The 57,671-nt window shown below is 41.2% G+C and carries 47 protein-coding genes (2 of these 47 only partly in view); 15 read left to right on the forward strand and 32 right to left on the reverse strand.

The window, feature by feature from the left end; translation table 11 throughout:
* The 3 genes from AN213_RS02515 to AN213_RS02525 form a co-directional block, all read left to right on the forward strand.
* On the forward strand, positions 1 to 168 hold the end of the coding sequence (locus tag AN213_RS02515) for a biotin-dependent carboxyltransferase family protein (RefSeq protein ID WP_054561537.1). It extends 768 nt beyond the left edge of the window; 168 of the gene's 936 nt are visible here — the last part of the coding sequence; the start codon falls outside the window, past its left edge; its stop codon occupies positions 166 to 168.
* Between the two features lie 370 nt (positions 169 to 538).
* A complete protein-coding gene (asnB, locus tag AN213_RS02520) occupies positions 539 to 2,206 on the forward strand; it encodes an asparagine synthase B (RefSeq protein ID WP_055197221.1) in 1,668 nt (555 codons plus the stop codon).
* 331 nt (positions 2,207 to 2,537) lie between these two features.
* Entirely contained in the window at positions 2,538 to 4,112 is a 1,575-nt protein-coding gene (locus AN213_RS02525) for a BCCT family transporter (protein WP_054561539.1), read from the forward strand.
* A gap of 103 nt (positions 4,113 to 4,215) precedes the next feature.
* Here the strand turns inward: AN213_RS02525 and AN213_RS02530 are convergent, their stop codons facing one another.
* The 5 genes from AN213_RS02530 to AN213_RS02550 all read right to left on the reverse strand — a co-directional run bounded on the left by AN213_RS02530 (position 4,216) and on the right by AN213_RS02550 (position 12,300).
* On the reverse strand, positions 4,216 to 4,923 hold the full coding sequence (locus AN213_RS02530) for a 3'-5' exonuclease (protein ID WP_055197223.1): 708 nt from the start codon (positions 4,921 to 4,923) through the stop codon (positions 4,216 to 4,218).
* Positions 4,923 to 6,821 (reverse strand): DUF294 nucleotidyltransferase-like domain-containing protein, encoded by a 1,899-nt coding sequence (locus tag AN213_RS02535; protein WP_055197225.1) that lies wholly within the window; start codon positions 6,819 to 6,821, stop codon positions 4,923 to 4,925. Before AN213_RS02535 ends, AN213_RS02530 begins: the two co-directional genes overlap by 1 nt.
* Positions 6,822 to 6,905: 84 nt before the next feature.
* Complete coding sequence (locus AN213_RS02540; RefSeq protein ID WP_095209687.1) at positions 6,906 to 9,983, reverse strand: efflux RND transporter permease subunit; 3,078 nt, start codon at positions 9,981 to 9,983, stop codon at positions 6,906 to 6,908.
* A gap of 2 nt (positions 9,984 to 9,985) precedes the next feature.
* Complete coding sequence (locus tag AN213_RS02545) at positions 9,986 to 11,002, reverse strand: efflux RND transporter periplasmic adaptor subunit (protein WP_095209688.1); 1,017 nt, start codon at positions 11,000 to 11,002, stop codon at positions 9,986 to 9,988.
* 290 nt (positions 11,003 to 11,292) lie between these two features.
* Positions 11,293 to 12,300, reverse strand: coding sequence for a rhodanese-related sulfurtransferase (locus AN213_RS02550; protein WP_055197229.1), 1,008 nt, complete (start codon positions 12,298 to 12,300; stop codon positions 11,293 to 11,295).
* Between the two features lie 199 nt (positions 12,301 to 12,499).
* Here AN213_RS02550 and AN213_RS02555 point away from each other — a divergent pair, with 199 nt between their 5' ends.
* Together AN213_RS02555 and AN213_RS02560 are read left to right on the forward strand one after the other, a co-directional pair.
* Positions 12,500 to 13,825: a DEAD/DEAH box helicase gene (locus AN213_RS02555; RefSeq protein ID WP_054551932.1), complete on the forward strand. Its 1,326-nt coding sequence runs from the start codon at positions 12,500 to 12,502 to the stop codon at positions 13,823 to 13,825.
* A gap of 2 nt (positions 13,826 to 13,827) precedes the next feature.
* Positions 13,828 to 14,658, forward strand: a complete 831-nt coding sequence (locus AN213_RS02560) for a S1 RNA-binding domain-containing protein (RefSeq protein WP_055197231.1) — start codon at positions 13,828 to 13,830, stop codon at positions 14,656 to 14,658.
* Between the two features lie 276 nt (positions 14,659 to 14,934).
* Here the strand turns inward: AN213_RS02560 and AN213_RS02565 are convergent, their stop codons facing one another.
* The 11 genes from AN213_RS02565 to gyrA all read right to left on the reverse strand — a co-directional run bounded on the left by AN213_RS02565 (position 14,935) and on the right by gyrA (position 28,260).
* The gene (locus AN213_RS02565) at positions 14,935 to 16,386 is read right to left on the reverse strand and encodes a P-loop ATPase, Sll1717 family (protein WP_055197233.1); all 1,452 of its coding nucleotides are present in this window, start codon (positions 16,384 to 16,386) and stop codon (positions 14,935 to 14,937) included.
* A gap of 557 nt (positions 16,387 to 16,943) precedes the next feature.
* Positions 16,944 to 17,609: a hypothetical protein gene (locus tag AN213_RS02570; protein WP_055197235.1), complete on the reverse strand. Its 666-nt coding sequence runs from the start codon at positions 17,607 to 17,609 to the stop codon at positions 16,944 to 16,946.
* Between the two features lie 404 nt (positions 17,610 to 18,013).
* Positions 18,014 to 18,718, reverse strand: a complete 705-nt coding sequence (gene pyrF / locus AN213_RS02575) for an orotidine-5'-phosphate decarboxylase (protein ID WP_054561549.1) — start codon at positions 18,716 to 18,718, stop codon at positions 18,014 to 18,016.
* Between the two features lie 32 nt (positions 18,719 to 18,750).
* Complete coding sequence (lapB, locus tag AN213_RS02580) at positions 18,751 to 19,887, reverse strand: lipopolysaccharide assembly protein LapB (protein WP_054561550.1); 1,137 nt, start codon at positions 19,885 to 19,887, stop codon at positions 18,751 to 18,753.
* A 2-nt stretch (positions 19,888 to 19,889) separates the two neighbouring features.
* Positions 19,890 to 20,171, reverse strand: a complete 282-nt coding sequence (locus tag AN213_RS02585) for a lipopolysaccharide assembly protein LapA domain-containing protein (RefSeq protein ID WP_054551349.1) — start codon at positions 20,169 to 20,171, stop codon at positions 19,890 to 19,892.
* Between the two features lie 20 nt (positions 20,172 to 20,191).
* Entirely contained in the window at positions 20,192 to 20,479 is a 288-nt protein-coding gene (ihfB, locus tag AN213_RS02590) for an integration host factor subunit beta (RefSeq protein WP_036968575.1), read from the reverse strand.
* A gap of 65 nt (positions 20,480 to 20,544) precedes the next feature.
* Positions 20,545 to 22,212: a 30S ribosomal protein S1 gene (gene rpsA, locus AN213_RS02595; RefSeq protein WP_054551350.1), complete on the reverse strand. Its 1,668-nt coding sequence runs from the start codon at positions 22,210 to 22,212 to the stop codon at positions 20,545 to 20,547.
* Between the two features lie 98 nt (positions 22,213 to 22,310).
* Complete coding sequence (cmk, locus tag AN213_RS02600; RefSeq protein ID WP_055197237.1) at positions 22,311 to 23,018, reverse strand: (d)CMP kinase; 708 nt, start codon at positions 23,016 to 23,018, stop codon at positions 22,311 to 22,313.
* Positions 23,019 to 23,122: 104 nt separating this feature from the next.
* A complete protein-coding gene (aroA, locus tag AN213_RS02605) occupies positions 23,123 to 24,403 on the reverse strand; it encodes a 3-phosphoshikimate 1-carboxyvinyltransferase (RefSeq protein WP_055197239.1) in 1,281 nt (426 codons plus the stop codon).
* Between the two features lie 2 nt (positions 24,404 to 24,405).
* Positions 24,406 to 25,494, reverse strand: a complete 1,089-nt coding sequence (serC, locus tag AN213_RS02610; RefSeq protein WP_054561553.1) for a 3-phosphoserine/phosphohydroxythreonine transaminase — start codon at positions 25,492 to 25,494, stop codon at positions 24,406 to 24,408.
* Between the two features lie 69 nt (positions 25,495 to 25,563).
* On the reverse strand, positions 25,564 to 28,260 hold the full coding sequence (gene gyrA, locus AN213_RS02615) for a DNA topoisomerase (ATP-hydrolyzing) subunit A (RefSeq protein WP_055197241.1): 2,697 nt from the start codon (positions 28,258 to 28,260) through the stop codon (positions 25,564 to 25,566).
* A gap of 176 nt (positions 28,261 to 28,436) precedes the next feature.
* On the opposite strand from gyrA, the gene ubiG reads away from it, so the two are divergent.
* The 5 genes from ubiG (at position 28,437) to yfaE (ending at position 33,972) form a co-directional block, all read left to right on the forward strand.
* Positions 28,437 to 29,147 carry a bifunctional 2-polyprenyl-6-hydroxyphenol methylase/3-demethylubiquinol 3-O-methyltransferase UbiG gene (gene ubiG / locus AN213_RS02620; protein ID WP_054561555.1) on the forward strand — a complete coding sequence of 237 codons (711 nt, stop codon included), beginning with the start codon at positions 28,437 to 28,439 and terminating at the stop codon, positions 29,145 to 29,147.
* Positions 29,147 to 29,821, forward strand: a complete 675-nt coding sequence (locus AN213_RS02625) for an HAD family hydrolase (protein WP_054561556.1) — start codon at positions 29,147 to 29,149, stop codon at positions 29,819 to 29,821. Before ubiG ends, AN213_RS02625 begins: the two co-directional genes overlap by 1 nt.
* 392 nt (positions 29,822 to 30,213) lie before the next feature.
* Positions 30,214 to 32,499: a class 1a ribonucleoside-diphosphate reductase subunit alpha gene (nrdA, locus tag AN213_RS02630; RefSeq protein WP_055197243.1), complete on the forward strand. Its 2,286-nt coding sequence runs from the start codon at positions 30,214 to 30,216 to the stop codon at positions 32,497 to 32,499.
* A 70-nt stretch (positions 32,500 to 32,569) separates the two neighbouring features.
* Positions 32,570 to 33,700, forward strand: coding sequence for a class Ia ribonucleoside-diphosphate reductase subunit beta (gene nrdB / locus AN213_RS02635; RefSeq protein WP_054561558.1), 1,131 nt, complete (start codon positions 32,570 to 32,572; stop codon positions 33,698 to 33,700).
* Complete coding sequence (gene yfaE / locus AN213_RS02640; RefSeq protein ID WP_055021952.1) at positions 33,700 to 33,972, forward strand: class I ribonucleotide reductase maintenance protein YfaE; 273 nt, start codon at positions 33,700 to 33,702, stop codon at positions 33,970 to 33,972. The genes nrdB and yfaE overlap by 1 nt, the downstream gene beginning before the upstream one ends.
* On the opposite strand, the gene AN213_RS02645 is transcribed toward yfaE, so the two are convergent.
* Positions 33,969 to 34,496 carry a YaeQ family protein gene (locus tag AN213_RS02645; RefSeq protein ID WP_055197246.1) on the reverse strand — a complete coding sequence of 176 codons (528 nt, stop codon included), beginning with the start codon at positions 34,494 to 34,496 and terminating at the stop codon, positions 33,969 to 33,971. The two genes, yfaE and AN213_RS02645, sit on opposite strands and share 4 nt — an antisense overlap.
* A 154-nt stretch (positions 34,497 to 34,650) precedes the next feature.
* Here AN213_RS02645 and AN213_RS02650 point away from each other — a divergent pair, with 154 nt between their 5' ends.
* Positions 34,651 to 37,050 (forward strand): TonB-dependent receptor domain-containing protein, encoded by a 2,400-nt coding sequence (locus AN213_RS02650; RefSeq protein WP_055197247.1) that lies wholly within the window; start codon positions 34,651 to 34,653, stop codon positions 37,048 to 37,050.
* 86 nt (positions 37,051 to 37,136) lie between these two features.
* Here AN213_RS02650 and glnS read toward each other — a convergent pair whose 3' ends face one another.
* Complete coding sequence (gene glnS / locus AN213_RS02655; protein WP_055197250.1) at positions 37,137 to 38,804, reverse strand: glutamine--tRNA ligase; 1,668 nt, start codon at positions 38,802 to 38,804, stop codon at positions 37,137 to 37,139.
* 228 nt (positions 38,805 to 39,032) lie between these two features.
* Here glnS and AN213_RS02660 point away from each other — a divergent pair, with 228 nt between their 5' ends.
* Complete coding sequence (locus AN213_RS02660; protein ID WP_054561563.1) at positions 39,033 to 40,103, forward strand: DUF3083 family protein; 1,071 nt, start codon at positions 39,033 to 39,035, stop codon at positions 40,101 to 40,103.
* Positions 40,104 to 40,180: 77 nt separating this feature from the next.
* Here AN213_RS02660 and argA read toward each other — a convergent pair whose 3' ends face one another.
* The 9 genes from argA to sdhC form a co-directional block, all read right to left on the reverse strand.
* A complete protein-coding gene (gene argA / locus AN213_RS02665) occupies positions 40,181 to 41,521 on the reverse strand; it encodes an amino-acid N-acetyltransferase (RefSeq protein WP_054561564.1) in 1,341 nt (446 codons plus the stop codon).
* 194 nt (positions 41,522 to 41,715) lie between these two features.
* Positions 41,716 to 42,588, reverse strand: a complete 873-nt coding sequence (gene sucD / locus AN213_RS02670) for a succinate--CoA ligase subunit alpha (RefSeq protein ID WP_054561565.1) — start codon at positions 42,586 to 42,588, stop codon at positions 41,716 to 41,718.
* Complete coding sequence (gene sucC, locus AN213_RS02675; RefSeq protein ID WP_054561566.1) at positions 42,588 to 43,754, reverse strand: ADP-forming succinate--CoA ligase subunit beta; 1,167 nt, start codon at positions 43,752 to 43,754, stop codon at positions 42,588 to 42,590. The genes sucD and sucC overlap by 1 nt, the downstream gene beginning before the upstream one ends.
* A 177-nt stretch (positions 43,755 to 43,931) precedes the next feature.
* The gene (gene odhB / locus AN213_RS02680) at positions 43,932 to 45,428 is read right to left on the reverse strand and encodes a 2-oxoglutarate dehydrogenase complex dihydrolipoyllysine-residue succinyltransferase (RefSeq protein ID WP_055197251.1); all 1,497 of its coding nucleotides are present in this window, start codon (positions 45,426 to 45,428) and stop codon (positions 43,932 to 43,934) included.
* A gap of 3 nt (positions 45,429 to 45,431) precedes the next feature.
* Complete coding sequence (locus AN213_RS02685) at positions 45,432 to 48,251, reverse strand: 2-oxoglutarate dehydrogenase E1 component (protein ID WP_055021956.1); 2,820 nt, start codon at positions 48,249 to 48,251, stop codon at positions 45,432 to 45,434.
* 84 nt (positions 48,252 to 48,335) lie between these two features.
* Positions 48,336 to 49,052 carry a succinate dehydrogenase iron-sulfur subunit gene (locus AN213_RS02690; RefSeq protein WP_054551369.1) on the reverse strand — a complete coding sequence of 239 codons (717 nt, stop codon included), beginning with the start codon at positions 49,050 to 49,052 and terminating at the stop codon, positions 48,336 to 48,338.
* Positions 49,053 to 49,062: 10 nt separating this feature from the next.
* Positions 49,063 to 50,835: a succinate dehydrogenase flavoprotein subunit gene (gene sdhA, locus AN213_RS02695; protein ID WP_054561569.1), complete on the reverse strand. Its 1,773-nt coding sequence runs from the start codon at positions 50,833 to 50,835 to the stop codon at positions 49,063 to 49,065.
* The gene (gene sdhD, locus AN213_RS02700) at positions 50,836 to 51,183 is read right to left on the reverse strand and encodes a succinate dehydrogenase, hydrophobic membrane anchor protein (protein WP_054551371.1); all 348 of its coding nucleotides are present in this window, start codon (positions 51,181 to 51,183) and stop codon (positions 50,836 to 50,838) included. It abuts the gene before it with no gap.
* Positions 51,174 to 51,551 (reverse strand): succinate dehydrogenase, cytochrome b556 subunit, encoded by a 378-nt coding sequence (gene sdhC / locus AN213_RS02705; RefSeq protein ID WP_082401567.1) that lies wholly within the window; start codon positions 51,549 to 51,551, stop codon positions 51,174 to 51,176. Before sdhC ends, sdhD begins: the two co-directional genes overlap by 10 nt.
* A gap of 409 nt (positions 51,552 to 51,960) precedes the next feature.
* Between sdhC and AN213_RS02710 the strand changes: the two genes are divergently transcribed.
* The 3 genes from AN213_RS02710 to AN213_RS02720 all read left to right on the forward strand — a co-directional run bounded on the left by AN213_RS02710 (position 51,961) and on the right by AN213_RS02720 (position 55,000).
* Positions 51,961 to 53,247 (forward strand): citrate synthase, encoded by a 1,287-nt coding sequence (locus AN213_RS02710; RefSeq protein ID WP_054551373.1) that lies wholly within the window; start codon positions 51,961 to 51,963, stop codon positions 53,245 to 53,247.
* A 111-nt stretch (positions 53,248 to 53,358) separates the two neighbouring features.
* The gene (locus tag AN213_RS02715; protein WP_055197253.1) at positions 53,359 to 54,573 is read left to right on the forward strand and encodes an aminotransferase class V-fold PLP-dependent enzyme; all 1,215 of its coding nucleotides are present in this window, start codon (positions 53,359 to 53,361) and stop codon (positions 54,571 to 54,573) included.
* A gap of 13 nt (positions 54,574 to 54,586) precedes the next feature.
* Positions 54,587 to 55,000 carry a SufE family protein gene (locus AN213_RS02720; RefSeq protein WP_055197255.1) on the forward strand — a complete coding sequence of 138 codons (414 nt, stop codon included), beginning with the start codon at positions 54,587 to 54,589 and terminating at the stop codon, positions 54,998 to 55,000.
* A gap of 3 nt (positions 55,001 to 55,003) precedes the next feature.
* Here the strand turns inward: AN213_RS02720 and tcdA are convergent, their stop codons facing one another.
* The 5 genes in view from tcdA to lpxK are tightly spaced (at most 2 nt apart) and all read right to left on the reverse strand, a layout consistent with a single transcriptional unit that may run on beyond the window.
* The gene (gene tcdA, locus AN213_RS02725; RefSeq protein WP_054561573.1) at positions 55,004 to 55,798 is read right to left on the reverse strand and encodes a tRNA cyclic N6-threonylcarbamoyladenosine(37) synthase TcdA; all 795 of its coding nucleotides are present in this window, start codon (positions 55,796 to 55,798) and stop codon (positions 55,004 to 55,006) included.
* The gene (locus AN213_RS02730; protein ID WP_054561574.1) at positions 55,799 to 56,473 is read right to left on the reverse strand and encodes a TIGR01621 family pseudouridine synthase; all 675 of its coding nucleotides are present in this window, start codon (positions 56,471 to 56,473) and stop codon (positions 55,799 to 55,801) included.
* Positions 56,474 to 56,475: 2 nt separating this feature from the next.
* Positions 56,476 to 57,231 (reverse strand): 3-deoxy-manno-octulosonate cytidylyltransferase, encoded by a 756-nt coding sequence (gene kdsB, locus AN213_RS02735; RefSeq protein ID WP_055021960.1) that lies wholly within the window; start codon positions 57,229 to 57,231, stop codon positions 56,476 to 56,478.
* Positions 57,219 to 57,416, reverse strand: a complete 198-nt coding sequence (locus tag AN213_RS02740; protein ID WP_036968654.1) for a Trm112 family protein — start codon at positions 57,414 to 57,416, stop codon at positions 57,219 to 57,221. Before AN213_RS02740 ends, kdsB begins: the two co-directional genes overlap by 13 nt.
* A protein-coding gene (lpxK, locus tag AN213_RS02745; RefSeq protein WP_055197257.1) for a tetraacyldisaccharide 4'-kinase crosses the window boundary here: on the reverse strand, positions 57,406 to 57,671 show its 3' portion. Its footprint extends 712 nt past the window's final position; only the last 266 of its 978 coding nucleotides appear in the window; its start codon lies off the right edge, out of view; the stop codon is at positions 57,406 to 57,408. Before lpxK ends, AN213_RS02740 begins: the two co-directional genes overlap by 11 nt.

Consider the following 57,671-nt stretch of genomic DNA (forward strand, 5'->3'; position numbering starts at 1 on the left):
TTGCTCGGCACCGTGATCGAAGCGGATCTTCGTCATTTTGCACAATTAAAACCCGGCGACTTCCTTCACTTTAAGTTTGTTACACTCAACGAAGCCCACGAGGCACAAGAAAAGCTAACTGCGCACTTAAATCAACTTGCGATAGCACTAAACTATATTAATAAATAGCGCTTAATTTATTGATGTTTAAAATGCGAGCAAAGAAAGTCTTTGCTCGCGTTACCTTCATGGCTTGTCTATACATTTAAAAAGATAAAAACCCTACGCATTCCTTTGCACCAAAGCTGTGCAGAAAATTTAGTAACAAAAGCCTTTATTCCAGACTCATTATCATCCAATTTGCACAAATCAAGCATTTAAACTGCTCACCCTTTAACCACTTACCCCATACTGGTGCAAAGAGGTAACCGCAGGTGCATATTTTATTCTCAATTAATTAAAAAACCTGTGTGACTTAGGTAATTATTTCTGTTAAAACAAACATTCGCAGTTATATAAATTCTGTTAACTGCGCACATATTTGGAATGAGGAGTCACTATGTGTTCAATTTTTGGGGTATTAGATATTAAATCTGATCCCGCTCAATTGCGTAGCCAAGCAATTGAGATGTCAAAACTATTAAGGCACCGCGGGCCAGATTGGTCTGGCGTATATTCATCAGATAAAGCTATTTTAGTGCACGAGCGTCTAGCGATTGTTGGCGTATCAAGTGGTGCACAGCCTTTGTACAACCCTGAGCGTACAAATATTCTTGCTGTTAACGGTGAAATTTATAACCACAAAGAGCTCGCTGCTAGTTTAGAAACTGATTTTACTTTTCAAACTCAATCAGACTGTGAAGTTATTTTGGCTTTATATAAACAAAAAGGCCCTGAGTTTTTAGATGATTTAAATGGTATTTTTGCGTTTTGTTTATACGACGAAGAGCAAGATGCTTACTTAATTGGTCGTGACCATATCGGGATTATTCCGCTTTATACGGGTCATGATGAGCATGGTAACTTTTATGTTGCTTCAGAATTAAAAGCATTATCGCCAATTTGTAAACATATTGAAGAGTTCCCTCCGGGTCATTTCTTGTGGAGCAAAGATGGTCAACTTCGTAAGTACTACAGCCGTGATTGGCAAAGCTATGATGCAGTAAAAGACAACGAAGCTAAAGCGAGCGATGTTAAAGAAGGCTTAGAGGCAGCTGTTAAACGTCAATTAATGTGTGACGTTCCATATGGCGTTCTATTATCTGGTGGTTTAGATTCATCGGTTATCTCTGCTATCACACAGCGTTTTGCTGCAAAACGTATCGAAGATAATGACGAGTCTGATGCATGGTGGCCAAAACTGCATTCATTCTCTGTGGGTCTAGAAGGCTCACCCGATTTAGAAGCTGCACAAAAAGTAGCTGATATGATTGGTACGGTTCACCACCCTATTCACTTTACTATTCAAGAAGGTATTGATGCCCTGCGTGAAGTGATTTATCACATCGAAACGTACGATGTAACAACTATTCGTGCCTCAACGCCGATGTACTTAATGGCGCGCCAAATTAAAGCCATGGGTATTAAAATGGTGTTATCGGGCGAAGGTGCTGATGAGCTATTTGGTGGTTACCTTTATTTCCACAAAGCACCAAATGCGCAAGAGTTCCATGAAGAACTTAACCGTAAAGTCTCTAAACTACATATGTTCGATTGCTTGCGTGCTAATAAATCAATGGCAGCATGGGGCGTTGAAGCGCGAGTGCCATTCTTAGATAAAGAATTTGTAGACGTAGCAATGCGTATCAACCCAGAAGCGAAAATGTGTAAAGACGGTAAAATCGAAAAACACATTATTCGTGAAGCGTTCGACGGCTATCTACCAGACGACGTACTTTGGCGTCAAAAAGAGCAGTTCTCTGATGGTGTAGGCTATAACTGGATTGATACTTTAAAAGAGTATGTAAACGATCAAGTAAGCGATCAAGACCTTGCTAATGCGAAATACAAATACCCGATCAATACGCCTGATTCTAAAGAAGCGTATTTTTATCGTAGTATTTTCGAGGAGCACTTCCCTGGCGATGCCCCTGCGAAATGTGTTCCGCATGGCAAATCAGTGGCTTGTTCTACTCCTGAAGCACTAGCTTGGGATGCATCATTCCAAAACAATGCAGATCCTTCAGGTCGTGCTGCTGGTGTTCATAACGACGCTTACAAAAAGTAGTAACTTTGTGCTGCAAGCCCTGTGTTTGCAGCACTTTCCTCTCAATTGAAATAATTTGCTTTGAAATAATACTGTCATCAAATTATTCCTTCCCCCTGCCCAATTTGTTCACAATTCCAACAAAAAACGTAAAAAACTGCATTTATTCGGCTGTTTAGGGACAAAACCATTTACATTTTTTTTCGAACTCCTACACTAAAGACTAGACTTTGGTACAAATTTAGTTCGTCTACAAACTAATTTTAAGTTTTACACGTAAAGAGTATTAGTTGAACTTGTGCCATCCGGCCGTTTAGCTTTCTGCTAGATATAACTACAACAAGAGGTATTCATGAGCGAACATCATGATAAGTACAGTATCGACAATACCGACTACACCGTCGGTCAGGACAATGTACAAAAATGGGGTTTTGATGTACATAACCCTGTATTTGGCATTAGTGCTGGTTTAATTGCCCTATTCTTAGTGGCAACACTTATTTCAGATGCTGAAACAGCAAAAACAACCCTGAATGGTATTAAGAACGACATTATTAATAACTTTGATGGCTTTTTTATGTGGTCAGCAAACTTATTCGTATTGTTTTGCTTAGCGTTAATTGTTTCACCATACGGTAACATCCGCCTTGGTGGTAAAGAAGCGCGTCCAACTCACTCTCGTATTTCTTGGTTAGCAATGTTATTTGCTGCAGGTATGGGTATAGGCTTAATGTTCTGGGGCGTAGCAGAACCTGTAGCTTACTTTACAGGCTGGTACGAAACACCTCTCGGTGTTGAAGCAAACACGCCAGAAGCTGCCAAAATGGCAATGGGTGCAACTATGTTCCATTGGGGTTTACACCCTTGGGCAATTTACGCCGTTGTTTCACTTTCTCTCGCATTCTTTTGCTATAACAAAGGTTTGCCGTTATCAATTCGTTCAATTTTTTACCCTATTTTAGGTGACAAAGCATGGGGCTGGCCTGGCCACCTTATTGATATTCTAGCTGTACTTGCCACTCTATTTGGCCTTGCAACGTCTCTTGGTTTAGGCGCGCAACAAGCCGCTGCAGGTATTAACCATGTATTTGGTACTGATAGCGGAATTGGCTTACAAATTGGTGTTATTGTAGGTGTAACGTTACTTGCCGTGATTTCTGTTGTTCGCGGTATCGACGGCGGTGTAAAACTACTTAGTAACGTAAACATGCTTATTGCTTTTGTATTACTTGTATTTGTTGCACTTGTTGGTTTTTCTGCAGCATTTGGCAACCTTCCTAATACAGTAATGGGTTATGTTGAAAACATTATTCCACTAAGTAACCCACATGGTCGTGAAGATGAAACATGGATGCATGGCTGGACTGTATTCTACTGGGCTTGGTGGATTTCATGGTCACCGTTTGTAGGTATGTTCATTGCGCGCGTATCTGAAGGCCGTACAATCCGTGAGTTCTTAATTGCTGTATTACTAGTTCCTACTGTTGTGACTATCTTCTGGATGTCGATTTATGGTGGTATCGCTATTGAACAAGTTATCGATAAAGTGGGTGTACTAGGTGAAAAAGGCTTAACTGATGTGCCGCTTGCTATGTTCCAAATGTTTGAAGCCCTACCAATGTCGCAAGTGCTTTCATTCATTGCAATTGTGTTAGTACTCGTGTTTTTTATTACTTCATCAGACTCAGGATCATTAGTAATCGACTCTATCACTGCCGGTGGTAAAGTTGACGCACCAGTACCTCAACGTATCTTTTGGGCAACAATCGAGGGTGCTATTGCAGCAGCACTTGTTTGGATTGGTGGCACACAAGCAATCGAAGCCTTACAAGCCGGCGCCGTATCTACGGGCTTGCCGTTTACCTTTGTATTGCTATTAATGTGTGTAAGTTTAATTCTTGGCTTACGAACAGAACCAAGACACTAAACCTGCCGTTAAATAATAAAAAACGCCGCATTTGCGGCGTTTTTTATTTATAAGCTTTGCTCAGATAATTTAAATTAACCGGCAAAAGCCGTTGCTACTGGCGCTATATTAGTAATTCGCTTAGCGGTGTATCTTGGCGGTAGTGGTAAGCTATTTGCGCTTGTAGCAGCTCTGCGGTGGCTGTGGCATCATTCAGTGCGTTGTGGTTTTGATACGCAGGTAACGAATAACGAATACGAGAGTCTGCTAAGCGCACAGAATCAAGCTTAGAGTTAAATAATCGCCCTAGTAACCCTTGCTTTGCTCTAAGAGCACGAGTTTCCAGATCTAGCGTGTCTATAACAGCAAATTCAAGCCCTTCGCCTAAGCGAGCTTGCAACGCTTGATATAAAAAGTGCCGTTCAATGGGAGCAAAATGCACCACTATAATTTTGCCTTTTAATGCTGCTAACAAAGGCTCCATAATCGTTGAAAAATCAGGTGCATCGCTCACTTCTGAGTGAGTTATACCATGTATAACAATCGACTCTTCAGCAAGCTTACGCCTTGGTTGAACAATCCAATGTTGGCTATCTTTACAAAAAATACGCTTAGTATTGAATGGGATTAAACCAACACTGACGATATCGTCATTTTGATAATTTAGACCGGTTGTCTCAAAGTCAAGCGCTACTAAGGGTACATCGCTAATAGGCATGTTTAAATCACAAAGAGCTGATTCATAAAACGCTTGAATTAGTGGCTGTTTGCTCTGTGCTAATAACTGTTGATACCGAGTCGGCCAATCAAGTTTTGCGCCTTGTTTTGCCATTACTTCATCCCAGTGTTAGCAGAATACCTGAATTTAAGGAAGCTCTGCGCTTTATCTAAAATGGCAAACGCCTCTTTGAGATTACGCTGCTCAAAAGGAGAAAGTAAATGAGGCTCTAAGTCGTTATCTGGCGTTTCATCAAGTTTTTCTATTTGCCATGCTTGGTGTCTAATTCTGATCATGGCAATGTACTCTAGGGCGTCTCGTAAATCTTGTGCTTTACCATCAGGGAGTAATTTAGCTTCGATAATATCCTCTAAACGCTCGAATGAATTTTGTTTACGGCTGCCTATCGCTAATGCATGCACGCGTATTACATCAGATAAAGGCGCTGTACCGCGGCGTTTTAAGTTCATAGATCGCTTATGCTGACCATTATGCTCTAACACAAAGTCTTTAAAGAAGCCTAAAGGCGGTGTTCTGTTACGAGCATTCGCAGCAAGGTTAGCTAAGAAACGTTTATTCTTACGCCCTTCTGTTGCGATAAAGCGTTTGAGCTCATCGGCCCATTTGTTTTTACCGTAAACACCGTCTAAATCAAAAAAGATCGAGCTGTGTAACAAAGCCTGCGGTTTAGGTTCAGCCATCCAACCTGCAAATTGTTCTTTCCACTGCTCGCGTGTTAAACGCCACTTTTTAAATGACGCCATAATTTCGCCTTCACAATACTTGTAGCCACACTCAGCTAAACCATCACAAACAAAATCAGCCAAATTCTGGAAGTACTCGTCATGTAACTCCTCGTTAAAATTATTATCAAGGATAATGGCATTATCTTGGTCAGTTACAATTAATTGCTCATCACGCGCCATTGAACCTAGAGCGATGAAGCAATAAGGAACCGGCGGTGGGCCAAACTTTTCTTCAGCTAAATCAAGTAAACGCTGTTTGAAGGTACGCCCTATTACAGCCATTGCGGTACCAATCATGTGTGAGTTAGCGTCTTCGTTAACCATGCGTACAAACACATTAGGCAGCTGCCTTGCATAGTGAGCTAAATCTTCAACCGATTGCTGAGCTAATATGCCGCGTACTAACAATAAGCTACTTTGCGACTCGTAGCGTAAAATATCTGATAACGAAATAACGCCAATCGGTTTTTTCTTAACGACTACAGGCAGGTGGTGAATATTATCTCTGAGCATTGCAAGCACGGCTTCAAACACATACGCATTGCTATCAAGAAGTACTAAGTCCTTTTGCATTATTTGCGCGGCTGGCGCTTCGTAACTTAACCCTTCAGCAATCACACTGGTACGTAAGTCTCGGTCGGTAATAATGCCAACTACTTGGCCGTCGTCGTCATCAGGATCATCACTGATTGGTTTATCTGCATCAGTAACCAGCACAGACGATACCGACTCTTGCGTCATCAATTGCGCAACCATTTGCACTGATGCATCTTTTGCCACAGTAACAACATCACGATGAAGAAGCGACTTTACCTTAGCAGTTGTTAAATCGTTGCTGTCGGCTTGTTCAACAATTGCCTGATGAAGGCGCACATTACCATCGGCTTCAAAGAAATCTGCGAACACTTCGTACTCATCACAAAACTCGTTAAACAACTTAACATTGATGCAATAAACTAAGGTATCTTCAAGCGCCTTTGCCGGAAACCGCACTTTACGGTTCATAAGAAGGCCCATTGAACCAAAGATCCCACCGATAGTTAAACGGTTGTATAAATCACCATCACGGCGATACATTTCAACGGCACCACTGCGTATAACATATAAATCAGCGATATCTTCGCCATAATTTAATATTTCTGTGCCTGCGCGAAAATAAGCGATTTCGATTTGTGCAGCGAGTTTATTTACCGCCTCTTCAGGAAGATCATCAAAAGGAGCATGATCAGAAAGAAATTGGGCAATATCGACGTGTTCGGCTTGCATACGCGTACCTAGATTAAACCATTTGATTTAATTGTGAGGGTAATTGGCTATTTTTTCAAAGAAAAAATAGCCAATTAAGTAGGATTAAGCCTTTTCTAACTCTTCAGCCAGAAGTTTCGACTCATCTCCCCTTGGTTTAGTAAAGCGAGCTAAACCAAGGTAAATAACAGGCGTTAAATATAGAGTAAATAACACCGCCAGTGCTAAACCGCCAAATACTACCCAACCAATGGCGTTACGAGCCTCTGCCCCTGCACCAGTAGATAAAATAAGTGGTAATGCACCCAGTAAGGTTGAAACCAGTGTCATCGCGATTGGGCGAAGACGAACCAATGCGGCCTCTTCTACTGCAACTCTAACCGAGCGTCCTTGGTCACGTAATTGGTCAGCAAACTCCACTAGCAAGATGGCATTTTTAGCAATTAGACCAATCAGCATCACTAAACCAATTTGCGAGTAAATGTTTAATGATGTACCTGTTAGATACAGCGCTAGAATTGCAGATGTAATACCAAACGGTACTGTGATCATAACAACGATTGCACTATTCACACTTTCAAATTGTGCAGCCAATACCAGAAGAACAATTAAAAAGGCCAGAACATAGGTCACTAATACTTCATTGGCTGTTTCTTCAAAGGTTAATGCCTCACCTTTAAACGCCAAGCTGATGCCTGCAGGTAAAGATTGCTCGGAAATATCACGGATTTTTGTAACCAGCTCAGCAATAGTTACGCCCTCAGGCATTTCCATACTCAGTTCAATAGCACGGCGCTGCGCGTGGCGCTCAAGCTCTGCTGCAACACCTTCTTCAGTAATCGTTGCCACACTACTCAGTGGCACTAGTTGACCATTACGGCCACCAACATACAAGTTAGCTAAATCGCTTGGGTTAGTGATAGTTTGATTTTGTGCTTGCAGCATAATCGGGATTGATTGGTCACCAATATTTAAATCGGCGATATCATCACCATTGATTGCAGCGCGAAGTGTCACAGAGATATCATTGAGCGATACGCCAAGCTCTTCAGCACGACGTCTATCAATATTAACCCGTAATTGTGGCTGTGACGGCTGATATGAAATACGCACAGGAGCTACTTCTGGTACTGCTTTTTCAATTTCAGCAGAAAAATCTTGCGCGGCTTTAAATATCTCGAGGTAGTCTTGCCCTAATAAGGCAAGCTCAATACCACCGCCTTGACCACGTAGGTTCAAACTATTTGAGCCACCTGGGTAACCAGCCGCACCAGGAATATTCCCTAGAGGTTCACGTATTTTATTGATAATTTCTTGCTGACTAAAATGACGTTCATCCCAATGTTTAAGCGGCACAGTAATAAATACAATATTTGGATCCCATTGCCCAACCACAGTGTAAATAGACTCAATATCACCACTCTCAACATACGGCAGTAAGATATCTTCCATTTGCACCGCTTGCCTGTCCATAAAATTTAGGCCTACACCATCTGGACCACGGGCAAAAATACGAATTTTACCGCGATCTTCTGTTGGTAATAACTCGTTATCTAAATTGAAATACAGTGCACCAGAGCCTGCAGCGACCAACAAACACGCAAAAAAGGTAAGCCATGCATGTTCAAGTACACCATGTATTGTGCGCTTATAAACAGCGGCTAACACATGACCAACTTTTGCAAATGGATGAAAACCACCCTGCTTTAATTTCAGTTTTGATGTCAGCGCAGGGACCAAAGACAGCGCTACAAAGCTTGATATGATAACAGCGCCAGCTAATACCCCACCAAACTCTCTAAATAGTCGCCCTGCAGTTGATGGTAAAAAAGCTATAGGCACAAACACCGCAGCTAATACGGCGGTTGTTGCCACAACAGCAAAGAATACTTCACGGGTACCAACCACTGCAGCTGCTCGACGACCAAGACCTAAGCCCCGCTGACGTTGTATGTTTTCACTTACCACAATGGCATCATCTACAATTAGGCCTGTAGCTAACACGAGTGCAAGCAAGGTAAGAATATTAATTGAGAAACCAAGCGCCCAAATAAGTGCTAAAGAGCCAATTAATGCAACAGGTATCGCAAATGCAGGAACCAGCGTTGCGCGCCATGAGCCAATAAACACCCACAGTGTGATCACCACTAACAGCACGGTTAGTAACAGTGAGTTAATAACTTCATCAACTGAGCTTCTGATAAACTGAGCATCGTCAGAGGTTAAAGTAAATTCCATTTCAGGAAAACGTACTCGCATGCGCTCGATTAAAGTTAGCACTTCATCTGAAATTTCAATGGTATTAGATTGCGCCTGACGAATAATTTCCATGCCAATCACTGGTGTGCCATTAAGCCTTACGAATGAACGCGGATCGGCTGGGCCAAAGTAAACAGCCGCAACATCGCCAATACGGGTATCGTCACGAACGATGATATCGGCTACTTGTTCTGCTGATATTAACGTTGCATCAGCACGAACAATCACCTGTTGGTCGCTTGATTTTAAACTACCCGCAGGCACATCAAAGGGAGCTTGGCGAAGTACATTGGCAATATCTGGTACCGTAAGGTTAAAGCTGCTTAACTTAAGTGGGTCGATGCGCACTCTAAGCACCCGTTCACGGTCGCCATTTAAACGAACATCAGCAACGCCAGGAATGGTTAAAAACTGCGGAGCTAAGTCGACATCAACACGCTCTGTCAACGCCTCAAGGGATAAGCTATCACTTGATACCGTTAACGATACAACCGCTTCGGCATCGTTATCGGCTTTAATAATTGATACCCGTTCAACTTCTTCGGGTAATTCTCGCTGCACACGGGCTACCGATTCACGTGTTTCGTTTGCAGCATCATCTAAATTTACACCGGGACGAAACTCAACCACGATACGAGCATTGTTTTCTTCACTTTGCGCACGAATCGACTTTACACCACTTACCCTAGCAACCGCCCCTTCTAGCTTACTGGTTACTTCGGTATCTACGGTCTCCGGTGAACCACCAGGAAAAGACGCTGATACAGTAATACGAGGCCTATCAACATCAGGAAGCTCACGTACTTCAACCCCTGCTATTGCAGCGATACCGGCAATAATAATGAGTAAGTTAAGTACCACAATTAAAACAGGGCGACGTATCGCCATTGATGGTAAGTCTTCCATCATAGGTTGCTGTTTCATCATTACTCCTTGGCTAGCTGCACTTCATTGATGAAATTAAGCTCTTGATTAGGTCTTAGGCGCTGAACTCCTTCTGTCACCAATAAGTCACCTTCGTTTAAGCCACCAGAAACTAACAAACGCCCTGCTAGACGCTGCTCAATTTTAACATCAACGCGTGTGGCTTTTTTATCGACACTCTTCCATACGTAAGGGCCTGCTGCCCCCCACATCATCGCAGCTTCAGGTACTACGGCAAGCTCTTCACCTAGAATATTTATGTGCACACGAAAGCTCATACCCGGCATAAATTGCTGAGCATTATTATCAAGTTTGGCTTTTGTTCTAAGAGTGCGGGTTTGCGCATTGATACGCGAATCAAGCTCTGCCACCTTAGCCGTGTAAGCTTTATCGCCTAACCAAGGCACCACTTCGACCGAAGATTTTTGTTTAAGCACTGAGATAGCGGCCTCTGGGGCATTAAAATTGATATAAAGCTCAGAAATATCATCAATGGTGGCAATGGCTGTTTGGGTTGTGATCCTATCGCCTACTTCGACATCAGTTAAACCCATAACACCACTAAAAGGAGCACGAACTTCGCGGTCTTCACGCTCTGTTTGGGCTTGCATTAACTGCACTTTAGCCAGTTCATGAAGTGTTTTAGCATCATCTAAATCACTTTGCGGCACCGCACCACGAGCGTGGCTTTCTTCAAGCCTTTTCATGGTACGCTCAGCATCTTTTAAAGTAATTTCAGCTTCGATCAACGCTGCTTTTTGTCTACGTGAATCAAGCTCTAATAGTAAGTCACCTTTGGCAACGTTATCGCCTGGTTTAAAGTAAACAGCAGTGACTCTGTCCCCAACGGCTGGGTAAAGAGTGACTGAGTGAATCGCTTCAGCATTACCCACGGCTTTTATCTGTTGCTTAGACTTTTCAACAGACACTGATTCTACAACTACATTAGCCGCCTCAGCGACGGAAACACAACTAATACAGGCAATTAAAGTCCATGTATGTAATTTGCCAATTGTCAAAATTTCACCTAAATAAGAATCGTTTTAATTGTTACGAAGTGTAACAGCTTTGTGATCAATAAAAAGCTGACTTCGTTTAATAAACAATTAGCCAAGGTGAAATAAACCCATACATCGCCTTTGTTTTATAATTAGAAACGACAATGTGATGAATCGACTTCTTTTAAGTTTGCTTCGCTTGCTATGGTTATCTCCAGACAATAAGAACCATCACTTATATGTTCTTTTCGAGTAGGCATAAAAAAACCCCAGACTATGCTGGGGTTTCTATCAACTCATAAAGCTAACAATTACTGTTGGCGCTGTGCTTCTTTTTGCGCTTTTTTAGCTTCTTTACGCTTACGAAGAACTTCTTGCGCTTCATTACCGATGTGACCTTCGCCGCGCGCTTGTGCTAATTCGATTTGCTTTTGACGCTCAGCAAATCGTGCACGTTGCTCTTCTGTTAGGCTGTCGTGACAGTGATGACACGATACACCTTCCATGTACTCAGGCTTTTGCTTTTCTTCTTCAGTAATAGGCATACGACACGCGTGACATTGGTCGTAAGAACCTTTTTGTAAATCGTGATTTACTGCTACACGGTTATCAAATACAAAACACTCACCTTCCCACATGGTTTCTTCTTTTGGTACTTCTTCTAAGTACTTAAGAATGCCGCCTTCAAGGTGGAATACTTCGTCAAAGCCTTGCTCTTTCATGTACGCAGTTGATTTTTCACAGCGAATACCACCGGTACAGAACATCGCCACTTTTTTGTGCTTTTCTGGGTCTAGGTTTTCTTTCGCCCACGCTGGGAATTCGCGGAACGTTTTGGTGTTTGGATCAACCGCATTTTGGAAAGTACCAATTTCGATTTCGTAATCGTTACGTGTATCGATAAGAATCACTTCTGGGTCTGAAATTAACGCATTCCAGTCAGCTGGTTTTACGTATGTACCCACAACTTCACGTGGGTCGATACCTTCAACACCCATAGTTACGATTTCTTTTTTCAGTTTTACCTTAGTACGGTAGAACGGGCATTCGTCATCGTATGACTCTTTAGTCACGATGTTGTCTAGGTTTGGTTGTGAATCTAACCATGCAAGTAGGTTATCGATACCTTCACGTTTAGCAGAAACAGTACCGTTGATACCTTCAGCCGCAAGTAACAAAGTACCGCGTACTTCATTGTCTTCCATTACTTTAAGTAGTGGTTGGCGAATCGCTTCAAAATCAGGAAGGGCTACAAATTTGTAAAGTGCGCAAACAACAAAGTGCTCGCTAGTTACATTGTCTTTATGAACAGCAGTCATGGTTTTACCTTTTGCTTTAAATGCCCATGTGGGGCGTTAACCGAATCGCAAATCCGGCGCATTGAGGGCGCGTATTTTACGCGAATTAGCGATAATTGCAAAAACTGATGCGAAATAGCTGTGTTTTTACTGTCTCCAAGTGAGGCAAGTGCGTTATAATGAACAGGATTTACAAATTTTGCTCATCGGAGATTACGCATTGCATTTTACTGAACTTGGGATTGATACACGCCTCGAAAAACAACTTGCGCATCAAGGCATCACCCAGCCCACTGACATTCAAGCTCACGCGGTACCAACAGCTATCGCAGGCCATGATATTTTTGCACAGTCAAAAACAGGATCGGGCAAAACGCTGGCGTTTTTATTACCTGCTGTACAGCGCGTAATGAAACAAAAAGCACTCAGTAAACGCGACCCTCGCGTTTTAATCGTTGCGCCTACCCGCGAATTAGCAACCCAAGTGTACAGCCAATTAAGGCTATTAATTGCTGGTACAAATATTAGTGCTGTAAAAGTACTGGGTGGTGAAAACTTTAATGACCAAATAAAGGCTCTTCGTAAAGATCCACATTTTGTGGTGGGCACACCGGGTCGTTTAGCTGACCATTTGAGTCAACGCTCATTACAGCTTTCAGGGTTAGAACTGTTAATTTTTGATGAAGCTGACCGTATTCTAGATTTAGGTTTTACCGATCAGGTTAAAATGATTAACGAGCTTGCTGATCACCGTTTACGCCAAACGTTATTGTTTTCTGCAACTCTTGACCATGCACAAGTTGATGCCCTGTCACGTAACCTTTTACGTTCGCCAAAACAAATTCTGTTAAGTGCTTCTAACGAGCAACATAGTGACATTACCCAGCAACTTTATTTAGCTGATCACTTAGATCACAAAGAAGCTCTACTTGAGCACTTTGTAAAACAAGACAATGTTGGCCAGTGCATTATTTTCACCGCAACACGTGCCGACACTCAACGTTTAAGCCAGCTATTAAATGATAAAGGCTTTAAAGCGCAAGCGCTTGCGGGTGACTTAACACAGGCTAAGCGCCTTGAAATTATGGACGCCTTTAGCCGTGAAAACTTTAAAATCTTAATCACCACCGATGTTGCATCGCGTGGTCTTGATTTATTAAGCGTGACTCACGTTATTAATTTTGACCTACCAAAACATGCTGAAGAATATGTGCATCGTATTGGTCGTACTGGTCGCGCAGGCTTTAAAGGAACTGCTATTTCGTTAGTAGGCCCGAAAGATTGGCCAAGCTACAAAGCAATTAAAGCATTTTTAAATGATGAATTAAGCTTTTTCACCGTTGACGGCCTTGTTGGTAAATTTAAAGGCCTGCGTGAGAAAAAACCAAACACTGTTTGGAAAAAAGCAGAGAAAAAAGTGGCTGCTAAACCTGCAAAACCAAAACGCAAAGCAGCCCCTAAAAAGCCAAAAGCCCCTATTCAAGCACCAATTGATGTAGATGGTTTTGCTCCAATGCGCCGTAAGAAAAAGCCAGAACAGGAATAACAATGAGTATTTTAGGAACCACACAAACCCTTTTCGTTAACGAAATGTCTAACGAAGGTGCTTATTTAGATGGCCGTGATTTAGGCGAAGTATTCTTACCAAGCAAAGAAATTGATTACGAACTAGAAGCTGGCGACAGCGTGCAAGTATTCATTTACTTAGATCACGCAGGTCACCCAACTGGCACTACAAAAAAACCTTTAGCTGAAGTAGGCGAATTTGCCCTACTACGTGTTAAAGCAATCAATAGCACCGGTGCGTTTATGGATTGGGGCCTCGAAAAAGACGTACTAGCGCCATACAACGAACAAAAGCCAAAAATGAAAGACGGCTTTTCGTATCTTGTACGTTTATACCTCGATAACGCCAGCCAACGTATTTGTGCATCGAGCAATTTTAATAAATTTTTATCAAAAGAAGAACCAACTTACTCTGTAATGGAAGAAGTTGACTTAATCGTTGCCGGTAAAACAGACCTAGGCTACAAAGTACTTGTAAACGAAGCTCACATTGGCGTTGTTTATTACAACACGGTATTTAAAAAGCTGTTTGTTGGCCAACGCTTAAAAGGCTTTATTCAAAAAGTACGTGAAGACGGTAAAATCGACGTACTACTTGAAAAGCCAGGTATGGGTAAAGTAAACGACTTAGGCGAAAAAATCTTAGCTAAATTAAAAGCCGAAGGCGGCGTACTTCACTTAGGCGATAAGTCAGACCCAGAAGCAATTAAAAAGACTTTCTCAACCAGTAAAGCAAACTACAAAAAAGCCATTGGCGGTTTGTTTAAGCAAGGTTTGATTGATATTGAAGCGACATCGATTAGATTGAAATAAGTTGCTAGTTAACAAAGTATGAAGTATCCAAAAAGAGTAAAGTGAAGGCTTTACTCTTTTTTTATTCTTATTGGTTTTGTGAGCTTTAACGTGTGGGCACCGTAAATTTTCTAACGCTAATCTGAGCTAATTCTATTTAGATCTGAAGAGGGACTACTTCGGATGAAGAGCATAAATATGTAACGTCACTTCAGAAGCAATAAAACAGTGAATTATAATTAACGAAAAAACTTAGCAAAGCAATTTATATTTTCTTATTAGATATTTTTATCTACTTTAATTAATATTTAAAAAGTTTCTATAACTTGGGTGAACGGACCAAGTTATATCATTATCCTTATTCGCTTGAGAATAAAAAAGGTCTGGATCGTCAGAGTAAAACGTAAAATTTTGTTGGTTATCAGGCAACTTTGAAATTAACCCCGTTTTATACATAAAGTGTCCTAAATCAATTGGAGCAATGTAAGGTTTCCCATCTATGTGTGGTATATCAGATGCCGCTCTACCTTTAACAAATTTCGTATCAAACACAATTTCTAAATCAGAAAGTTTATATTCTTTTTGCCCAGCTCTCAAAGAATCAATAAGATTTTCAAGCTCTGGAAATTGATGAATATGCTCTTTTATTAAATCATCACGCCTATTTTGACCAAACTTAGTTAAAATTTCATTTATTTGCTTCAATGATACTTTGCATCGACTTTTATGTGCTTGGTTAGCCGCCATCCGACATAGTTGGCCCATAGACCTTGGTCGATGATTAGAGAATGCATTTATAGCATCAAAAACAGGCCGCTCTTTACCTGACCATTTAATGGGAGATAAGAAGACTAACCCAATTAGTTTATTATAATCTTTGTCAAGTTTATATTTAGCTTCAAGGGATTCGGGATGTTTTCTTTTTACGTAGGATAATATTTTTTTAGCTAACATGTCTCTCATTTGCCGTTTAGTCCACGCAATATTAATTATGTACTGATCCCATTTATCTAAATCTTCTACATGTCTTAAATTAGTCCAAACATCAGATCGTACAGTAGTTCTAATATTCAGATTTTTTACGTCATGGCATAGACTTCTTATTGCACTAAAAAAAGAACTGATTCGATGTTGATAATCTTCACTATCAATATATTTAGCATCAATATCATCAACCAAAACCCAAATTTTCTTATCGCTATTAGCCTCTAAGTAATTAGTTAATAAGCGTTCAAGGTTTTCAGGTTTGAAACCCGTAGCTTCTACTGACATTAACGGAATCTTTCCTTTGATTCTTGATATTAGCCCACCAATCAGGTTTTTACTTTTCATTCCTTCTAACTCTGAAATTTCTACCATTGAAATCTCATCACTAGTGAAAGCAAAATTTAATTTTTTCCCAATGTGGATATTTATCTCTTTACATATAATTTGCTTCCAGTAATTTTCTAAATAAGCAGGATCTTTTCCTGCAAAATCACCTAACCCTAAAAGTGAATTTCCAGTAACCCTAACAACTATTGGCTTTCCCAACTCTTCTTTATTTGTTAAATCAAAATCCAACTTTGATAGTAGCGTGGACTTTCCCATTCCTTTGCGCGCACTAACTACACTTAAACGATTATCTACATCATAAAATTCATCAAAATCATCATTTTCAATGAAATAAGAATTTAGCACCTCTTGTAATTCATCTTCACCTGCGTCATTACCAAATAATGACTTATCATTCAGTTTAATTCTTAACATTTATTATAATTTCCCTATCAATTACTTGTGATTTTTAAAAAATAGTATCAAATTGTTTAGCTAATAATTTCATCTAAACATACCGTTGTAAATAGATAATTAAGATTACATATGACTATTCCCGTCATTTATCATAATAACTTTACCTAAGAATGTTATAGTTACAATATAAAGATTTTAATTAGTCAGGTTAAAGTCAAAGTAAAGTATTTCACTTTATTGGCTCCCAAAATCTTCTTCTCGCTTGTAATTAAGTTTCCTAACCTGAAATTCGAAAACCTAATTAATATAAAATTTAAAATTGGATAAAATCAATCTGCTTGAGTAAAATTTATAAACCATAAACATTAAAAAACATCATCGTAGTCGTGCAATCGAAGTCTTTATATTACTAATTAACTCCACAGGAACACTAAAACAGTTTAGTTATTGTAGATTTTAGCTTGTGAGGATACAGCAAGATATAGAAATTGGACCAGTAAAAAGTTGTTGGCCTAAATCTGTATAATGAAACACCAAAAAATTATTTGTATGCGTTTATGATATTGCAATTAGTTCTATTTCACGACCCTAATAAAAGGTGGTAGACGGCGTCCATTTACAATTTGAGTCTCTTGCTCAAGAAACTCTTTTCGAGCATTATCCAATAAACCTTCTAATGTATTAAGGAAATACTCTGAAAGTTGTTCAATAGTTTGAGCCTTAAGTTCGTTGTCATCAGGGACTGGCAATTCATTAAAATGCTGAGTTACTTCTGCAACACTAGATGGTATTTCTACATAATATTTCTCTTTTGTTCCATCTGGTAACTCAACCTCAAAGCCACTTCCTCCCAGTTGATCTCCAATAAAAAAACCAACGGTTCCTGGCGGCTGCTTATATTTAGAGATCATATCAGAGGAAAAGTTATGGATACGCGCAGATGAAGAAACTGGTAAGCGTCCCTGTTTTTCTAGTTCATTTCGTAGCTTTACAAAATATTTCATCACGACATCTTGCTTCATAGATTCTTGGTGAGGTTCATACCAACTATCAAATCTATCTTTACCAACAACTGACTTTAGATTTTGAAGAACAAAAGTTACAGAACGGCCAAATACAATAAGGTTCCTTAAACCAGTAAAACGTCTAACCTTATTTTTTGAAACTAAGTCGTCAAAACCATGTTTTGCCGTTTCTAGAGTTTGTTCAGTTCGGACTAAAACTTCATTAATAGTTTCCATATTCCCTCATATTAATAACTATTTAGCTTAGTGGGACAAGTAGTATTTATTGAGTAACTACTTGTGAGACTGCGCTGCCACCAGTTCGATATGACTTTGTTGGTGGTCTATATGCTATATAAATTGCTTTTTAGAGGCTTATAGTTTCCTAGCTAGTTTAATAACTTTAACTAATGCTCTGTAAGATTTACCTGTACAACTTAGTAAATATTATCTATACATTACACCTAAATTAGGCTGAATAAGCAACTATATTCTTACATGTATAAAGGCTCCTTTCTTATCAGTTAAGTAAGTACCTAATTTATTCTAAGTATTTCTTCACAAACAAAAAGAGCATTGTATATAGCGCGATATAAATCACGCTTACAATGCTCTTTAGAGACTATTTTAAAATAACGAGGTTATTTTAGTGAGTCGTTAATTTCTTTTAGTGTTGCAACTGGGTCTGCCGATTGGGTGATTGGGCGGCCTACAACTAAAAAATCGCTGCCATCTTCAACGGCTTGTTTTGGTGTCATGATGCGCTTTTGGTCGCCTGCATCGCTGCCTGCAGGGCGAATACCTGGAGTAACCAGTTTAAAGTCTGCGCCAAGTTCTGCTTTAAGCTTTTTCGCTTCTTGTGCTGAGCACACTACCCCATCAAGGCCTGATTCTTTGGCAAGGTTTGCTAAGTAAATTACTTGCTCTTCTGGTGTTTTATCTACACCTAAACGAGTAAGCTCTGCGGCATCCATACTGGTTAGTACTGTTACTGCAATTAGTAACGGTGCGTCATCACCAAACTGCTCTAAAGCTTGTTTTGCTTTAGTCATCATTTCAACGCCACCAGAGGCATGTACGTTAACCATCCACACACCCATTTTTGCAGCCGCTGTTACAGCTTTAGCCACCGTATTTGGAATATCGTGAAATTTTAGGTCTAAGAATACATCAAAACCTAAGTCGATTAGTTCCTTAACAAAGCTAGGACCAAAATACGTGAACATTTCTTTGCCTACTTTAAGGCGACACGTATCAGGCGATAATTGCTTTACAAACGCAAGAGCTGTTTGTTGATCATCATAATCAAGGGCAATTAATACTTTTTTTGAATCTTCGACAGACATAACTTTCCTAAAAACTAATGGACTAATATGAATTAAAAACCGTCTATGCCACGGCTTGGAACAATTGTTTCCCAGTGCTTACAAGATGGACATACCCAATAAATGGTATGACTGGTAAAGCCACAGTGTTGGCACTGAAAATCAGGTTTGGTTGCGATATAAGACGTAACTAGCTTATCAATTTGATCGAGTACATCTTTAATATCGTTGTTTTGTTTAGCTAGTAGCTGTAATAAAAAGCTAAAGCCACGAATAGTTGGGTGACGCTTTAAACTATCCGTTAAAAATTTAATTGCTTGCTCGATGTGCCCTTGCTCAAGTAAAGCTTGGCAGTGTTTTATTTTTATTAATACGCCACCTTTATCGAGCAGTTCATTGAGTAATTCGTAAAACTGATGCGTTAAATTGAGCTTTTGATAACTCAGTGCTAATTCTTCAATAAATACCGGCGCAAAAAACGTGAATTGGCTAATCAGCTCGCGCCAGTAGTAAATTGCTTTTACATAATCTTCTTTGGTGAAAGCACTATGGCCAAGCTCATACAGTGGGCGAATGGCTTTGTGGTTTAAGCTAATGGCTTTACGCATAATTTGCGTATCGTTATCTTGTAAGGCTGCTTCACAGTAAAAATTGGCAATCGCTTTTACATGCTGAGGTTTAGTGAACAATTCACTGTGGGCCTCGTACATGTTAATGCCCTTTTCCCATTCACGGGTTTGTGAATAAAGATTAATAATTGGCTCTAAGGCTTCTTTATAGCCTGCCTTAACAAGCCATACTAAATGCTCTTCTGCACCATCTAACAAGCCTGCCATAATGTAATCTTCAGCAAGTTCTAAGCGGCTGGTTGCAGCTTGTTGGTCATCAAGACTTGGATGTTTTAATAGCAGCTCATGAATTTTAATAGCGCGATCAAGTTCGCCACGGCGGCGGAACATAGTTGCAAGCGTTGAATAGTGTTCAACAGAATCAGCGGCAACTTCGAGTAGATTAATAAGGTGCTCTAAGCCTTGGTCTTCTTCTCTGTCTAAGAGAAATTTAAGGCCTTTAGAATATTCAGAGGTAATTTGGCGATTAAGCTGATGAGCTTGGTTTTTAGCGCTGTTTTTACCCATTATCCAACCGTAACCGGCTGCAACGGGTAAAAGTAAAAACAGAAGCTCAATCATAATTAGGTGTCTTTATTAGCAACAAGCTTTTTATTGTTTTTTTCAGGCGCTAATTTTTTCTTTAAGCGATAATTTTGCCACTTTAACTGAGAAAACAGTGTAAAGCTTATAAAACAACCAATTGCGACACCTAAAATAAAGCAGATACTTATTACAACAGCTAAGGGCAAAGTATTACTGGCGATTAAATAATTGATTTGCACCAATTGTGGATTCTGTGAACCAAGTACAAACGCAATAAATAAACACAGCGCAATTAATACAATTTTTAATACCCTAAACAAGTAACTACTCCTGTATAAAACTAGGCAATACTCGCATTTACGCGGTCACGTAATTCTTTACCTGGTTTAAAATGTGGTACGTGCTTACCGTCTAACTCAACTGTTTCGCCAGTCTTTGGATTACGACCTGTGCGAGGAGAACGATAATGCAATGAGAAACTTCCAAAGCCACGGATCTCGATGCGATCTGAGCTAGATAATGAGCCGGCCATTTGTTCAAGAATTTCTTTAACGGCATTTTCAACATCTTTCACAGGGATGTGTGCGTGTTGCTCGGCAAGTTGTTCTATCAATTCTGACTTAGTCATAGCGTTTCCTTAAAGAGTGGTAAAGGAAGGGCAAAACTGCCCTTCCAATTTTAAAAGACTAGATATTAGTCTTTTTGAGCATTTTTGAATGCTGCAGCCATAGCGTTTTCGAACGCTGGCTCTTCTTTCTTAAGCTTCTCTAGTACTTCTTTCTCTTCTGCTTCGAAAAGAGCTTTAACAGATAAGCTTAAAGTGCGGTTCTTACGATCAACACCAACGTATTTCGCTTCGATTTCGTCGCCTGCAGAAACTACAGTAGTAGCATCTTCAACACGCTCTTGAGCGATATCAGCTACACGGATGTAACCTTCAACGCCTTCGATTAGCTCAACAGTTGCGCCTTTCGCATCAACTTCAGTCACTTTACCTTTAACAATAGCACCTTTTTTGTTTGCGTCCAGGTAGTTATTGAATGGGTCAGCTTCGATTTGTTTAACGCCTAGAGAGATACGCTCACGCTCTGGGTCAACTTGTAATACGATAGCAGTGATTTCGTCGCCTTTCTTGAATTCACGTACAGCTTCTTCGCCTGGCGTGTTCCAAGAAATGTCTGAAAGGTGAACAAGACCGTCAATACCGCCTTCAAGACCGATGAAGATACCGAAGTCAGTGATTGATTTGATCTTACCAGTAACTTGGTCGCCTTTGTTTTGTAGACGAGCAAATTCTTGCCATGGGTTAGCAATACATTGCTTAAGACCAAGAGAAATACGACGACGCTCTTCGTCGATTTCAAGAACCATAACTTCAACAGTGTCACCTAGTGAAACAACTTTTGAAGGGTGGATGTTCTTGTTAGTCCAATCCATTTCAGAAACGTGTACTAGACCTTCTACGCCTTCTTCGATTTCAACGAAACAACCGTAGTCAGTAAGGTTAGTTACACGACCAGAAAGCTTAGAACCTTCTGGGTAACGACCAGCGATAGCTGCCCATGGATCTTCGCCAAGCTGTTTAAGGCCTAGAGATACACGAGTCTTTTCTTTGTCGAATTTAAGAACTTTAACTGCGATTTCGTCGCCAACATTAACGATTTCTGAAGGGTGCTTAACACGCTTCCACGCCATGTCTGTGATGTGTAGTAGACCGTCAACACCACCAAGGTCAACGAACGCACCGTAGTCTGTAAGGTTCTTAACGATACCTTTAACTTCTTGACCTTCAACAAGGTTAGCAAGAAGTTCTTCACGCTCTTGTGAGTTCTCTGATTCGATAACTGCACGGCGAGAAACAACAACGTTGTTACGTTTTTGGTCAAGCTTGATTACTTTGAACTCAAGCTCTTTACCTTCAAGGTGAGTTGTGTCACGTACTGGACGAACATCAACAAGTGAACCAGGTAGGAAGGCACGGATTGAATCAACTTCAACAGTGAAACCGCCTTTAACTTTACCGTTGATAACACCAGTAACAGTCTCTTGCTCTTCACATGCTTTTTCTAAGCGGATCCACGCTTCGTGACGCTTCGCTTTCTCACGAGAAAGGATAGTTTCACCGAAACCGTCTTCGATTGCGTCTAAAGCAACATCTACTTCGTCGCCAACAGCAACTTCTAGTTCACCAGCAGCATTTTTGAATTGCTCAGCAGGGATTGCACTTTCAGATTTAAGACCAGCATCAACAAGTACGATGTTGTTCTCGATTGAGATAACAGTACCTTTAACGATAGAGCCTTGCTCTGCTTCAAAACCCTTAAGGCTTTCTTCAAATAACTGCGCAAAATTTTCTGACATTATACGTCTCTAAATAATTAAATAACCAATTAGCAACCATGCTGCATGGGGTTGTTAAAATAGCACTAGCTTCCTGCCGGCACCTTAATAAATTACTTTTAAGCTTTTGGAAGCTTTCCTGCAAGTACTGCTTCGTTGAGTAAAGTTACAACTTTATCAAACACTTGCATTGCATTAAGCTCGCTAGTATCGAGCTCAATGGCGTCTTCTGCAGGAACAAGCGGCGCAACTTCACGCGTCATATCACGGTGATCGCGAGCTTTTATGTCCTCAAGTAGACCACTTAGTGTAACATCAAGACCGCGTTCGTTCAACTCAGCAAAGCGACGACGAGCGCGCTCTTCAGCTGATGCGGTTAAATAAATCTTCAATGGTGCATCAGGGAACACAACTGTGCCCATGTCACGACCATCGGCAATTAAGCCGCTCTCAGTACGAAACGCACGTTGACGACGTAATAATGCTTCTCTCACCCGTGGTAATGCAGCAATCTTTGATGCCGCAGCACCCACTTCTTCGTTACGAATTGTGGTTGTGACGTCTTCGCCTTCCAATACAATTTTAGAAGTATGCGTTTGGCTATCGACCAAAAACTGCACATCTAAGTTTGCAGCTAGCGGTACTAGCGCATCTTCATTATCTAGTTCAATTTGATGATGAAGCGCTGCAAGTGACAGCACACGGTAAATCGCTCCACTGTCTAATACATCCCAACCTAATTTCTCGGCTAACAAGCGACAAACAGTTCCTTTACCTGAACCACTTGGGCCATCGATGGTGATTACGGGCATTGATAACGCCTGCATTTATAACCTCCTGCAATGCACACCAAAATAAAACCGCGATATTATACGCCAGTTCTAGAAATAGATCCGCATTTAGAATGTAACTTTTTATATTTTCTTCTGTTTTATTGACTTGAGACAGACTCTAGTACTTTGAAAAACGTTGGAAAAGTTTTGTATGTACACTTAGGATCGTTAATGGTTATCGGCTTTCCGCCAACGGCAACCATTGCAAAACACATGGCAATACGGTGATCGTTATAGGTATCAATCGCTACATCGTTAAATGTGTCTGGTGGTGTAATTTCGATGAAATCTTCACCTTCAACCACTTCTGCACCAACTTTACGAAGCTCAGTCGCCATGGCATATAGGCGATCTGTTTCTTTTACACGCCAGTTATAGATATTACGAATAGCTGTTTTACCTTTAGCAAAAAGCGCAACAGTGGCTAGTGTCATTGCCGCATCTGGAATTGCATTGGCATCAATATCGACAGCGTTTAGCTCGCCTTTACGAACCACCAGCTTTTCATCATACCAATCGATTTTGGCGCCTACTTGCTCCATAACTTTGGCAAAACCAATATCACCTTGAACAGATGCCGCACCTACCCCGTTAATTTCAATTTCGCCACCTGCTATTGCAGCCGCCGCAACAAAATAAGAGGCGCTTGATGCATCACCTTCAACCATAATGCGCTCAAGTGCTTGATACTGCTGACAGCCTTTAACGTAAAATGTTTCGTAATTGTCATGGCTTACTGTAACGCCAAAACGCTTCATTACATCTAGGGTAATGTCAATGTAAGGCTTTGATACCAGTGTACCTTTAATGGTAATTTCTGTATCGCCATTAAATAATGGTGCTGCCATTAGTAACGCTGTTAAGAACTGGCTAGAAATGCTGCCATCAATTGCAACTTTGCCACCGTTGATTTTGCCGCCTTTAATGGCCAGTGGTGGATAATCTTTATGCTTAAGGTATTCAACATCACCACCCAGTGCTTGCAGTGCATCTACCAAATGGCCAATTGGGCGCTCTTCCATGCGAGGCTCGCCCACCAGCTGGTACTCGCCTTCTACAGCTGCTAAAACGGCTGTAAGTGGACGATAAGCAGTACCGGCATTACCTAAAAATAAAGGCTCGCTCGGAGTTTTAAATTTACCTGCAACACCCTCTACGGTGGCCACTGTTTTATCTTCATTAAGCGAAACATTTACGCCTAAAAGATTTAATGCACCTAGCATGTGACGAATATCATCACTATCTAATAGGTTTTCAACAACCGTTGTGCCCTCTGCAAGAGCAGCAAGCAGTAAGATACGGTTTGATAAGCTTTTTGAGCCTGGTAGTGTCACACTACCATTTACCTTTGTAATCGGTTCAAGACGAAGCTGTTCCATAATTAGCTGTTCTCCTTGGCGAATTTTTCCATAAAATTAACCAAGGCTTGAACACCTTCAAGTGGCATCGCATTATAAATGCTTGCGCGCATACCACCGACAATACGGTGACCTTCAAGGGCTAATAAGCCTGCTTCTTTTGACTCACTAATGAATTTATCATTCAGTGATTCGTCGTTTAACCAAAACGGTACGTTCATACGTGAACGGCAATGCTTAGCAACTTTGTTGCTATAAAAATCTGAGCTATCAATGTAGCTGTAAAGAAGTTCTGCTTTTGCGATGTTTTGTTCTTCCATCGCTTTAACGCCGCCGTTTGCTTCAAGCCACTCAAATACTTCAGCAGCTAAATACCACGCAAATGTCGGTGGTGTGTTATACATGCTGCCTTGTTTTGCTTCTAATGCGTAATCAAGAATACCTGGCTTTGCAAGCCCTTCACGCTCTAATAGCGTTTTACGTACAATAACAATCGATAAACCAGATGGGCCAATATTCTTTTGTGCGCCAGCGTAAATAAGATCAAACTGATTTACGTCAAACTCGCGCGATAAAATAGTCGATGACATATCAGCCACAATCGGTGCTGATGGGTGTGATGGTACGTCAAAAATTTCTATGCCATCTACGGTTTCATTCGGACAATAGTGAATGTATGACGCATCAGCTGGTAATTCCCAGCTGCTTGCTGGTTTTATAGAGAACTGGCCATTTTGCTGCTCATCATCACGTACATTGATGCTTTCAACTGCAGTGAATTTTGCCGCTTCTGAAGTAGCCCCTTTAGACCACACACCGTTTTCACAGTACACGGCTGGCTTATCATCAAGGTGAAGATTCAATGGTACAGCACTGAATTGACCACGGCCACCGCCGTGCATAAATAACACTTCAAACTCATCGCTAATATTCATTAAACGACGCAGGCTTGCTTCACATTTAGTGGTAAGCGCTAAAAAGTCGCTGCTGCGATGGCTAATTTCCATCACAGAGACACCTAAACCTTGCCAATCTATAAATTCTTTTTGTGCTTTTTGCATAACTGCCGGCGGTAGCATTGCCGGTCCTGCACAAAAATTATACTTAGTCATTACTTTGCCTCATTCCAGTAATTATAGTGCGGATAAAAAAAGCGGCCGAAGCCGCTTTTTAAATCAATGTTATTCTGAAGGTGGGTTATCACCCGTTTCTTCAGTATTGGTATCGACTACTTCAACGGCCTCGCCTTCGATGGCTTCAAGCTCATCAACTTCGATTTCTTCGATACGTTGTAAACCAACTACTTGCTCTTCGTCAATAGTTCGTATCAAAATAACGCCTTGAGTATTACGACCAACCGTAGAAACCTCGTTTACACGGGTACGTACTAAGGTACCGCGATTAGAGATAATCATGATTTCGTCGTTATCGTCAACTTGTACTGCACCAACCACAGCGCCATTACGCTCGCTTACTTTGATTGATACAACACCTTGTGTTGCACGGCTCTTCGATGGGTAATCTTCAAGTGCAGTACGCTTACCGTAACCGTTTTCTGTCACAGTTAGGATTGCACCATCTGACTTAGGTACGATTAACGACACAACGCGTTGGTCGTCAGCCATCTTAATACCACGAACACCTGTTGCTGTACGACCCATTGGACGTACACCTTTGAAGCGGATTTCTGGGTTACCGTTTTCGTCTAGAACTGGGTTACCGTTTTCATCAACAACTTCTGACTCTTCTGCTTCTTTAAAGCGAACAACTTTACCAGCATCAGTGAATAGCATGATTTCATTCGTGCCATCAGTGATATCAACACCAATTAGGCTATCGCCTTCATTTAAGTTAACAGCGATGATACCGCTCGCACGTTGACGGCTGTATGCTGTAAGTGGTGTTTTCTTAACTGTACCAAACGCAGTTGCCATGAAGATGAATTTATCTTCTTCGTACTCACGTACTGGTAAGATAGCAGTAATACGTTCATCAGCTTCAAGTGGTAATAAGTTAACAATTGGCTTGCCACGCGCTGCACGGCTTGCTAATGGTAACTGATATACTTTCAACCAGTATAAGCGACCTGCTGTTGAGAAACATAAGATTGTATCGTGCGTGTTAGCAACTAATAGACGTTCGATGAAGTCTTCATCTTTCATCTTCGTTGCTGATTTGCCTTTACCACCACGACGCTGTGCTTCGTAATCCGATAATGGTTGATACTTAACGTAACCTTCGTGAGAAAGCGTTACGACAACGTCTTCTTCATTGATTAGGTCTTCAAGGCTAATATCGTGAGCAGCTGCACTGATTTCAGTACGACGTTCGTCACCATATTGCTCTTTAATTTCTACAAGCTCATCGCGGATAACTTCCATTAGACGCTCTGGGCTTGAAAGAATGTGTAAAAGCTCAGCAATTAGATCAAGTAAGTTTTGGTACTCGTCTAAGATCTTCTCATGCTCAAGACCTGTTAGTTTGTGTAAACGTAGGTCTAGAATTGCCTGTGCTTGTTGCTCAGATAGATAGTACTGACCGTCACGGATACCTAGATCAGCCGCTAACCAATCAGGACGTGCTACGTTATCTTCACCCGCTTTTTCAAGCATCGCTTTAACAGTGCCTAGTTCCCAAGGACGTGCTGTTAGTGCAGCTTTTGCTTCTGCTGGTGTTGGTGACTTACGAATAAGTTCGATAATTGGGTCGATATTCGCAAGGGCAATCGCGAGGCCTTCAAGCGTGTGAGCACGGTCACGGGCTTTACGTAAATCGAATACAGTTCGACGTGTAACAACTTCACGACGGTGCACGATAAACGCTTCAAGCATTTCTTTTAGGTTGAAACACTTAGGTTGGTTGTTATCTAGTGCAACCATGTTCATACCAAACACAGTTTGTAACTGAGTTTGTGCATATAGGTTGTTTAAGATTACTTCACCAACATCACCACGTTTGATTTCGATAACGATACGCATACCGTCTTTATCTGATTCATCACGTAGTGCACTAATACCTTCAATCTTCTTATCTTTAACAAGCTCTGCGATCTTTTCAATAAGGCGTGCTTTGTTAACTTGATAAGGGATTTCGTGAACGATGATTGTTTCACGACCGGTTTTTTCGTCAACTTCGATTTCAGCGCGAGCACGGATATATACTTTACCACGACCGGTTAAGTACGCTTGCTCAATGCCTTTTTTACCATTGATAATCGCCGCAGTCGGGAAATCTGGACCCGGGATATATTCAATAAGGTCAGCAATTGACATATCAGGGTTTTGAATAAGCGCTAAACAACCATTGATAACTTCTGTTAAGTTATGAGGTGGAATGTTAGTCGCCATACCAACCGCGATACCCGAAGAACCATTTACTAATAAGTTAGGTACTTTAGTAGGTAATACGTCAGGAATTTGCTCAGTACCGTCGTAGTTCGGTACGTAATCAACCGTTTCTTTTTCTAAATCAGCTAATAATTCATGTGACATTTTCGCCATACGGACTTCCGTATAACGCATTGCTGCCGCAGAGTCACCGTCAACAGAACCAAAGTTACCTTGGCCGTCAACAAGCATGTAGCGTAATGAGAAAGGCTGCGCCATACGAACGATGGTGTCATATACCGCGCTGTCGCCATGTGGGTGGTACTTACCGATTACATCACCAACAACACGTGCTGATTTCTTGTAAGGTTTATTCCAATCATTATTGAGTTCGTTCATGGCAAACAGAACGCGGCGGTGAACTGGCTTTAAGCCGTCACGTACGTCTGGCAATGCACGTCCTACGATTACACTCATCGCGTAATCAAGGTAGGAGTTTTTTAATTCATCTTCAATATTGACTGGCAGAATTTCATTGGCGAGATCAGTCATTTGATTTCACATTCCTTCAGTATTGACTCATTAAGAGGCAAACCGCCGTCTTAAGAGCTTTAGTTATTATTTCCAGACCATGCTATCACAATTTATTTAGATTTACAGGCGCTAAATCTTTGCGATTTATTAATTTCCCCCTATATAATGGCCTCAGATTAACGAGGAAGTTTTTTATGACCGAGCATCAAAATGTAGATAATGCAGAAATTGCAAAGTTTGAAGCCATCGCAGAACGTTGGTGGGACCGCGATGGAGAGTTCAAACCCCTTCATGAAATAAATCCTCTTCGCTTGGATTTTGTCGCTGATAAAGTAGGCGGCTTATTTGATAAGGAAACCTTAGATGTTGGCTGTGGTGGCGGCATCTTAAGTGAAAGTATGGCGCGGATGGGCGCTAAAGTAACCGGCATCGATATGGGCCAAGAGCCACTTACCGTTGCTAAGTTACATAGTTTAGAAACAGGCGTACCTGTTGATTATATAAAGGTACCTGCAGAGCAATTTGCTGCTGAGCACCCTGCTCGCTTTGATGTTGTGACCTGTATGGAAATGCTTGAGCATGTTCCAGATCCTGCTTCTATTATTCGTGCTGTAGCAAAGCTTGCTAAACCGGGCGCCGATGTATTCTTTTCAACATTAAATAAAACACCAAAAGCTTATTTGTTTGCTATTGTCGGTGCTGAAAAGCTTTTAAAGATGGTTCCTGAAGGTACTCATGACCATAAAAAGTTCATCAAACCTGCACAGCTTATTGCATGGGCAGAAGAAGCGGGATTAAAAGTACGCGCCAGTACCGGCCTTAACTATAACCCGTTTTCTAAGCAGTACAGCTTAAATGATGATGTAAGTGTTAATTACATCCTCCACTTTGAGAAACTAGCCTGATGAGTGGTGTACAAACACCCTCTATCGATTTTGATGCTTTTATCTTTGATTTAGATGGCACACTACTCGATACCGCAGATGACTTAGGTGGCGCATTGAACCGCGTGTTAGCAGATGCCAATGTGGCGCCTGTTGCTGAGCATGTTTATCGCCCTGCTGCGTCTAACGGTGCAAATGCATTATTAGAAGTAGGGTTTGGGGATAAATGGCCCGAACTTGAACAACTCGCCTTGCGCCAGCAGCTTCTTGACTACTACGCCGAAGATATTGCTGTGCACAGTAAATGTTTCAATGGCATAGAACAGCTTTTAATTGCACTTGAGCAAAACAATATTAAGTGGGGCATTATGACTAATAAGCCCGGCTTTTTAACTGAGCCCTTAGTGCAGGCTATTCCCTCTTTGCGTGATGCAAAGGCAGTTGTGAGTGGCGATACATTAGCTGTGTCAAAACCATCACCGGATCCACTATTACACACTGCTGAGATCTTAGATGTTGATCCGAGCCGTTGTTTGTATATCGGTGATGCTGAACGTGATATTCAAGCTGCAAAAGCGGCCAATATGTACAGCGCAACAGCGTTATGGGGTTATATACCCAGTGTAGACGCTGCACTTGGCTGGCAAGCGGATTTCAATTGGCAAACGCCAATAGATGGTTTTAACCATATATAGTGTTATTTGATAACTTAAACACCATATATTGTGATTTGATTTACTTTTGAGCATTCATTGATGATAAAAAAATCAGTCAAAATTTATTTTTAAAAACGGTAAATTTTCTGGATCTTTTGTTGATTTCTACAAATTTCGTCGTCTATGAATGTTCAAAGGTTAATGGTCACTAACACAATGCGTTTATCCAATAGTTATCCACAAAATGGGGCAATTCTATCCCTTGCAAAACAGCGCAGACCACACTATCTTGTGATCTGCAATTTAAACAACACCAGATATTGTGGCTAAATGTTATTCAATTAGATCACCCTGGCGTTTAATAATAATAATTACATAAAGAATACCTTTGTCTTTACAACTATAATTTCCCAAGGAATACAGGCAAAACTATGAACCAACAGCTATCTGTAAGCAAACGTGACGGCCGTAAAGAGTCACTTGATCTAGATAAGATCCATCGCGTGATCGCTTGGGCCGCAGAAGGTCTAGAGAATGTGTCTGTCTCACAAGTTGAATTAAAATCACATATTCAATTTTATGACGGCATTCGTACCGATGACATTCATGAAACAATCATCAAAGCTGCAGCTGATCAGATCTCTAAAGATACGCCTGATTACCAATACCTAGCTGCTCGCTTAGCTGTATTCCATTTACGTAAAAAAGCGTACGGTCAATTTGAGCCACCACGCTTATACGATCACATCACTAAATTAGTTGAAGACAAGCGTTATGATCAACACCTACTTGTTGATTATACCGAGCAAGAAATTGACGAGTTAGATGCTTACATCGATCACAACCGTGACTTAAACTTCAGCTACGCTGCTGTAAAGCAACTTGAAGGTAAGTATTTAGTTCAAAACCGTGTTACTGGTGAAATCTACGAAAGTGCACAGTTTTTATATATCTTAGTGGCTGCAAGCTTATTCTCTGATTATCCAAAAGAGACACGTCTTGATTACATCAAGCGTTTTTATGATGCAGTATCTACATTCAAAATTTCATTACCTACACCTATTATGGCAGGTGTACGTACTCCTACACGTCAGTTCAGCTCATGTGTACTTATTGAATGTGGTGATAGCCTAGATTCTATTAATGCAACATCGTCTGCGATTGTTAAATACGTTTCACAACGTGCCGGTATTGGTATTAATGCCGGTCGCATTCGTGCCCTTGGTAGCCCTATTCGTAACGGCGAAGCGTACCACACAGGTTGTATTCCGTTTTATAAGCACTTCCAAACAGCAGTTAAGAGCTGTTCACAAGGTGGTGTTCGTGGCGGCGCAGCAACGTTGTTCTACCCACTTTGGCACTTAGAAGTTGAAAACCTACTTGTTCTTAAGAACAACCGTGGTGTTGATGATAACCGTGTACGTCACCTTGACTACGGTGTGCAGTTCAACAAATTAATGTATAGCCGTTTAATCAAAGACGATTACATCACATTATTTAGCCCTTCAGATGTACCAGGTCTATACGATGCGTTCTTTGAAGATCAAGCAAAGTTTGATGAGCTATACATCAAATACGAGCAAGACGAGTCAATTCGTAAAAAACGTATTAAGGCGATTGAGTTATTCTCAATGTTTGCACAAGAGCGTGCGAGCACAGGTCGTATCTACTTACAAAACGTTGACCACTGTAATACGCACAGCCCGTTCATCTCGACTGTGGCACCAATTCGTCAATCTAACTTATGTTTAGAAATTGCATTACCAACTAAGCCACTTACCAATGTAATGGATGAAGAAGGTGAAATTGCACTTTGTACGCTGTCGGCGTTTAACTTAGGTGCAATTGAATCACTTGACGAATTAGAGGAACTTGCTGAACTTGCAGTACGTGCTCTTGATAACTTACTTGATTTCCAAGACTACCCTGTTCCTGCGGCGAAAAACGCAACTATGGGTCGTCGTACGCTAGGTATTGGTGTTATTAACTACGCGTACTACTTAGCGAAAAATGGTAAGCGTTACTCAGATGGCAGCGCAAATGCCCTAACTCACAAAACATTTGAAGCAATTCAATATTATCTAATGAAAGCATCAAATGAGTTAGCGAAAGAACGTGGTGCGTGTCCTAAATTTAACGAGACAACGTATTCTCAAGGCATTATGCCAACAGATACTTACAAGCGTGACCTAGATCAGTTCTGTGAAGAGCCGCTTCACTTAGATTGGGACTCATTACGCGAAAGCATTAAAGAGCACGGTATGCGTAACTCTACGCTATCTGCCCTAATGCCTTCAGAGACATCATCGCAAATCTCTAACGCAACAAATGGTATTGAACCACCACGTGGTCATATCAGCGTTAAAGCAAGTAAAGATGGTATCTTAAAGCAAGTAGTGCCAGATTATGAAAATCTGAAAGATAACTACGAGCTACTGTGGGATATTCCTTCAAACGATGGTTACCTACAACTTGTTGGTATTATGCAAAAATTCGTTGACCAAACGATCTCTGCAAACACTAACTATGATCCATCTAAGTACGAAGGCGGTAAAGTACCTATGAAGGTGCTATTAAAAGACCTACTGACTGCGTATAAACTTGGTGTTAAAACCCTGTACTATCACAACACACGTGATGGTGCATCAGACTCTCAAGATGAGTTAACACCAGAGGTAGAAGATGACGGTTGTGCAGGCGGCGCTTGTAAAATCTAATTAAATTAATAACATAACAAAAGCGGGCTCATTAGCCCGCTTTGTCCTGACTGTTTTTTGAGAAATCACTATGTCATATACAACTTTTAGCCGAAATCATAATAACCAATTACAAGAACCGATGTTTTTCGGCCAAACGGTAAACGTGTCACGTTACGACCAACAAAAGTACCCTATCTTCGAAAAGCTAATTGAAAAGCAACTTTCGTTCTTTTGGCGTCCTGAAGAAGTTGATGTAAGTAAAGACCGTCTTGACTTCCAAGCGTTACCAGAGCACGAAAAGCACATCTTTTTAAGCAACTTAAAATATCAAACGCTACTTGATAGTGTGCAAGGTCGTTCGCCTAACGTTGCGTTACTACCTATTGTGTCTATTCCTGAGCTAGAAACTTGGATTGAAACATGGGCGTTCAGTGAAACTATTCACAGCCGTTCATACACACACATTATCCGTAACGTTACGCAATCTCCTGAACTTATCTTTGACGATATCGTAAGCAACGAAAAAATCAGTGAGCGTGCTGATGCGGTAACTAAGTACTACGATGATTTAATCAGCATGATTTCTGTTTACAACCTATACGGTGAAGGTAAACATGTGATCAACGGTGAAGAAGTTAAAATCAGCTTATTTGACCTTAAAAAGCAACTTTACCTAGCAATGATGTCGGTTAACATCTTAGAAGCGATTCGTTTCTATGTAAGCTTTGCTTGTTCATTTGCTTTCGCTGAGCGTGAATTAATGGAAGGTAATGCAAAAATCATCAAGCTAATCGCCCGTGATGAAGCGTTACACTTATCTGGTACACAGCACATCTTGAACATTATGCAAGAAGGTAAAGACGACCCAGAAATGGCAATCGTTGCAGCACAATGTCGTGAAGAAGCAATTCAGATGTTTGTTGAAGCAGCAGAACAAGAAAAAGATTGGGCAGAATACCTGTTCAAAGATGGTTCTATGATTGGTCTTAACAAAGATATCTTATGCCAATACGTTGAATACATCACTAATGCACGTATGACTGCGGTAGGCCTACCTGCACAGTTCGAAAGTAAGAGTAACCCTATTCCTTGGATCAACTCTTGGTTAGTATCAGACAACGTTCAAGTTGCTCCACAAGAAGCTGAAATCAGCTCTTACCTTGTTGGTCAAATTGACTCTCAAGTTGATGCATCTGACTTTGGTGACTTCGACCTGTAATGAGCTCAAACAACACTGCAGAGGTTATCCTTGCAGGAACAGACAGCCAGAATCTTGAATTTGATTCTGGCTGTTCATCTCTCCTTGAATGCCTAGAACAAAACAAAATAGATGTACCCTACCAATGCCGTGAAGGTTATTGTGGCGCTTGCCGTGCAAAATTAGTCGAAGGTGATGTGAGCTACAATCAAGAGCCGCTTGCGTTCGTTCGCACAGGCGAAGTGTTGCTGTGTTGTAGTAAACCCAATGGAAAGATAAAAATTGAGCTTTAATGCCAAATAAGCTCACTGGTTTGGTAGAAATTTTCTTTATCTGACACACTCACCATTTGCTGATCAATCGTAACATCCCATTGTAAGTTTTTAGTTAGATGACTCGCTAATTGCTCAATGAAATTGTCATCAAACGCAATTAAATGACCATTATTGATAAGTTCTAACTGGTGTTCATTTTCTTTAAGCCAATCATTATTTAAGGTTGTCACGACCCATAGCTCATCAACCCGCTTTGCAATTTTGTTGAGCTGTAAAATATCCGGTTGGTCAACAGCAAGCCATGTTTGATAATGGTCATCAAGCGCTTTTATTGATACATCTGGTTCAGCATGACTGAACCTTGCATTCAATATGGCTGTTTCGTTGTGTGAAAATAAGCAATAACTTAAAAGCTTGAGTACAAAGTGTTGATAGCTTTCACGACGGTCACAAGCAGTGGTAAACACCTCTTTGTGATTACGATGCTCTCTTAAATCAGCAATGGTAAAATTTGCTTTGAATACCCTATTTTTATCAGACATAAGATTTGGCCATCTCAGTGTAACAGTCTAAGTATAGTGTATGGTGTTAAAATCGCGACTTAAGGTAAAGTTATAGTATAACGTTATTGCAGTTAAAAAATTGCAGTGTTATATTATATCACCACACTCAACAACAAACTTAGAAGTAGTAATGATGAAACAAGTTTCAATTCTTTCTAGTGCTGTTGCCGCTGCGCTGTTTTCTCAATCAACAATGGCTGCTGTGATCACAGGTCAAGTATTAGATAAAAACCAACAACCTATCAGCAATGCTGAAATACATGTACACGGCAAATCACAAAGCGTTGTCACTGACAAACAAGGTCAGTTTAAAATTGATGTAGACAATAAAGGTCAGCTTCACATCAGTAAAAACAATTTCATCGATAAGCGTGTTGCTATTAATGGCGAAGACCAAAATGTTGTTGTTACGCTTACACCAACATCGGTTGAAACTGTTGTTGTTTATGCATCAGCACTTCATAAAAATAGTCTTGAAATGATTTCGCCTGTGAATGTTTTAGCCGGTGATGAGTTAAAAGACAAAGCAAAACCGACATTAGGGGAAACACTAAAAGGTTTACCGGGCGTTAATGCTAGCTACTTTGGCCCAGTTTCATCAAGCCCTATTATTCGTGGTTTAGATGGTCCGCGTGTGAAGATCACCCAAAATGGCCTTGATAGCAGTGATGCATCTCGTATCGGCCCTGACCACGCAACATCAAATGACAGCCTAGCAGCAGAGCAAATCGAAGTACTTCGCGGCCCTGCTACCCTACTTTATGGCTCTGGCGCTATCGGTGGTGTGGTGAACGTTGTTGATAACCGTATTCCTACCGATAACATCGAGTCTTTAACCGGTGCTGCACAATACACACACGATACAGTATCAAATACAAACACTTATGCTGCAAAACTTGAAACCGGTAATGATGGTTTCAACTTCCATTTCGATGGTACAAAGCGCAAAGGTCACGATTATGACACACCAAACTTCGAGCTTGCTGAGGAACATGAGGAGCATGAAGGTGAAGAGCATGAAGAACACGAAACAGCTAATAGCGTAGAAAACACCTTTATCGATAGCCAAACAGTTAACTTTGGTACTAGTTACGTAGGCGATCACCTAACGCTAGGTGTGTCATTCGGTCGCATCGAAACAGATTATGGCATTCCTGCTCATGAGCATCATCATCATGAAGAAGAGGAAGATCATGATGAACATGAAGGTGAAGAAGAGCACGAAGAATCAGTATTTGCACAGCTAGAGCAAGACCGCTGGCAAGGTTACATGAGCTATGCACTTCATGATAACTGGATTGAAAATATCTCACTACGCGTTGGCTACACTGACTACAAACACGCTGAAATTGAAGATGGTGCAGTGGGCACGGTGTTTACAAACAAAACAACCGAAGCACGTGCAACTGTTGAGCACAAGTTAGGCCTTTGGCACGGTATGGCTGGTTATCACTACACTGAGTCTGACTATGATGCAGATGGTGAAGAAGCCTTTACGCCAGCAAGTGTTACTAAAACAAACGCGTTATTCGTTCTTGAAGAACGCCAGTTCGGTGATGTGACCGTTGAGCTAGGTGCACGCCTTGAAGATTACCAAATCGACTCTGCTGTAAGCATGGCTGAGCATCATCACGATCATGAAGAGGAAGAAGAGCACCATGACGAAGAAGAAGCTGAAATCATTAACTACAGTGAAGATTTCACAAACTTAAGCTTATCTGCAGGTGCAATTTGGCAATATCAAGAAGGCCAAAGTGTTGCTTTAAGTGTATCTCGTTCAGAACGTGCGCCACTAAGTGCGGAATTACTATCAAACGGCATTCATATCGCAACAGGCACTTACGAGCTAGGTCTTGGTTATCATATTGAAGATGGCGAAATTCATTTTGAGCCAGAAGATATCGAGCAAGAAACTGCAACGAACTTTGATTTAAGTTTCCGCCGCTTTATTGGTGACTTTGGTTACACAGTTAACTTCTTCTATAACGACATTGAAAACTATTACTACCAGCAAAACACCGGTTTAGTTTTTGATGAAGAGCATGGCTTAGAATCAGCAGCTGATGCAGATGAAGATGCAATGGCGGTTTACCAATTTACAAGTAAAGATGCGAAATTATACGGTATTGAGTTTGACGTACATTATCAAGTGACGCCAAGTGCGCTAGTTAAAGTGTTTGGTGATTCAACAACGGCTAAGCTAAAAGATGATGAAGGTTACTTACCTCGTATCCCTGCTAATAAACTGGGTTCTGAATTACAGTACACAGTGTCTGATTGGAAGTTTAGCCTAACCGGTACTCATTATTTTGAGCAGTCTGACATTACAGCTTACGAGACAAAAACTGACGGCTATACCCTATTTGATGCATCAGCTAACTACCAACTTGACTTAGGTCCTGTTGATACACAGCTTTACATCAATGTTGACAACTTGACCGATGAACTTGGTTTCGTACACAGCTCATTCATTAAAGAAAAAGCACCACTACCTGGTCGTAACTTCAGCTTGGGTATTCGCGGTTATTTCTAATCGCTTTTAATAGTTATAAAAAAACCCTTTCACTTTTAAAGTGAAAGGGTTTTTTATTAAGCATAGAAACTAAGTAAAATTAGCTATTAGCCCTTTTGTTCAATCTTTGCCCATGAATCACGAAGACCCACAGTTTGATTGAATACTAAGGTTTCTGCTTTGCTATCACGACAGAAGTAACCTGTACGCTCAAACTGGAAGCCCTGCTCTGCTTGTGCATTTGCAAGTGATGGCTCAACTTTCGCATTTTCAAGAACCACAAGTGATTCAGGGTTTAGTGTTGCGTTAAAGTCTTCTGCTGCCGCTGGGTTTGGCACGTTAAATAAACGGTCGTATAAACGAACTTCAGCTGTGATAGATTCACTCGCTGATACCCAGTGAATTACACCTTTAACTTTACGGCCATCGCTTGGGTTTTTACCCAGAGTTTCAGGATCATAAGAGCAGAAGATAGTCGTAATTTCGCCGTTTTCGTCTTTTTCAACGTGCTCAGCTTTAATTACATAAGCACCACGTAAACGTACTTCTTTATCAAGAACTAAACGCTTAAACTTATTGTTTGCTTCTTCACGGAAGTCTTCACGCTCGATATAAAGTTCACGAGTGAAAGGTACGTCACGGCGACCCATCTCTTCTTTATTCGGGTGATTAGCTACGGATAACGTTTCTACTTTATCTGCGTCATAGTTTTCGATAACAATCTTCACAGGATCAAGAACAGCCATTGCACGAGGTGCATGCTCATTTAGGTCTTCACGGATACAGGCTTCTAGCATACCCATTTCAACCATGTTCTCTTGTTTAGTGATACCGATACGAGAACAGAACTCACGTACTGATGCAGGTGTATAACCACGACGACGTAAACCAGCAATCGTTGGCATACGTGGGTCGTCCCAGCCTTCAACATGACCATTTACCACTAAGTCGTTTAATTTACGCTTAGACATAATGGTGTACTCAAGATTTAATCGTGAGAACTCGATTTGTTGCGGATGACACTCAAGGCTGATGTTATCTAATACCCAATCGTATAAGCGACGGTTATCTTGGAACTCAAGCGTACATAATGAATGTGTAATACCTTCTAGCGCATCTGAAATACAGTGCGTGAAGTCGTACATTGGGTAAATGCACCACTTGTCACCAGTTTGGTGGTGATGAGCAAAACGTACACGGTAAATAATCGGATCACGCAGTACCATGAATGAGCTTGCCATATCAATTTTAGCACGCAGTACACACTCACCTTCTTTGAATTCGCCATTACGCATTTTTTCGAATAACGCTAGGTTTTCTTCAACTGGCGTATCACGGTATGGGCTGTTTTTACCTGGCTCTTTTAAAGTACCACGGTATTCACGGGCTTGATCTGGCGATAAGAAACACACATATGCTAGGCCTTTTTCGATAAGCTCAACAGCATAGCCATATAATGCATCGAAATAGTTAGATGAATATTTAATTTCGCCATCCCACTGGAAACCTAACCATTGCACATCTTCTTTAATCGAGTTTACGTAGTTGATGTCTTCTTTTTCTGGATTCGTATCATCAAAACGTAAGTTACAAAGACCTTGATAATCTTGGGCGATACCAAAATTTAAACAAATAGACTTTGCATGACCAATGTGTAAAAAACCGTTTGGTTCTGGTGGAAAACGCGTGTGTGTAGTCGCATGCTTACCGCTTGCTAGATCTTCGTCGATACGCGTTCTAATAAAGTTACTTGGGCGATTCTCAATTTCCGCCATAGGAGCATAATCCTCTGAATATTGCATGGTGACAAAACTAATGCATTATTACAAAAACAAACCCTAACATACAGTGGTTGCATCATGTTTATTGAAGATATTACGTCGAATGTTGAATACATAGTTCACAGACTCGACAAAATCGGTAAAAAAATTGTTCTAACGCAATAAAATGATCATTGACTAGCGATATAGTGCCGTCAGTTTCACTACCAATAAGGAAAAAAGATGGCTTCGCTCAATCAACATCGAGTCTATATTCCAAGCTCAGCACGTGCAAACCAGTATGTGTTAGTTGAATTTAAACCTACTGATGAGTTTTTTGCCCAGTTCACCAATGTGAGCTGTGCTTATAAGCGTCTTGCAAGGGAGTTATTTGCACTATGTGATGAGTATGAATTACATAATGTACACCTAATCGCCAACGATAAACTGCCAGTGGTTCGTTACCATGATGAGGCATATAGCTTAGAAACCGCTAAGCAAATTTTGTTTTTCTATAACCCACAATACCATGAAGCACATAATGTATTTGCTGATGGTGAGCAAAAATGCAAAAAAATTCGTTTATTATTCTTAGCGACCGGTGAAGATATTCGCGCTCATGCGGCTAGTTTTCATCATAATGTGCAAAGAGTGATCAACTCACTACAAGAAAAACTACTAAGCGGCCAACCACCTCTTAAAATTCGTGACCACCAACACCTAACTTATGATTTATTTGCTAAGGCTAAAGGTCACAAAGAAAGCTATGGCTATAAATTACGTAGCTTATATCCACGTTACCAGTCTCGCCAATGTCATTTACCAAATGAACACAGTGAGATGACATACGCTGGGTTTTCGATTCCAGTAACCCGAGCCATTAAAACGCAATTTCAGCATATGCTGAACGAAGAGAATTATACGCAGTTTTATCAATATATCTTTGATGCATTCAAACGAGCATGTGATAAACGCGGATTAACACTCGGCGCTTTCATCGCTAACGGTACTCGCCCTATTGTTCGTAATAGCAATATTGATAACGCACAAAGTAACAGCGAACTGCAAAAACTAACCTTTGATTGCAGCTCTGAGCAGGTGCAATTACAACAGTATTGGGATGCAGATCAACTTGTAGATTCACTACATTTTGTGATTGCCGCAGCCGATAAAGACAAGCATGACATTGGTTATGGTAAGTTTATGAATCAAGTGCAAAGTGCGATAAATGAAGTTACTGACGAGCTGGCATTTAATCCAACTCGCCAAGATTTACGCGTGCGTTTTTATCAGCACATTAACTATCAATATTAAGAGTATAACCAAGCCCCCTCAAGATGCTGAAACTCGCACCGTGAGGATGTTTGGGTATATAAGAGGTGACGCATGCGTCACCTCTTATTTCCTAGCTTAGTTAAATCTAGACGCAATACTTTAGAGCGGCGTTCATGGTTATAAAGCGCTTTTTTCTTCGCAGGTAGTTCATCAACTGTCACTATTTCAAAACTTTGCTCTAAAAACCAGTGAATGCTTCGTGTGGTGAGAGCAAATAAATGCGAATAACCCGCACGTTTAGCCTTATTAATAATAAACCTCAGTAGATAACTGCCGCGATCAGCATCTCGGTACTGAGGGTGAACAGCCAAACTTGCAAACTCCCCCACTTGTTCGTCGGCAAACGGATACAAAGCAGCACAGGCTATAATAAGACCATCACGCTCAATAACCGTAAATTGTTCAATTTCAATTTCTAGCTGTTCACGAGAGCGGCGCACCAAATAGCCTTGCTGTTCAAGGGGTCTAATAAGGTTAATGATTCCGGTAATATCAGCAATACTAGCACTTCGTAATTGCTCAGAGCTTTGCGGAGCGATTTGTGTACCAATACCATCTAAAGAGAACAGCTCTTGTAATAGTGCACCATCTTCTTTGTAACTAACAAGATGGCAACGATGTACGCCACCTCGACATGCATCAATTGCAGCTTGTAAGAATACGGTTGCGCTTACACATGAATCTGGTTGCTTACGATAGTTTACTAGTAGCTGCTCAGCTTCATTTGGCATTAGCTCTGCAATCGCCTCACCATTTTCATCCAAAATACCGGCTTCTTTACAAAAGCCAAGCATTTTATCGGCGCGTAATTTGAGAGCTACTTGCGTAGCGATTTCTTCAGCAGTTAAGTTAAAGCTTTCACCTGTGACAGACGCCGCTATTGGCCCAAGCAGAACAATTCCGTTGTTATCTAACTGGTGGCGAATACCCGCAACATCGATACGTCTCACTCTACCTGAATGATGATAGTCAACACCTTCATCAACACCTAAAGGCTGAGCAATAACAAAGTTGCCACTCACCACATTTAAAAATGAGCCAGACATAGGTGTACTACTTAAAGACGTAGATAAACGCGCGGTTATATCGAACTGCATTGCACCCGCAACCTTTTTAATCACATCAAATGTTGCGTTATCAGTTACCCGTATCTCATTATGAAACTGACTAGTTATGCCAACTTGTTCAAGCGCTGCGTTAAACTGTGGGCGAGCACCAAACACTAAAACAATCTTAATACCAAGACTAGTTAATAGCGCGACATCGTTGATGATGCTACGACAACCAGACTGATCGATCGCCTCTCCGCCAAGCATAACAACGAATGTTTTACCGCGGTGAGCATTAACGTATGGGGTTGACTGGCGAAATCCATCTACCAATTCTGTGGTACGCACGTAATATTTACCTTATTAAAGTCGAATGTTTTAATAAAAACAGATATACAAGCCACAAGTGTAGAGAATTTATATTCACAAATAAAGCATTATTATTCTTAATTTATGATTGGAATTTTCTTGCCGGGTAGAAGGATGTGATAGATACAAAAAAGGCCCGCATAAGCGAGCCTTTTTTAAGAGATTAGAACTGATTACCAGCCTGTTTTCTCTTTAAGTGCATTACCGATATCAGCTAATGAACGTACAGTTTTTACGCCAGCAGCTTCTAATGCAGCAAATTTCTCATCAGCAGTACCTTTACCGCCTGCGATGATTGCACCAGCGTGACCCATACGCTTACCTGGAGGTGCAGTAACACCCGCAATGTAAGAAACAACTGGTTTAGTCACGTTGTGCTTGATGTATTCTGCAGCTTCTTCTTCTGCAGTACCACCGATTTCACCGATCATAACGATAGCTTCAGTTTGCTCGTCTTTTTCGAACATTTCTAAAACGTCGATGAAGTTAGTGCCAGGGATTGGGTCACCACCGATACCAACACATGTTGATTGGCCGAAACCAGCGTCAGTAGTTTGCTTAACCGCTTCGTAAGTAAGAGTACCAGAACGTGATACGATACCTACTTTACCAGGCTTGTGGATGTGGCCAGGCATGATACCGATCTTAGTTTCACCCGGAGTGATAACACCTGGGCAGTTAGGACCGATCATACGAACACCAGTTTCATCAAGCTTAACTTTAACGTCAACCATGTCTAGTGTTGGGATACCTTCAGTGATACAAACGATTAGCTCGATGCCAGCATCGATAGCTTCTAAGATTGCATCTTTACAGAAAGGTGCTGGTACGTAGATAACTGATGCAGTTGCGCCAGTTGCTTCAACAGCGTCACGTACTGTGTTGAATACTGGAAGACCAAGGTGCGTCTGGCCGCCTTTACCTGGGCTTACACCACCAACCATTTGTGTACCGTACTCAAGCGCTTGCTCAGAGTGGAAAGTACCTTGGCCACCTGTGAAACCTTGACAGATAACTTTTGTATCTTTATTGATTAATACAGACATTATTTGCCCTCCGCAGCAGCAACAACTTTTTCAGCTGCGTCTGTTAGTGATTCAGCAGCGATGATGTTAAGGTCAGAACTAGCTAGTACTTCACGACCAAGTTCAGCGTTAGTACCTTCTAAACGTACTACTACAGGAACGTTAACACCTACTTCTTTAACTGCGCCGATGATACCTTCTGCGATCATGTCACAACGTACGATACCACCAAAGATGTTAACTAAAACAGCTTTAACGTTGTCGTCAGATAAGATGATCTTGAATGCTTCAGATACACGCTCTTTAGTTGCACCGCCACCAACATCTAGGAAGTTAGCTGGCTTGCCACCGTGTAGGTTTACGATGTCCATAGTACCCATTGCTAGGCCTGCACCGTTAACCATACAACCAACGTTACCGTCTAGTGCAACGTAGTTAAGCTCAAAGCTTGCAGCGTGAGCTTCACGCGCATCTTCTTGTGAAGGATCGTGCATTTCACGGATTTTAGGTTGACGGTAAAGCGCGTTACCATCTACACCGATTTTACCGTCTAGACAGTGAAGGTTACCTTCGTCTGTGATTACTAGCGGGTTGATTTCTAATAGAGCGAAATCGAAATCGTTGAACATGTTAGCAAGACCCATGAAGATCTTAACGAACTGTTTCATTTGAGTAGGGTTTAAACCTAGTTTGAAGCCTAACTCACGAGCTTGATAAGCTTGAGGACCAACTAGTGGATCGATCTCAGCTTTGTGAATTAGTTCTGGAGTTTCTTCTGCAACTTGCTCGATTTCAACACCACCTTCAGTAGATGCCATGAAAACAACTTTACGAGAAGCACGATCTACTACAGCGCCAAGGTATAATTCGTTAGCGATGTCAGTGCAGCTTTCAACAAGAATTTTTGATACTGGCTGACCATTTTCGTCTGTTTGGTAAGTAACTAAGTTTTTACCTAACCAGTTCGCAGCGAACTCTTTAACTTCGTCAGTTGTTTTAACTAGCTTAACACCGCCAGCTTTACCACGGCCACCTGCGTGAACCTGTGTTTTAACAACCCACATATCACCGCCGATTTTCTCAGCAGCTGCTGCAGCTTCTTCAGGTGTATCGCAAGCGAAACCTTGAGAAACTGGTAAACCATATTCGGCAAAAAGTTGTTTTGCCTGATACTCATGCAAATTCATGATGCTTTATCCAATTTTTTATACTAAAAGAGCTGAATATTTATGCAAAATAAACAGCTATCCCAAATTGCGCACTTAGTATAAATCCCAAGGCTCCACATGAAAACCCCAGTTAGACCAAAGGCGCAAAAAAAAAGCTGTGAACGAGGTTCACAGCTTAGTTTTCATACAACCAGATTAAACATCTAGTAGTAAACGAGTCGGATCTTCAAGTAACTCTTTAATTGTTACTAAGAAACCTACTGATTCTTTACCATCGATTTGGCGGTGATCATAAGATAACGCTAAGTACATCATAGGTAAGATTTCAACTTTACCATTTACAGCCATAGGACGCTCTTGGATTTTGTGCATACCTAAGATTGAAGACTGTGGTAAATTGATGATTGGTGTAGATAGTAATGAACCGAATACACCACCGTTAGTGATAGTGAAGTTACCACCTGTCATATCATCAAGTGATAATTTACCGTCACGACCTTTAAGCGCAAGCTCACGGATACCTTTTTCGATTTCAGCAACTGATAGCTTGTCACAGTCTTTAAGAACTGGAGTAACAAGACCACGTGGTGTAGAAACCGCGATGCTGATGTCGAAGTAGTTGTGATAAACAATATCATCACCGTCGATAGACGCATTTACTTCAGGGAAACGCTTAAGTGCTTCAGTAACTGCTTTCACGTAGAAAGACATGAAGCCTAAACGGATACCGTGACGCTTTTCGAATACTTCTTGGTACTGCTTACGAAGGTCCATGATTGGCTTCATGTTAACTTCGTTGAAAGTCGTTAACATTGCAGTTGAGTTTTTCGCTTCAAGAAGACGATTAGCGATTGTTTTACGTAAACGAGTCATAGGAACACGTTTTTGTGTACGGTCACCCATAGGTGCTGCTGGCGCTGCTGCTTCCGCTTTAGGAGCTGCTGCCGGTGCTTTTAAGAATGTATCAACATCTTCTTTAGTTACACGGCCATTTTTGCCAGTACCTTTGATTTTTGATGCATCAAGGCCTTTCTCAGCGATTAAACGACGAACTGACGGCGTTAATACGTCAGAGCTGTCATTTGATTCGCTTGCTGGTGCTGCTTCAGCTTTTGGAGCTGCTGCCGGTGCTGCACCCGCTTTAACTGTACCAATTACTTGCTCACCAAGTACTGTTTCGCCTTCAGCGTGAATGTGCTCACCCATGATACCGTCTTCTTGAGCAACAACTTCAAGAACAACTTTATCAGTTTCGATGTCAACAAGGTTTTGGTCGCGAGTTACCGCTTCACCTGGTTGAACGTGCCAAGTAGCAATTGTCGCGTCTGCGACTGATTCTGGAAGTACAGGTACTTTAATGTCCACTTCTTTACCTTCTGATGCTGGTGCTGATTGCGCCGCTGGCGCGTCTTCTGATTTAGCTGGTGCAGAGTCGTCACTTGCTGGTGCAGCATCTGCATCACCAAGTAATGCAATTACTTGTTCGCCAAGTACCGTTGCACCTTCTTCTTGTGAAATTTCAGTGATTACACCGTCATTTGGTGCAACAACTTCTAAAACAACTTTATCTGTTTCAATATCTACTAAGTTTTGGTCGCGGCTTACTTTGTCGCCAACACTTACGTGCCAAGTTGCAACTGTAGCATCAGCAACCGACTCAGGAAGTACAGGAACTTTAATTTCTGTGCTCATTGCTTATCCTTTCTTTTCAATAGTAAGCGCATCTGCAATTAGCGCTTGTTGTTCTTTATTATGCACTGACATGTAACCACACGCTGGTGATGCTGATGCTTTACGACCTGCGTAAGTTAATTTAGCACCGGCTGGGATTGCGTCAACAAAGTGGTGTTGAGAACAATACCATGCACCTTGGTTTTGCGGCTCTTCTTGACACCAAACAAAATCTTTAACGTGTTGGTAACGCTGCATGATTGTATCCATCTCAGCGTGTGGGAATGGATATAATTGTTCTACACGAACAATAGCAATGTTATTTAATTCTTGCTTACGACGCTCTTGTAGTAGTTCGTAGTAAACTTTACCGCTACAGAATACAACGCGTTCTACTTTATCTGCTGCAATATCATCGATTTCATCGATCATATTGTGGAACACACCTTCAGATAACTCTTCAAGTGAAGATGTTGCCAACGGGTGACGAAGTAGCGACTTAGGCGTCATAACAATCAATGGACGACGAAGTGGACGTACAGATTGACGACGAAGCATTGCATAAACTTGCGCAGGTGTTGAAGGAACACATACTTGCATGTTGTGATCAGCACACAACTGTAAGAAACGCTCTAAACGTGCCGAGCTATGCTCAGGACCTTGACCTTCATAACCATGAGGAAGTAAACATGTAAGACCACATAAACGGCCCCATTTCTGCTCACCTGAACTTAAGAATTGGTCAAATACAACTTGTGCACCGTTAGCGAAGTCACCAAATTGTGCTTCCCACATTACAAGTGACGTAGGCTCAGCTGTTGCGTAACCATATTCAAATGCAAGTACTGCTTCTTCAGAAAGAACTGAGTCATATACTTCAAATGCACCTTGCTTTTCGCTGATATTTTGCAGCGGCAAGTATGTTGATGCGTCAGTTTGGTTATGAACAACAGCATGACGGTGGAAGAATGTACCACGACCTGAATCTTGACCTGTTAAACGGATATCAGTACCCGCATCAACAAGAGTTGCATAAGCAAGTGTTTCAGCCATACCCCAATCAAGTGGTTTTTCACCTGTTGCCATTAGCTTACGGTCGTCGTAGATTTTCTTAACGCGCGATTGTGCTTTGTGGCTTTCTGGGAAGCTTGCTACTTTTTCGCCAAGCTCTTTTAACTTCTCAACCGATACTGTTGCATCGTACTCAACATCCCAATCATGACCAACAAACTTAGCCCAATCAGAAGAGTGCGATGTTTCTAGTTGAATTTCTTCAACAACACAGTTGCCTTTGTCTAAACCATTACGGTAATCATCAGCAAGTGCTTTTACTTCATTTTCTGAGAATGAACCTTCAGCAACTAATTGATCTGCGTAAATTAGACGAGGTACTGGATGCTTTTTGATTTTTTGGTACATAAGTGGTTGAGTCGCGTTCGGCTCATCCGCTTCGTTATGACCATGACGGCGATAACATACTAAATCAATCACTACATCACGTTTAAACTGGTTTCTGAAATCAAGTGCGATTTGAGTAACAAATGCAACCGCTTCAGGATCGTCAGAGTTAACGTGGAAAATTGGTGCCTGAACCATTTTCGCAATATCAGTACAGTATGGTGTAGAACGTACATCAGACTGTTTAGACGTTGTGAAACCAACTTGGTTATTAACAACGATACGGATACTACCACCACAACTAAATGCATTAGTTTGCGATAAGTTAAATGTTTCTTGTACAACACCTTGACCTGCGATTGCAGAGTCACCGTGAATAGTAATTGGTAATGCTTTAATACCTGACTTATCACCTAGACGGTCTAAACGAGCACGTACCGAACCCATAACCACCGGGTTAACGATTTCTAAGTGAGACGGGTTAAATGCAAGTGCCATGTGCACGTTGCCACCGTTAGTTGCAAAGTCAGATGAATAACCCATGTGATATTTAACATCACCTGAGCCTAATGTGTCTTTGTGTTTACCAGCGAACTCATCGAATAATTCTGATGGGTTTTTACCTAAAACGTTCACTAGTACGTTCAAGCGACCGCGGTGAGCCATACCAATAACAGCTTCTTTTTGTCCGCTTTCACCTGCACGATGAATTAGTTCTTTAAGCATTGGTACTAATGCGTCACCACCTTCAAGTGAGAAACGTTTTGCACCAGGGAACTTAGCCCCTAAATATTTTTCAAGGCCATCTGCAGCTGTTAATCCTTTAAGGATACGTAGCTTTTCTTCTTTAGAGAACGTTGGACGTGATTGCACTGATTCTAAACGTTGTTGTAACCAACGTTTTTCTTCAGTTGAAGTGATGTGCATATACTCAGCACCTACCGACCCACAATAAGTCGTTTTGAGTGCTTGATATAGCTCACCTAATGGCATGGTTTCGCGACCGACAGCAAACGAACCCACATTGAATTCACGGTCAAAATCAGCTTCAGATAAATCGTGGTACTCTAATTCTAGATCACGAACACGTTCGCGTTGCCAAATACCTAATGGATCTAAGTTGGCATTTTGGTGACCACGGAAACGGAAAGCATTAATAAGTTGTAGCACCTTGACCTGTTTAGGATCGCCAGAGCCACCCTCTGCTACCACTACTTCTCTATGCTTGTTTTTAGCAAGCTGTGCAAATTGTGAACGAACTTCTGAATGTTTAACGTCAACATCCACACCATCAACTTTTGGTAATTGTTCGAACACTTCTCGCCATTCTTCTGGCACAGAAGTCGCATCATCTAAGTACGCTTCATAAAGCTCTTCTACGTAAGCAACGTTACCGCCGTTTAAGTGAGAAGATTCTAGCCATGCCTTCATCACACCTTCGTGCATTTATAAGCCCTTTTCTTTAGCGCAGAAATTAATTGTTGTAAAAACAAGGTGGTTAATCACTTAACCACCTTACATATTCAAGCTTTAAACAGCGCGGTTTAAAAGCATTGATTTGATTTGTCCAATTGCTTTGGTCGGGTTAAGACCTTTTGGACACACGCTAACACAGTTCATGATACTGTGACAACGGAACACGCTGAACGCATCGTCAAGGTCAGCAAGACGCTCTTCAGTAGCTGTATCGCGGCTATCAGCCAAGAAACGATAAGCATGAAGAAGACCCGCAGGACCGATGAACTTGTCTGGATTCCACCAGAACGAAGGACACGATGTTGAACAACATGCACATAAGATACACTCATATAAGCCATCTAACTTATCACGTTCTTCGATTGACTGAAGACGCTCACCCGCCGCAGGCGTGTCGTTGATTAGGTAAGGCTTAACTTTTTCGTATTGAGTGTAGAACTGACTCATGTCAATAACAAGGTCACGTACCACTGGTAAACCTGGTAAAGGACGAATTACGATTTTACCTTTGCCACCTTTAAGTAGCGTTGATAAAGGAGTAATACACGCTAAACCGTTTTTACCATTCATGTTGATACCGTCTGAACCACACACACCTTCACGGCATGAACGACGGAATGATAATGTTGGATCTTGCTCTTTTAATTGCATAAGCGCATCCAATACCATCATATCTTGGCCTTCTTGCGTTTCTAGCGAGAAGTCCTGCATACGTGGTGCATTATCAACATCTGGATTGTAACGATAAACCGAAAATTGTACTTGTGCCATCGTCTCGCTCCTAGTATGTACGTGCTTTAGGTGGGAAAGCTTCACGCAGTTTCGGCGCGTAGTTTACTTCACGTTTTGTCATTTCATCTGTAACTGGGTTATAGATAGAGTGACATAGCCAGTTATCGTCATCACGATCTGGGAAATCAAAACGAGAGTGTGCACCACGGCTTTCTGTACGGAAGTTTGCAGCTACTGCTGTTGAGTATGCTGTTTCCATCAAGTTATCAAGCTCTAGACATTCGATACGTGCAGTGTTGAACTCAGTCGACTTGTCGTCAAGACGAGCGTACTGAAGACGTTCACGAATTTCTTTAAGCTCTTTAAGACCTGTTGCCATTGCATCACCTTCACGGAATACCGAGAAGTTAAGTTGCATACACATTTGAAGGTCTTTCTTGATTTGTACTGGGTCTTCACCTTGGCCAGCTTTAGAGTTTTCCCAACGGTTAAAGCGTGCAAGTGATGCTTCAAGGTCTGAATCAGACGCATCTTTACCTGCTTCAACACCGTTAAGGTACTTACCTAAGAAGTTACCAGCTGCGCGGCCGAATACAACTAAGTCAAGTAGTGAGTTACCACCTAGGCGGTTAGCACCGTGTACAGATACACATGCAATCTCACCAACAGCGAATAAACCTTCAACTACTTTCTCTTGGCCGTTTGCATCAATTTGTAATGCTTGACCATTTACGTTAGTTGGAACACCACCCATCATGTAGTGACATGTTGGGATAACTGGAATTGGTTCTTTAGCTGGATCAACGTGTGCGAATGTTTTCGCAAGGTCACATACACCTGGAAGACGTAAGTTAAGTGTTTCTTCACCTAAGTGGTCAAGCTTAAGCTTGATGTGTGGACCGTAAGGACCATCACAACCACGACCTTCACGGATCTCAGTCATCATTGAACGAGCAACAACGTCACGAGACGCTAAGTCTTTAGCATTTGGTGCGTAACGTTCCATGAAGCGTTCGCCGTCTTTATTTAGAAGGTAACCACCTTCACCACGACAACCTTCAGTTACAAGTACACCGGCACCGGCGATACCTGTTGGGTGGAACTGCCACATTTCCATATCTTGCATTGCAACACCAGCACGTGTAGCCATACCAACACCGTCACCAGTATTGATGTGTGCATTCGTTGTCGATGCGTAGATACGGCCTGCACCACCTGTTGCTAAAACAACAGCTTTTGATTTGAAGTAAACAACTTCGCCAGACTCGATGTCGATTGCTGTACAACCAACAACGTGACCGTCGCTGTTTTTAACTAAATCTAGTGCGTACCACTCAGAGAATACGTTAGTTTTGTTTTTAACGTTCTGTTGGTATAAACAGTGTAATAGCGCGTGACCAGTACGGTCAGCTGCTGCTGCAGTACGTGCAGCCTGTTCACCACCAAAGTTTTTCGACTGACCGCCGAAAGGACGTTGGTAAACACGGCCATTTTCAAAACGAGAAAATGGTAAACCCATGTTTTCTAATTCAGTAATAGCTTCTGGGCCTGTTTTACACATATATTCGATAGCGTCTTGGTCACCGATGAAATCGGAACCTTTAACCGTATCGTACATGTGCCATTCCCAGTTATCTTCATGTGAGTTACCCAGAGCAACCGTAATACCACCCTGTGCAGACACAGTGTGAGAACGTGTAGGGAAAACTTTTGAGATAAGTGCACAGGTTTTGCCTGATTCAGTGATAGCTAGTGCTGCGCGCATACCCGCACCACCGGCACCAATCACTACTGCGTCAAATTCACGAACAGAATAATTCACTTAAACACCCCATAAAACGATTAGACCAATTGCTACGTAAGCAACAGCCATAAGGTTTAATACAAAGCCTAAAACAGCACGTAATTTAGCGCATTTAACATAGTCAGTAAGAACTTGCCAAAGGCCGATACGGGTGTGAACCATGATGCAAACTAGGGTGATTAAGGTAAACCCTTTCATTGCTAGGTTAGAGAATAGGCCTTGCCAGGCTTCGAAAGTGACTTCTGGCGTACATAAAAAATAGCCGATAATAAAAATCGCGTAAGCGCTGATTATTAATGCTGTTGCACGTAGTGATACGAAATCTTGTACACCATCACGTTTAAGAGTTGCTTGATTTAAAACCATATCCACACTCCTGCTAGAATTGCAGCTACAACACCTAAAGCTAATGCAACTTTAGCGCTGAAGTTACCTGATTCAAGTTCTTCCCAGTGACCCATGTCCATAATGATATGACGGATACCACCGATTAAGTGATACGCCAATACAGAAATGGTGCCCCATGCTATGAATTTGGCAATGAATCCGCTGAACAGACCCTTGACGAATTCAAAACCTTCTGCAGAAGAAAGAGACTCAGACCAAGCCCAAATGACAAACGTTAAAGCAAAAAATAATGCTACACCGGTGACGCGGTGAAAAATTGATGCTTTAGCCGTTGCCGGCATAGATATAGTTGTTAGATCTAGATTTACAGGTCTTTGCTTTTTCACAGTTACTTGCCCATCTTGCCCACTAAGGAGCTCATCTACTTGTTTTTCTAAAACCCATCAAAATGAATTTCGATGGAACTATCTAAGTAAACCGTGTTGATACACAAAAAGTTCACACTTATGCAAAACTCAAATGTAAAAATAAAGTTTACCTACAGACAATACGGTATAAAACCTTGGATAGTATATATAGCCAAAGGTCTTTTTACAATTCTTGTTTAGTAAGAGACGTTTGCGAATTAGCCAATAGTATAATATTTAATCCTGGCAGAATATTTATTATCCATTTGTGCATAATGTTTATAAAAATTGACTTTATACCCCTCTTTCACGTTAAAATGAAAAGAATGTGCTTAAACAGATTCAGAACATAACAATCAGAGTTGTTATCTTAATAGGAGATAAATAGATGGCGGATAAGAAAGCCACGGTCCATATTGATGGTCTTGATCCAATCGAACTTCCAATTTACCAAGGCACTGCTGGCCAAGATGTAATCGACGTACGTACGTTAGGTTCACACGGTCACTTCACTTACGACCCAGGTTTCATGTCGACCGGTTCTTGTGAATCTTCAATCACTTACATCGATGGCGGCAAAGGTGTTTTATTACACCGTGGTTACCCAATCGAGCAATTAGCTGATGAATCAAACTACATCGAGCTTTGCTACTTACTATTAAACGGCGAATTACCGACTAAAGAACAATACGAAGCGTTTGCTCAAGAAATCACGCACAACACAATGCTTGATACTAAAATCGCAAACTTCTTCCAAGGTTTCCGCTTTGACGCTCACCCAATGGCAATGCTGTGTGGTGTTGTAGGTGCTCTTTCTTCTTTCTACCACGAAGATTTAGACATCACTGACGCAACACAACGTAAAACAAGCGCAATCAAGCTAGTTGCTAAATTACCAACTATCGCTGCGATGGCTTACAAATACAATGTAGGTCAACCGTTTGTTTACCCGCGTAACGACTTAAGCTTCGCTGAAAACTTCTTACACATGATGTTCTCAGTACCAGCTGAAGAATACAAAGTAAGCCCTGTTCTTGCTAAAGCAATGGACAAAATCTTCATGCTTCACGCTGACCACGAGCAAAACGCATCAACGTCAACTGTTCGTCTAGCTGGTTCTTCAGGTGCTAACCCTTACGCGTGTATCGCGGCTGGTATCGCATCTCTATGGGGCCCTGCGCACGGTGGTGCTAACGAAGCATGTCTTAACATGTTAGAAGAAATCGGCTCTGTTGACCGTATCGACGAGTATGTTGCTAAAGCGAAAGATAAGTCTGACCCTTTCCGTCTTATGGGCTTTGGTCACCGTGTATACAAAAACTTCGACCCACGTGCGACAGTAATGCGTCAAACATGTCACGAAGTACTTGCTGAGCTAAACATTCAAGATCCACTTCTTGATATCGCTATGAAGCTTGAGCAAATTGCACTTGAAGACCCATACTTTGTTGAGAAGAAACTTTACCCTAACGTAGATTTCTACTCAGGTATCATCTTAAAAGCAATCGGTATTCCAACAAGCATGTTCACTGTAATCTTTGCAATGTCACGTACTGTTGGTTGGATCTCTCACTGGGATGAGATGCTTTCTCAACCTGGTCACAAGATCAGCCGCCCTCGTCAGTTATACACTGGTGAAACTTCACGCGATTACGTACCAACAGACAAGCGTTAATACAAATTTGCGTTTAAAAAAGGCCGCTATGCGGCCTTTTTTGTTGCCCTGCACTTGTCTATTTGTGCAAAGTAATTAAAATCGTCGCATTCTTGTAGCTTAAGGCCTTTCATGTTCGATATCACAAAAATACGTGCTGACTTTCCAATACTGAATGAAACAGTCAATGAGCAGCCTTTGGTGTATTTAGACTCTGCGGCTACCTCGCAAAAACCACAGGCAGTTATTAATGCTCTTAGCCGTTTTTATAGCCACGAGAACGCCAATGTGCACCGCGGCCGCCATACACTCAGTGAAAACGCTACACGCCAATATGAGCATACACGAACGCTACTTGCAGATTATTTTTCTGTAAAAAATAATGAGATAGTGTGGGCCAAAGGGGCAACCGAATCGATTAATTTAATCGCAAATGGTCTGGCTTCGAGGCTCAATCCTGGCGATAAAATTGCCCTATCTGCTATTGAACATCACGCTAACATCGTCCCTTGGCAACAGCTAGCTCAGCGTACCGGTGCAGAAGTCATTATTTTGCCGATAGAAAATGATTTAACTATTAATAGCGTGCACTGTAGTGAATTTATCAAGCAACAAAAGCCTAAAATAGTCGCTATTACCCATGCATCAAATACCCTTGGTAACATCACTGATTTAGCGCCAATCATTAGCGCATGTAAAGCCATTAATGCTATTTCTGTTGTTGATGGTGCGCAGGCAGCGATGCATTTACGCCCTAATTTACAAGAGATTTCCTGTGATTTTTACGTATTTTCTGCCCATAAAATGCTCGGGCCGACAGGTTTAGGAGGCCTTTATGGCCGATTTGAGCTGTTAAATTCGCTGGATGTATATCAAACCGGTGGAGAAATGATCGAAACAGTGAGCCTAACACACAGCACTTTTCGTGATGCACCGGGTAAATTTGAAGCAGGAACACCCAATATTGCAGGTGTCATTGCCTTTAGTGAGGCAATAAATTATTTAACATCGTTAGATTTTCAGCAAATGCGTCAACATGAGCATACAGTTTTTGACTATGCGATAAAACAATTATCAGCTATTGATGGTATTAATATCTATTCAAACCAAATAGATAACATCGGTAACATTAGTTTTAATTATCGCGATGAACATCCGTTTGATTTAGCCACCCTACTTGATGGATTTGGCATTGCCGTGCGAAGTGGTCATCATTGTACGCAACCTATAATGAGCCATTTAGGTATACCAGGAACTGTACGAGCAAGTTTTGCGTTATATAACAATAAAGCTGATGTCGATTCCTTTATCAGTGCTGTTAAAAGTAGTATCGAGTTATTAGATTAATTTTGGATAAGTTATGAATTCAGCGTTTGAATCCGTTAGTAAAAACATTGAAACAGCTGCTGGCTGGCAGCAAAAGTATCGCCAAATAATGCTCTTAGGTAAGCAATTACCTGTTATGCCTGAAGTGCTCAAAGTAGATGATGCCCTAGTTAAAGGCTGTGAAAGTAAAGTTTGGCTATATATCGACTTTGATCATACAGAAAACAGCCTGGTATTAGCGGGCGATTCAGATACTCGCATCGTTAAAGGACTATTGGCTTTAATTTTAGCCTTATACAATGGTCTAACACCGGAGCAAGCAGCGCAAATTAATGCCTATGATGAATTTGAACGACTCGGTCTAATTAGCCATTTGAGCCCTTCTCGTGGTAATGGTATTAAAGCCATGGTTGATAAAATTCAAACCATGGCTAAACAAAAACAATAAGTTTTATAAACTACGCTGTTTTTTATCGAGGTATTTTCTAATCGCTTTGGCTGCAACAAAAAAGCCAAAGCTGCCTGTCACCATAGTTGCAGAGCCAAAACCATTATTACAGTCCATATTCATTGAACCATCTGCACCTTGTTTTGCTTGGCAAACCTCACCTTCAGAGGTTGGATATACAAGCTGCTCTGTTGAATAAACACAATCAACGTTAAATTTTCGCTTTGGATTGCTACTAAAGTTGTACTGTTTTCGCAAAATATAACGTACTTTTGCAAGCAATGGATCATGGGTTGTCTTTGCAACGTCACCAAAACTGATTTGACTAGGGTCGGTTTGCCCGCCTGCGCCTCCGGTTGTAATAACCGGTAGTTTTATGCGTTTACAGTGAGCAATAAGCGCAGCTTTTTCTTTTACAGCATCAATACAATCAATCACATAGTCAAAACCTTGAATATGCTCACGAATGTTATCTAGCGTAATGAAATCGTCAATAACATTAATTTTGATATCTGGATTTATAAGCTCACAACGTGTTTTCATGGCTTCAACTTTTGCTTCACCAACAGTGCCCGTTAAAGCATGAATTTGACGATTAACATTGGTTGCACAAATATCATCTAAATCAATGAGGGTTAGTTGCCCTACACCCGTTCGAGCCAATGCTTCAGCAGCCCAACTACCTACGCCACCAATTCCAATGACACAAAAATGTGCTTGTTGTAACCAATCAAATTGTTGATGACCATATAAACGTTTAATGCCACCAAAACGAATGTCTTGTGTTGTTTCTTTCATTTACCAATCCAACGTCCAAGGAGCTGTCCACTCTTTGAATTCGTCTGAGTTAAAAACTTCATTAAGATGAGTACCTAAAGTGTAATCACATCGATACTCTTTAAGCTGCTCTTTATAGCTAAATTGTAGTGCATAGGCATGCAAGTTTGTGCGCTCGTCTTTACTACCAGCATACGTACTATCACCTAGAATTGGAGCGCCTAAGCTTTTCATCGCGACTCTAAGCTGATGTGTCTTACCAGAGAATGGCTTTAACAAGTATGCACGAAGCCCTGGTCGAATACTTTTTGAGTAAAAGCGTGTGATAGCAGGATTCGTTTGGCTCTTTAACAGCTTAAATGCACCACGACGACTTTTCTGCATATCCCCTTTTATCCAACCTTGCTTTTTCTTAGGCTTAGCATCACTTACGGCTAGGTAAAACTTATTTATTTTTTGATCAGAAAATAGCGAAGTGAATTCGGCTGCTGCTTCTTTGTTACGGGCTAATATAATTAAACCTGATGTTACTTTATCTAGCCTATGAACCGGATAGAGCTTCTCATTAACAAGCTCTTCGGCAAGTACGACAAAACCAGCACATTGTTCACTATGAAAGCTCACACCTGCTGGTTTATAAAAAACAAAGAAGTCATCTTCACTGGCATGAAGATGAACATTGTTTACATCATGCATTTTTAGTTGCCAAGCACTGCAATAACGCGCGCTAAGTCTTCAGGGGTATCTACGCCTGCTTGCGGTGCACACAGAGCTTTTGCGATTTTAATTTTGTGACCATGATAAAGTACGCGAAGCTGCTCTAATGACTCTAAAAGCTCTAATCGAGATTCTGGTAATTCGATGTAGTCCTTAATAAAGCCAGCACGATAAGCATAAATACCAATATGGCGCGCAAAATCAGCAAGATTTAGCTTATCTCGGTCATCATTCATCATCGCATCACGATGATAAGGGATTGGCGAACGCGAAAAATACAGTGCGTTGTTGTCTGCATCGTTAATGACTTTCACGCAATTGGGATTAAATATATCATCAATCTCATCAATGCTGGTACTCAAAGTCGCCATTGGCGCATCAGAATCAGCAAGTAGCATGGCAACTTGAGATACATTTTCGCTTGCCAATAAAGGCTCATCACCTTGCACGTTGACAACAATAGTGTCACTTTCAAGTTTTAACTGTTCAACAACTTCAGCTAAACGTTCTGTGCCTGATTGGTGATCTTCTCGTGTCATCAATACATTATCAGTAAACTTCTTTACTGCATCAAACACTGTTTGATGATCAGTCGCTACATAAACTTGTGAAGCACCAGAAGCAACCGCTTTTTCATAAACATGTTGGATCATTGGTTTACCACAAATATCAGCAAGTGGTTTACCTGGTAAACGCGTCGATGCGTAGCGAGCTGGGATAACGACTACGAATTCCACTTATCAACCTCTTCTTGGCTTAATTCACGGGCTTCATTTTCTAAAAGCACCGGGATATCGTCTTTGATTGGGTACGCTAGTTTCGCAGCAGTACTGATAAGCTCTTGATTTTCTTTATCAAGACGTAGTTTACCTTTACACACTGGGCAAGCGATAATTTCAAGTAATTTTGTATCAAAGGCCATTGAGGATCCCTTTTTGTTTTAATAATAAATTAAGTTTTTCGATAACTGCTGCTGTTGGCTTTGCGTCAACAGGTAAATAATACCAATTTGGTTTAGCAAAACTAAAGCACTTAACTGCATCTTTTTCTGTCATAAATACAGCGTCATCTGCAAAATCGATAAAGTCATTAGCTTGGTAGGCATAATGATCACGAAAATGATGAGTCGATAGCAAGTTAATCCCTTGCTGCTCAAGACATATTTCAAAGCGTTTAG

Origin of the sequence: Pseudoalteromonas sp. P1-8, from assembly GCF_001399985.1 — a bacterium.
GTDB lineage: Bacteria > Pseudomonadota > Gammaproteobacteria > Enterobacterales > Alteromonadaceae > Pseudoalteromonas.

Excerpts from the sequence above, each read along its gene's own strand:
- AN213_RS02535 (WP_055197225.1), bottom strand. The coding sequence starts at position 6,821 with ATGCAAGCCGAACACGTCGATATTGCCCAATTTCTTTCTGATCATGCT.
- AN213_RS02625 (WP_054561556.1), top strand. The coding sequence starts at position 29,147 with ATGAGTGGTGTACAAACACCCTCTATCGATTTTGATGCTTTTATCTTT.
- sucC (WP_054561566.1), bottom strand. The coding sequence starts at position 43,754 with ATGAATTTGCATGAGTATCAGGCAAAACAACTTTTTGCCGAATATGGT.
- AN213_RS02690 (WP_054551369.1), bottom strand. The coding sequence starts at position 49,052 with ATGGCACAAGTACAATTTTCGGTTTATCGTTACAATCCAGATGTTGAT.
- pyrF (WP_054561549.1), bottom strand. The coding sequence starts at position 18,718 with ATGTCTGTCGAAGATTCAAAAAAAGTATTAATTGCCCTTGATTATGAT.
- sdhD (WP_054551371.1), bottom strand. The coding sequence starts at position 51,183 with ATGGTTTTAAATCAAGCAACTCTTAAACGTGATGGTGTACAAGATTTC.
- AN213_RS02560 (WP_055197231.1), top strand. The coding sequence starts at position 13,828 with ATGAGTATTTTAGGAACCACACAAACCCTTTTCGTTAACGAAATGTCT.
- gyrA (WP_055197241.1), bottom strand. The coding sequence starts at position 28,260 with ATGACTGATCTCGCCAATGAAATTCTGCCAGTCAATATTGAAGATGAA.
- nrdB (WP_054561558.1), top strand. The coding sequence starts at position 32,570 with ATGTCATATACAACTTTTAGCCGAAATCATAATAACCAATTACAAGAA.
- tcdA (WP_054561573.1), bottom strand. The coding sequence starts at position 55,798 with ATGAAAGAAACAACACAAGACATTCGTTTTGGTGGCATTAAACGTTTA.
- AN213_RS02650 (WP_055197247.1), top strand. The coding sequence starts at position 34,651 with ATGAAACAAGTTTCAATTCTTTCTAGTGCTGTTGCCGCTGCGCTGTTT.
- AN213_RS02730 (WP_054561574.1), bottom strand. The coding sequence starts at position 56,473 with ATGCATGATGTAAACAATGTTCATCTTCATGCCAGTGAAGATGACTTC.
- odhB (WP_055197251.1), bottom strand. The coding sequence starts at position 45,428 with ATGAGCACAGAAATTAAAGTTCCTGTACTTCCTGAGTCGGTTGCTGAT.
- AN213_RS02720 (WP_055197255.1), top strand. The coding sequence starts at position 54,587 with ATGAATTCAGCGTTTGAATCCGTTAGTAAAAACATTGAAACAGCTGCT.
- aroA (WP_055197239.1), bottom strand. The coding sequence starts at position 24,403 with ATGGAACAGCTTCGTCTTGAACCGATTACAAAGGTAAATGGTAGTGTG.
- AN213_RS02570 (WP_055197235.1), bottom strand. The coding sequence starts at position 17,609 with ATGGAAACTATTAATGAAGTTTTAGTCCGAACTGAACAAACTCTAGAA.
- ubiG (WP_054561555.1), top strand. The coding sequence starts at position 28,437 with ATGACCGAGCATCAAAATGTAGATAATGCAGAAATTGCAAAGTTTGAA.
- ihfB (WP_036968575.1), bottom strand. The coding sequence starts at position 20,479 with ATGACTAAGTCAGAATTGATAGAACAACTTGCCGAGCAACACGCACAC.
- glnS (WP_055197250.1), bottom strand. The coding sequence starts at position 38,804 with ATGGCGGAAATTGAGAATCGCCCAAGTAACTTTATTAGAACGCGTATC.
- nrdA (WP_055197243.1), top strand. The coding sequence starts at position 30,214 with ATGAACCAACAGCTATCTGTAAGCAAACGTGACGGCCGTAAAGAGTCA.
- AN213_RS02710 (WP_054551373.1), top strand. The coding sequence starts at position 51,961 with ATGGCGGATAAGAAAGCCACGGTCCATATTGATGGTCTTGATCCAATC.
- AN213_RS02645 (WP_055197246.1), bottom strand. The coding sequence starts at position 34,496 with ATGTCTGATAAAAATAGGGTATTCAAAGCAAATTTTACCATTGCTGAT.
- AN213_RS02685 (WP_055021956.1), bottom strand. The coding sequence starts at position 48,251 with ATGCACGAAGGTGTGATGAAGGCATGGCTAGAATCTTCTCACTTAAAC.
- AN213_RS02565 (WP_055197233.1), bottom strand. The coding sequence starts at position 16,386 with ATGTTAAGAATTAAACTGAATGATAAGTCATTATTTGGTAATGACGCA.
- AN213_RS02715 (WP_055197253.1), top strand. The coding sequence starts at position 53,359 with ATGTTCGATATCACAAAAATACGTGCTGACTTTCCAATACTGAATGAA.
- AN213_RS02550 (WP_055197229.1), bottom strand. The coding sequence starts at position 12,300 with ATGACTGCTGTTCATAAAGACAATGTAACTAGCGAGCACTTTGTTGTT.
- yfaE (WP_055021952.1), top strand. The coding sequence starts at position 33,700 with ATGAGCTCAAACAACACTGCAGAGGTTATCCTTGCAGGAACAGACAGC.
- asnB (WP_055197221.1), top strand. The coding sequence starts at position 539 with ATGTGTTCAATTTTTGGGGTATTAGATATTAAATCTGATCCCGCTCAA.
- AN213_RS02660 (WP_054561563.1), top strand. The coding sequence starts at position 39,033 with ATGGCTTCGCTCAATCAACATCGAGTCTATATTCCAAGCTCAGCACGT.
- rpsA (WP_054551350.1), bottom strand. The coding sequence starts at position 22,212 with ATGTCAGAAAATTTTGCGCAGTTATTTGAAGAAAGCCTTAAGGGTTTT.
- lapB (WP_054561550.1), bottom strand. The coding sequence starts at position 19,887 with ATGATTGAGCTTCTGTTTTTACTTTTACCCGTTGCAGCCGGTTACGGT.
- AN213_RS02525 (WP_054561539.1), top strand. The coding sequence starts at position 2,538 with ATGAGCGAACATCATGATAAGTACAGTATCGACAATACCGACTACACC.
- serC (WP_054561553.1), bottom strand. The coding sequence starts at position 25,494 with ATGACTAAGTATAATTTTTGTGCAGGACCGGCAATGCTACCGCCGGCA.
- AN213_RS02740 (WP_036968654.1), bottom strand. The coding sequence starts at position 57,416 with ATGGCCTTTGATACAAAATTACTTGAAATTATCGCTTGCCCAGTGTGT.
- sucD (WP_054561565.1), bottom strand. The coding sequence starts at position 42,588 with ATGTCTGTATTAATCAATAAAGATACAAAAGTTATCTGTCAAGGTTTC.
- cmk (WP_055197237.1), bottom strand. The coding sequence starts at position 23,018 with ATGCAGGCGTTATCAATGCCCGTAATCACCATCGATGGCCCAAGTGGT.
- AN213_RS02540 (WP_095209687.1), bottom strand. The coding sequence starts at position 9,983 with ATGAAACAGCAACCTATGATGGAAGACTTACCATCAATGGCGATACGT.
- AN213_RS02530 (WP_055197223.1), bottom strand. The coding sequence starts at position 4,923 with ATGGCAAAACAAGGCGCAAAACTTGATTGGCCGACTCGGTATCAACAG.